Source organism: Streptococcus sp. HMSC072C09 (assembly GCF_001813105.1).
GTDB lineage: Bacteria > Bacillota > Bacilli > Lactobacillales > Streptococcaceae > Streptococcus.
The window spans coordinates 127355-174758 of sequence record NZ_KV811503.1 but is presented as its reverse complement, the minus strand read 5'-3'; the positions used below and the strand labels follow the sequence as shown (position 1 = coordinate 174758).

The following is a 47404-nucleotide window of genomic DNA, read 5'->3' as shown; positions in this document are numbered from 1 at the left end:
CTAATACAACGCAGGTCCATCTCTTAGTGATGCATTTGCACCTTTCAAATCAATATCATGCGATATCGTCTTTTATGCGGTATTAGCTATCGTTTCCAATAGTTATCCCCCGCTAAGAGGCAGGTTACCTACGCGTTACTCACCCGTTCGCAACTCATCCGCTCGGTGCAAGCACCAAGCTTCAGCGTTCTACTTGCATGTATTAGGCACGCCGCCAGCGTTCATCCTGAGCCAGGATCAAACTCTCATTAAAATAATTGTTTGTCTTAAACTCATTCTGTCACTGACAGATTTATTGTTTTTTATTGTTCAGTTACTACAACTTTTGTTGTAGCGCCCTGCACATTGGTTCGTCTTGTTCAGTTTTCAAAGGTCTTTGTCGCTCTCGCGCGACAACTATATTAGTATATCATGACCTTCTCTTACTGTCAATACTTTTTTCCAAAAAATTTTATTTTTTTGAAAGTTCATTTATTCACTGTCAACTTTCAGTTTTTAAATTGAATTTTTAAAGTCCTTTAAATAGTTCTCTAATTTCTTTTTCATTTTTGTTTTTCCTAGACATCTTCTGTTTGCTAGTAATGCTTCATATTGTTCTTTTTCTTTTACGGTTAATTTTTCTTTAAAACGTTTTAATGCATCTCTCAGAACAACCAGCTCATCTAAATATATTTTTCTTGATGAAATTCTGTGACTAATTTCTCCAATTTCAATATATGGAAGTCTATTAATTTTTCTTTTATCACTTTCCTGTTGTCTTATTTTATCTTTAATATGATTTCTAAATTTTGTTTTGAAATATGTATAAAGTAATTCTTCATTTGTTTCAATTTCAGGATTTTTTTGATAAAGTTCAAAGAGTGTTAGCTGTCCTTCTTGTTCCCAATCATCCTTTTCCCATAATTGAATATAATATTCTTTTTCACATTTTCTTACGATATATTTTACTTTTTGATACATTTTATTAAATTCCATAAGCTCTCCTTTACTTTTATCTGTATTTTATAAAAATAAAGAAGCCCATTGGACTTTTTTTCTATTCTGCACGTTTTTTTAACTATTTGGTTATTATTTTTAGCTATTTTGTCCAAATACACAAAAAAACTGCCACTTGGTGACAGTTTATCGATAGTCCGTACGGGATTCGAACCCGTGTTACCGCCGTGAAAAGGCGGTGTCTTAACCCCTTGACCAACGGACCATTTTTACAACATATTCTATTATACAGAATATTTTTACTCTGTCAACACTTTTTTTAATAAAAAAAGAAGGAAATATTTTCCTTCTTTTGAATTAGTTATTTTCTTCTAATTTTGACTTAATCTCATCATATGATAGAGGTTTTGCTTCTTCTTCTAATTCATGCTCTGAATTTTCAGGCATTTTTCCTGTTTCATATAATGATTTAATTTGAACACTATCCAAGGTTTCATATTTTAATAGAGCTTCCGCAATTAATTTATGCGTTTCTCTATTTCCTTGAATAATTTCTGCCGCTTTATTACGGGCTTCATTCAACAGACTACGAACTTCTTCATCAATTTCGTAAGCTGTTCGTTCTGAAATCATTTTTTGTGGACTTTGAGCACCAAACATTGCATGATTTCCTTCATATTGGACCGGTCCAAGTTTTTCACTCATACCATATTCTGTCACCATTGCACGCGCCATTTGGGTAGCTTGTTCAAAGTCATTTGAAGCACCCGTTGTTTGCGAATTGAAAATAATTTCTTCGGCAACACGTCCTCCCATGAGCCCAGCTAATTGTTCTTTCATATCTTCTTTAGAAAGTAACATTTGATCTTCTTTAGGAAGGGCAATCATGTAACCGCCTGCACGACCACGTGGAACAATCGTAACTTTATGAACTACACGAGCATTTGATAAGACCAGACCAACAATTGTATGACCAGCTTCGTGATAAGCAACCATTTCACGTTCTTTTTGTGAAATCGTCCGATCTTTCTTAGATGGACCTGCAATAACACGATCTTCTGCTTCATCGATATCAGCAGCATCAATTACTTTTTTATTTCGACGAGCTGCAACCAAGGCTGCTTCGTTCAAAACATTTTCGAGATCAGCACCGACAAATCCTGGTGTTTGTTGAGCAACCAATTTCAAGTCCACATCTTGAGCAAGTGGCTTATTCTTAGCATGAACACGAAGAATTGCCTCACGACCTTTCACATCTGGACGTCCAACCAATACTTTACGGTCAAAACGGCCAGGACGAAGAAGGGCAGGGTCAAGGACATCAGAACGGTTAGTTGCTGCGATAACAATGATTCCTTCGTTGCCTTCAAAACCATCCATCTCAATCAAGAGCTGGTTAAGGGTTTGTTCACGTTCATCATTTCCGCCACCAAGACCTACACCACGTTGGCGCCCAACAGCATCAATTTCATCGATAAAGATAATGGCTGGTGCTGCTTTTTTAGCATCTTCAAAAAGTGAACGAACCCGGCTAGCGCCGACTCCGACAAACATTTCAACGAAGTCAGAACCAGAAATACTGAAGAATGGCACTCCAGCTTCACCAGCTACTGCTTTTGCTAAAAGGGTTTTACCAGTTCCGGGAGGGCCTTCAAGAAGCACACCTGCTGGGATTCTTGCACCCAATTTAGTAAAGCGTTTTGGATCTTTTAAAAATTCAACAACTTCAACAAGTTCTTGTTTTTCTTCTTCAGCTCCTGCTACATCTGAAAAACGAACTTTAATATCTTCTTTATTAGCAGCGCGGGCTTTATTACGACCAAAGTTCATGGCACCGCGGGCACCTCCGCCACCGCCTTGGTTCATCATTGAGAAGAAGAAGAACATGACGATAACAAATGGAACAATTGAAGTGAGAATTGTTATCCACATGCCACTTGAGCTCTCACGCTTGATGGTGATTTCTGCTTTGTGGTCAGCTGCTAATTTTTGTAATTCATTAACAGTAATATCAGATGGAAGGATGACACTAGTAAAGCGAGATACTTTTTGAACACTCGGGGTAAAGAATTGAATCCCTGTATCTTCTTTTGATTCTTTTGCTTTATTATAGGTCCCTGCAATTTCAATCACACTACCATTTGGTTGGTAACTGATCGTTTTGACATTATCATTTTTAATTTCCTTGACCAATTCTGTGTAGTTGATTTGCTGACTTTGACCAACTCCATTACCCGCAAAAAAGTACTGGAATCCTGTCACAGCCGCTACAATAATCAACAAATACAGAAAAGGATTTCGAACAAAACCGTTGTTTTTTCTGTTATTCATCTAGTCTCCTCTATTTTGAGTACACTTCCTCTTTTAATACACCAACATATGGTAGGTTACGATAATTTTCTTCATAGTCTAAACCATATCCGACAACAAACTCATTCGGAATCGTAAAGCAAGTATAATCTGCTTCGATCTCAACCAAACGTCCTTCAGGTTTATCCAATAATGTCGCAATCTTCACAGATGCTGCATTTCGTTCTTCAAAGAGTTCTTTTAGACTCTTGAGGGTTTTACCTGTATCGATGATATCTTCCACAAATAAAATATCTCTACCTGTAATATCCTGATCAATATCCTTGATAATATTAATAATACCTGAGCTTGCTGTACCACCATGATAACTTGACACCAACATAAAGTCTAATTCAATATGAGTATCAACATGGTTGATCAACTCTGCCATAAATGGAACAGAACCCTTCAAAATACCAACGAAAATAGGATTTTTTCCTTGATACTCTTTTGTTAGGGTTTCACCCAATTTTTTTGCTGCTTCTACAATTTCATCATGTGAAACCAATACTTTTTTTATATCTTTTTCTAACATGTTTTTACCTATCTATTTTTTGAATATAAAGACTATCTTTCATTATACCACTTTTTGAGAGCTTACTCAAATCACTCGTTACCAATCCCACTACAGAAAGAATATTATGATTTTGTTCTATAATGAGAGCCTTTTGCCGAAGAGAAATTGAAATTTTATGGTTGATAAACCACCGTCTTAATTTTTGATGGTGGCCATTAACAAGCAGCTGATCTCCTTCCTTTCTCCTTCTAATTAAGATGGGAGTTTCGCGTGAAACAGAAAGAATTTCTACATTTTCTCCTACTAATGGTTGTCCAAAAGATAGTTTATAATTTGCAATTTCAAAGATATTCCCAAATTCTAACAAAAATGGGAGGGGTTGGTCATCCGACTTTTGACTGATTTTTTGTATTTCAAAGAAATCATATTCTTGATGTAATTCATAATTCGACTTTAAATAATGAATGCAATTTCTTTTTTTTCGCAGTAAATCTAATAATTCTTGAAACTGGGCCCTACCAAGTTGCAAATCTGGAAATTGTGCCAAATACTCTTCTAATAAGAATGATTGTACAGAATGAGAATACGTTCTAAAAGAAGCTAAATCTTGAATGCTTAACTCGCTAGTCAATTCTTTCAGTGCTTGGTGCCAATGAGTCACTTCCTCTGCTAAATAGCGAAGACTTGCTTGCATTTGGGGATTTTCTTTTTCAAATTCTGGAAGGTATTGATGGCGTACACGATTTCGAAAATAGTCCTGTGAGTCATTGCTACTGTCTTCAAAGTGAGGGATTTTCATCAACTCATCTTTGGTAAAAGTTAACAAAGGACGGATTAACTCACCCTTACCAAATGGTTGGCGTACAGGAATACCACTTAAATGGCGTAATTTTGTTCCTCGTATTAAGCGCATGAAAGTTGTTTCGGCTTGATCGTTTGCATGATGACCTGTTACTAAAGCGGTGCAATCCTCTTTCTCCATAATCTGTTTAAAAAAATCATAACGAAAGGTACGAGCTTTTGCTTCTGTAAAATCACCCGAATAGTGAGCCACATGGATACGTGTCTCTCGCCTATCAGCTAGCGTTCGAAGTTCACTTTCTTCTAAATCCGATTCTGGTCTTTGTCCATGATTGACATGAGCGAGTACCAGATGGATTTTCAATCGTTCTTTATTCTTATATAAAAGTTCATACAGATTCATTGAATCCAATCCACCAGATAAGGCAACTAAAACACGGCGATGGGGAGTAAATAGATATTGTTTTTCACAAAACTCTAAAAATCGCTTTTCCATTATTTCAATACCTCATAGATATCTTTTGAAATGTTGGAAATCGTATCATAATTCGAATGATCTGTAAAAATGGCTATTACATAGGGTGAATTTGTGTATACAATCGCAACATCATGTCTGAAATCATAGGCATCTCCAATTTTATGAGCAACTTTTACTGGAAGGTCACGCGCAATCCGTTGATCATCATATTTTGTAGAGGAGAGCGCATCAATAATAGAGCCATTTTGTTGATAGACAGCCTCCATGACATTGCCAGCCATTTCAGCGGATGCTTCTCTTTTTTCAACATCCCAATGTTTCTTTGCAATCCTATCCAAAGTTTTTTGGAAGTCTTGATCTGATTGATGAGTGACATAATAATTCAAGATATTATGTCCAACATTATCTGATTCTTTTGCAATCTTATCTACCAACTCTTGAACACTGTATTCTTTTCCATCTGGTGTTTTTGAAAGGCTACCACTTCCTTCTGGTTCATATCCTCCTTTGAAATCATTGACTTCTGGAATATATTTGTAAGTTGTAGTTAGAGAAATGGCTTTTTTATTGAGCTGTTCTTGGACGTAATACAAGTATGGTAATTTTGTTACACTGGCAGAATACATTTCTTTTTGTGGATTGATTCCAGCAGTATTTCCAGTCTCTAATTGTTTTACATAGATTCCATACGAAGGAGAATTGTATTTACTATTTAACAATTCCTGGACTTTTTCCATTCGATTATCTTTTTCAGTGACGAATGCTTTGTTCACCCAGCCCTGACCTTCAATCTCCACAAACTCATCTCGTAAAGTCTTAGCTGTACGTAAGACTGTCACTTTTGTATAAGGAGAAAGAGGTGTATTTTTTTCTTTTGCACCATTTATTAAGGGTCGGTCATACACTTTAAAACCAGGTTTTAGCCACATGTCTTGTTTTTTTTCTTGTGTTTCTTGTACAACATCAGAAAAAATGACAGAAGAATCTGCTAATACATATCCTTTCTCTGCTATTTTAAATACAGCTTTCCCTTCATCATTTACAAAGAGTTGTTCGATTGTAAACGGTGTGTTGGGAAGAATTTCTCCTTTTGCTTTTTTCAACTGAGGATCAGAAAAAACAGAAATTTTGTGATAGACATTCGGGTTCGCTGGAATTGAAGAAAAATAAAGTTCTGATGGATGAGCCATTGTCTGAGAAGACTCAGACTGCTCGATACTCGCTGCTTGAGACCCAATAAATAAAATTGGAACTAACAATAGGAGCAGAAATCGTTTAGACACCTGTATTCCTTTCCTTTTCATCCTTTTGAAGTTTGATCATTTGGTTTTTCTTTTTTAATTCCTCTAATTTTTCATCCGAAAATTCAAGAAATTGTTTAACTGTTTGTAAGATATTTTCCATCGGTTATTGGGGAAGTAAATCTGGGATGGTATAAACATATTCACCATCTTTTGAAAAAGAATACTTAGCGCGTGCATATTTTGTTGCATAATCATCGTCTTTTAATTTTTTAGCGATGTCTTGTTGGTATTCTTTTTGTTCACTTGTTTCTTTATACTCTTTTTCCAACTGTTTGTATTGTTCTTTTTTATCTTGTAGCGATTGATAGCTCTGGGCTAAATTATAAGTTGGAAGAATAAACAGTAACATGACCAATATCAAAACGAGCCCCAGAAAACGATTGCGTTTTTTTCTTTCTTCTTCTAAAAAACGTTTTCGCTGACTTTCGTCTTTGATATATTTATTGTTCATTTGAACGATATTTTTAGGCATCTTCTTCTATCCTTGTTTCACTAATTATTTCGTACATTTTGGATGCATCTTCTTTTTTTGTACTATCCAACATTTCCAAGACTTTAACCGTCAATACTTTATTTCCAAAACGAACTTCAATTTGATCATTCACTTTCAAATCCGTTGAACTTTTGGCTAATACTCCATTGACTTTGATTCGCCCTTTATCTGCAACTTCCTTTGCAACAGGGCGACGCTTAATAATGCGAGAAACTTTTAAATATTTATCTAATCTCATACTGTCACCTCTAACATAGTATTGTATCATTTTTTATACATAAAATGCGAAAAATGAGCTAAGAACTGCTAGTTCTCTTCTTTTTCTTGTTTAATTTCCAATAAGGTTTTACCAAATTGCTTCAGAGCTTCTAAAATTTCAAAATCTTTCTTATTTCGAATATCGAAGATCACTTCAATCAATCCCTTTTCTTCTGCAATCTGTGCCTTTAACTGTGTCATTGACAGAGCTTTGAAATAATCCTGTGTTAAAAACAGTTGTTTGGCAATAGATTCAAATTTCACTGTCACTTTTTGTTGTTTTCTTTCAACAAGACGGACAAAGACTTGATCCAAGTAAGCTTTCACTAAACCAATTTCAAGTAGGTAGGCGACAACATCTGGGTATTCTCCAAAACGATCGATCAATTCATCTTGCAAGTATTCATAGTCCGTTGCAGAATTCATTTCACGAATTTGTTTGTAAATTTCAATTTTTTGACGTTGATCTGAAATATATTCATTAGGTAAATATGCATCTATTTGAAGGTTCAACTCTGCATTGCTCTTTTGCCTGCGATGCTCTTGGCCTTGTTTCTTAGCAATAGCTTCTTCTAACAATTGAGAATACATTTCAAAACCAACTGAATCGATGAAACCAGATTGAGAAGCTCCAAGGATATTCCCTGCTCCACGGATTGATAAATCTCGCATAGCAATTTTAAATCCAGAACCCAACTCAGTAAAACCTTTAATAGCTTCTAAACGTTTTTCAGACACTTCTGTAAGAGATTTGTCTGGACGATACATCAAATAAGCATAAGCAATTCGATTGCTTCGTCCCACACGACCTCTTAGTTGATAAAGCGTTGAAAGCCCCATATGATCCGCATTTTCAATAAAGAGTGTATTGGCATTTGGAATATCCACACCTGTCTCAATAATGGTTGTCGTCACTAAGACATCGTATTCGCCATTAATGAAATCCAACAGGGTAATTTCCAGGCGAACTTCACTCATCTGGCCATGAACAAAGCCAATCGAAGCCTCTGGAATCAACTCTTTTAATTCAGACACCTTTTGTTCAATTGTATCTACCTTATTGTAAAGATAATAGGCCTGTCCTCCACGATCCATCTCCCGCAACACAGCATCTCGAATAATGGTTGGATTGGTCTCTAATACAAAAGTTTGCACAGGATACCGATTGGTCGGAGGTGTTTCGATGACAGACAAATCTCGAATTCCTAGCATAGACATATGAAGAGTTCGAGGTATAGGGGTAGCTGTCAAGGTAAGCACATCCACCTTTTTTTTCAATTCTTTCAAGGTTTCTTTGTGCTTCACTCCAAAACGTTGCTCTTCATCAATCACGATTAAACCTAAGTCTGAAAAAACAACATCTTTGGACAAGAGCCGGTGAGTTCCAATAATAATATCCACTCGTCCTTTTTTCAATTTTTCAAGCGTTTCTTTCTGCTCTGCCTTACTCTGGAAACGACTTAAAACAGCAACCTCTACTGCAAAAGATTCAAAACGCTCCTTAAAATTGGCATAATGTTGTTGGGCAAGAACAGTGGTAGGAACCAGCACTGCTACTTGTTTATGATCATTTACTGCCTTAAAGGCTGCTCGCATAGCGACCTCTGTTTTCCCAAAACCGACGTCTCCAACCAGCAATCGGTCCATCGGACGATTCGATTCCATATCTTTTTTAATCTCTTCAATGGAACGTAATTGGTCATCTGTTTCAATATATGGAAAATCTTGTTCAAAAGCCTCTTGGTTTTCATCATCTTGGGAATAGGCAAAGCCTTCTAATTGACTACGCTCCGCATAAAGTTTTATCAAATCATCCGCAATGTCCTCCACCTGAGTCTGAACCTTTTGCTTCGTTTTTTGGAAACGCCCATCATTTAACTTATTAATTTTTGGCGTTTTTCCATCACTTGCAACGTATTTAGACAACATCTGAATCTGATCGACAGGAATCGAGATGCGATCTCCATTTTGATATTGAATCGAAACATAATCACGATGGACACCCGAAATTTCAATCGTTTCAATTCCCAAATATTGACCAATACCATGAACTTGGTGAACAACATAGTCCCCTTTTTCCAGTTCATTATAATTTTTTAGGCGTTCTGCATTGGAAATATTTTGCCTGCGAATCTTTCGTTTGATCTTTTTCTGATAAATCTCTGATTCTGTAATGTAGACAATTTTTTCATCAACAAATTGAAAACCGTGAGCTAATCCTCCAACAACTAATTGACTAACTTGAGGAATGATCGTATCCCCATCAATATAATCTAATCGAATCCCATACTCTTCTAAATTTTTATGGAGCTGTTGAAGATTGTGATGAGAAGTTGCTTGGACAATAACAGTATAGTTTGATTTTCGATACCGTTCAATTTCCTCTTTTAGTAAATCAAATTGTCCAAAAAACTCCTGCATGGGATATTGATTGAATTGATACAAATGATCAAACTTCAAATTTCCCAATCCTTTTTGAAAGTTTGAAAAATAAGTTGCAGGCGTATATTTTCGTAATGTTGTACTGGTGTCTGCAAAATACACTTGGCGAGAAGAAGCTCTATTTTTATGTAAATCTTCCGTCAAGAGATTAGCTGTATCTAGTTCAAATCTCGCTATTTGATCTGCTATTTTTTGATAATCATCCAGAAAGACTGGAGTGTGTTTAGGGAGATAATCGAATAGGGTATATTGCTTCTCGTAAAAGAAACTAATAAATTTTCTAAGATCCGGATGGAGTTTCCTTTGAGAAATATCTCCCAGAATTTCTGCTAGATAAGATTTAAATTCTTCATTCGCGCTCTGTTCTTGCAATTGTTCTATTTGCTGCTGACCACGTATAAAATCTTCCTCTTGCAACAATAGATCACTCACTGCCTTCAGTTGAACTTCTTCAACATTTTCAACAGAACGCTGACTTTCTGGGTCAAAGATTCGGATTCCATCAATCTCATCTCCGAAAAATTCAATCCGATAGGGTTGGAGTTGGTCGATCTCAAAGATATCTAAAATATCTCCTCGTAGACTAAACTCTCCCTGTTGCAAAACTTGGCTCACCTTTTGGTAGCCAATCTTCTGTAATGTTTCACTCAGAGTAGTTAAGTCTATTTCTTGACCGACCTTCAATTGAAAAATGCTAGATGCAAAAACTTTAGGAGAAGGTAATAGTAGTTTTATACCACTCACATTGGTCACAAGGATGCCTTGACGATCCTCTTGACATAAAAAGTTCAAAGCCTCTAATCGTGAAAATTGCCTTTCTTGTGAAGCAAAAACAAATTCTGCTAAAGGGTTATCATCTCCCAAAAATGTATGGACTTTCTCTTCTCCAAGTAAAGCAATAAAATCACTAGCCAATCGTTCTGCTTCGTTATAACTGGAAGTAATGAGGACTGCTTTTTCAATAGAATCAAAGGCTGAAGCCATTACAATAGCCTTTGTGGTCGCAGACAATCCTAAGATCAATTCCCTATTATTTTTTTGCAAACCTTGTTGCCAGGATAAAAAGTTGGAGTTTTGACTCACTAAATCAATTACATTCATCTACTTACCCGTTGTATTTCTGCATGCTTCTTTCAAAATTTTCTTCTACCAAGTAATCGTTAACCGCTTCTTCTACTCGATCAATTGTTTGTAGAATAGTGATGTAATCGTCTTTATCAAATTTTCCTAAGACATGATGAACAACTGACATGCCCTGCTTAGGTCTTCCAATTCCAATCTTAATTCGATAAAAAGTCTGAGTTCCAATATGATTAATAATCGATTTGATTCCGTTATGACCTCCAGCTGATCCTTTAGCTCGAAGACGAATCTTGCCAACTTCCATATCTAAATCATCGTAAATAACCAAAAGATCTTCAATATCCAGACCATAATAAGTCAGAAGGGCATGGACTGCTTTTCCACTCTCATTCATGAAAGTGGTCGGCTTTACAAAATAGACCTTTTCTCCATTCAAAAATGTTGAGGCGATATCAGCTTGAAAAATCTTATCATGGGAGAAAGTAAGATTTAAAGACTTTGCCATTTGATCAACTAACATAAAGCCTACATTGTGTTTCGTTTCAAAATACTTATCACCTGGATTTCCCAATCCAACAATTAATTTCGTCATCTCTTTCCTTTCAAAACACTAAAAGGGTTGGAAATATTTTTTCCAACCTTTACATTTTTTTAACTATCTTATACATTAAAACGGAATTCCATGATGTCCCCGTCTTGGACAACATATTCTTTTCCTTCTTCGCGCAAGCGTCCTGCTTCTTTTACAGCCTTTTCAGAACCGTATTTAACTAAATCATCATAGGACATGGTCACGGCACGAATAAATCCTTTTTCAAAATCAGAGTGGATGATTCCAGCAGCTTGAGGAGCTTTCATACCACGTTTGAAGGTCCAAGCACGCACTTCTTTTTCACCAGCTGTGAAATAAGTGCCAAGTCCCAACAAGTGGTAAGCTGCACGCGTGAGTTTATCAACTCCAGACTCTGTTAGGCCAATTGCCTCTAAAAATTCTTGTTTATCTGCATCATCTAGCTCAGAAATTTCTTCCTCAGCACGCGCAGAAATCACCACGACTTCCGCATTCTCTGTTGCCGCAAAGTCACGAATTTGCTTCACATACTCGATAGAATCTGGATCTGCAACAACATCTTCATCCACATTGGCTACATAAAGAACTGGTTTGGTAGTCAAAAGGAAAAGTCCTTTCACCACTTTTTGTTCTTCCTCCGTGAATTCAATGGTCCGAGCTGATTTACCATCTTCAAGAACTGGTTTGATTTTTTGTAGAACATTAAATTCCGCAACAGAATCCTTATCTTTTTGTGTACGAGCGATTTTTTCTACACGCGCATAGCGTTTATTGACAGACTCTAAGTCGGCTAAAATTAATTCTAAATTGATGGTATCAATATCTGCCAGTGGATCAACAAAGGCATCTTCACGACCTTGCTCCCGCATGACATTTTCATCATCAAAAGCACGCACTACATGGACAATGGCATCTACTTCACGGATATTGGCCAAGAATTTATTACCAAGTCCTTCTCCCTTAGAAGCCCCTTTCACAATCCCAGCAATATCTGTAAATTCAAAAGTAGTCGGAACTGTCTTCTTAGGAGTAATCATTTCCGTCAATTTTTGGAGGCGTTCATCTGGAACTTCTACCATCCCGACGTTTGGATCAATGGTTGCAAAGGGATAGTTTGCGGCCTCTGCTCCTGCTTTTGTAATTGCGTTAAATAGGGTTGATTTACCAACATTTGGTAAGCCAACGATACCTGCTGTTAATACCATTTTTCTTTTTTCTCCGTTCAAATTTCAATCTCTTTTATTATAACATAATTCAAAAGATAAGTAATGAAAAATAAAATATTTCATGACCTTTGAAACTAGATTTTTTCATCAAACTGTAACGTTCTAAAAAGATAAAAATGATATACTATATTTAACAATGAACAAAGGAGTTTTTCAGATGAAAAAACAAATATGGAAATCTATTTTTCTTTCTTTAATCGCTATCTTTACGCTCTTTCTTCTTGGAGCTTGTGGACAACAATCTGTTCAAAAATCCTATCTTCAGGCAATCAACCAAGAAAAGAAAACAGATGTTCGTATTACACTAGAACATAAAGGTGATAAAGCGATCAGTAACCAAACCACCACTACTATTTATTACAAAGAGGCGGGAGTTACGAAAGATCAATTAAAGGAAATGATCGATAAATATGATGAAGAATACAAAGATGTCAAAGGATTCACACATTCTGCTGAATATAAAGATGATTATTTGGTTGAAAAAACAACACTAAATTATGAAAAGGCAGACTTAGATCAGCTAATTGAAAAGAAATTAGTAACGACACAAAAAGATAAAAAAGTCGACTATATCAGCTTCAAATCAACTTTTGATATGATGAAACAGGGTGGTTTCAAAGAAGTTAAAAATGGAAAATTTGAAGAATTAAAATAATCGAAAAGGTTCGGTCACATAAGTGACTGAACCTTTTATAGTACTTTCTTCATTTTCTGTTCAAAATCATGGCGACTCATCATGACCACATGATCACAATTGCTACACTTGATTTTTATGTCTGCACCAAGTCGCGTAATTTCCCAACGATTTGCCTTCTTGCCTGTTTCTTTAATCACACAAGCGTGAGGCTTTTTCATTTCTACAAAATCACCTAACGTATACATGATTCACCTTTGTTAATTTGTGCGAACTGGCGTAATCAATTGAATGAACCCTTGTTCATTTCCTTCTGGAACCAATGTAAACGGTCTAACAGAAGAAATAAAACGAATAACAACTTGTTCACTGTCAATAGCTTTGAGCGCTTCAATCAAATAAGTTGGATTAAAGCTAATAGACAAATCCTCTCCTGAAACGGCGCTCGTATCGATCTCTTCATTTACTCGCCCAACTTCTGGTGAATGAACGTGGGAAGAAACCACTCCATTTTTGAACTCTAATTTAACCGTTCCGTTTTGAGTCGCATTTGAAAGAAGACGAGCACGCTCCATTGCAAATCGAAGGTTGGCCACATTGAAGGTTGCCTCTGTATTGAATTCTGTTGGAATGAGACGGTCTGTATCAGGATAATTTCCTTCTAGCAAACGGGTATAAAAACTAATGTGTTCACTTCTAAAGAGAATTTGATTGTTAGCAAAGAAAACCTCAACTGTTTCAATATCATCAGAAAAAACAGAGGTGAATTCACGAAGAGAGCGACTTGGGATGACAACATCAAAGTTGTCTCCATTTTTCTCCAGTGTAATCACTTTTTGACTCATACGGTGAGAGTCTGTTGCTACTGTTTTTAGCTCTTTATTATCCGATAAAACAAAGTGAACACCTGTCAAAATTGGACGACTTTCTTGTACACTTGCTGCAAATGCTGTTTCATTAATTAATTGTTTTAATAATTTTGTTTCCAAAACTAATGGATTACTTGCAGCAATTTCTTGAATACGTGGATATTGATCTGCATCTTTTCCTTTAAGTGTAATTTCTGATTTTCCACTTGTTAAAAGAACCTGTTTTTGTTCAATCTCTTTAAAATCTAAAGTAACATCTGGTAAACTTGAAACCACATTAATAAAGAAAGTTGCTTCCAATAAAATAGAACCTGGAGAGGTCACTAGTAAACCAGCATTTTCATCTTTGATAGAAATAAAGTTTTCAATTGAAATTTGGCCATTCGATCCAGATAAGGCAACTCCTTCTGGAGTGACATCAATTTTAATCGTGGAAAGAATTGGGATAGCATTTTTTGAACTGATCGCTCTTTTGGTAGTATTTAGTGCTTGTAAAAATAAAGTTTTGTTAATAGAAAAATTTATCATGGTCATTCCTTTTATTTATTTTATGATTAGTAAGTTAATAGTAATAGTAGGTTGTGTGGAAGTTGTGGAAAACTCTCAGAATCCTATCTATGACTTAAAAAGTTACTTGTTTAAAAATTGTGCATAACCCCTAGAAGTTTAGAGGAAGTTATCCACAGATTAATTTAACTTTTTCTTGATACTTTGAATTTCGAGTCGTAGATTATCATCTGTGTCGACCATACTTTTAATTTTTTCATAAGCATGAATGACAGTCGTGTGGTCTTTTCCACCGAATTCTTTTCCGATTCGAGGAAGTGAGTTGTCCGTCATCTCTCTTGAAAGATACATGGCCACTTGTCGTGCTAGGACAATATTCTGAACTCTTCGAGAACCTTTGATTTCTTTTACACTGACTCCATAAAAGGCTCCAACTGCTTCCTGAATTTTTTCAATGGGGATGACAAGCGTCTTGCTATTATCATTTTTACGAGCTCGAATAGCTTCAGCTGCAACATCGATCGTAATTTCTTTTAGTTTCTTCACCTTCGCCATTAAAGAAATATCATTTAAGGCACCTTCTAAGTCTCGGACATTTGAATCAAACTGACCAGCTAGATATTCTAGTGTGTCATTAGGAAAAATATAGTCTAGATCTTCAATTTTATTCCGTAAGATGGCAATCCGAGTTTCAAAATCAGGTGGTGTTATATTTTGCGTTAGTCCCCATTTGAAACGAGTAACCAGCCGCTCTTCAAGACTGTCTAAATGATCCGGACTTCGATCGCTTGTTAGAACAATCTGTTTGTTGTCGCTATGGAGGGCATTAAAGGTATTAAAGAATTCCTCTTGAGTCGTGACTTTTTTCCCGCCGAGTGACTGGATATCATCGATCAGTAAGAGATCAAGACTTCGATAGGTATTCTTGAACGTCTTCATTTCTCCTAATCGAAGGTGTTCTAAAAATTCATTAATAAAGGTTTCTGCTGGGACATACTTAACCCGTGCGTTTGGAATATTTTCTAGGATTTGATTTCCAATTGCGTTCAATAGGTGAGTCTTTCCAAGCCCTGGTCCACCATAGATAAAGAGAGGGTTGTAAGTTGTTGCAAGATTTTCAGAAACTGCAAGCGCTGCTGCTTTCGCCCAAATATTTCCATCCCCTTGCACAAAATTATCAAAGGTGTACTTTGATTTCAGACCTGTATCAATTTTAGGCAACGGTTCGGTTGTTAAGCTAGCTGAAGATAATCTCCTACTCTCACTGCTATGACTACTAGGAATTTCTTCGGTATCTTCAAAAACGAAATGGAACTTCAAATCTGTATTGTAGACTTCAAAGCTGGCTGTGATCAAAGCATTTTTTAGATTTGTTTCCCAAAATAATTCTTTATAATTTCCATCAAGATAAATGGTAGCCGTTTCTCCATCGATTTTGACTAATTTTGAATCGGCGACAAAAAAATCATAGGCACTATCTTTTAGTTGTAATTGGGCTAATTCTAAAAAACGAGACCAAAATTGCTCTTCTTGTGACACTATCAGACTTCCCTCCTTTTCTTGAATTGTATCAAATCATACGTACTCCTATTCTACCACAAACAAAAATAGTTTTCCACAGGCTAAATTTCATGAAATTAAATTATAGTTTTAAACTTTTCCACAAGTTGTGGATTTAAATTCACATTGTTTTTAAAAGTTATCCACAAAGTGGGGATAACTAGAGAATATCCTTATTTTTCTGCTATTTACAAAAGATTTTTATGGTGGAAAAGCTTGTCAATACAAAAAATAAAAATAACAGCCTTATTTAAGGCTGTTGATAATTCGTTGGTATTCATCAAGACTGGAAAAAGAAATTTGGATAGTTCCTTTATTTTGAGAAGAGGAGTGTATCGTCACATCTGTTCCTAATATTTTTTTCAATCGCTGTTCCTCTTCCAGTAGGAAGCTCTCTTTTGCTTTTTTATTTTTCTGTTTTCTTTTTGAACTGATCTTGCTTTCTAATGTTCGAACATTTAAATGATCCTGTTTGATTCGCTCCAACCAAAAGCGCTGCTCTTCTTCATCAAGAGGAACAAGAACACGCGCATGAGCCGAAGAAATATCATTTTGAATGACTGCTTCTTGAACAGAGGGAGCTAGATGTAACAAGCGAAGCATATTGCTGATATAGGGTCTAGATTTCCCCATAAATTGAGCGATTTGGTCGTGCTTATAGCCATGATCAACGAGCTTCTGGTAGGAGATGGCTTCTTCAATTGGATTGAGATCTTCTCGTTGAAGATTTTCAATAATGGCTTGTCGCATCATTTCTTGATCCGTTAACTCTTTAATAATCGCAGGAACAAGCTCTAATCCAGCAATTTTTGAAGCTCTAAAACGTCTTTCACCTGCAAGCAATTCAAAACCAATTATTGGAGATTTTCTGACAATAATGGGTTGAATTAAGCCATTTTCTTTGATTGACTGAGCCAGTTCTTCTAATTTTTCTTGATCAAATACTTTTCTTGGTTGGAAAGGATTGGTTCGAATGTCCTTTACCGCTATTTTTTCTAATTTTTCCATCTTATGAATAGAATAACACACCTTTACAAATTCGTAAAGGTGTGTTTACAAGTATGTCAAGAAAGTGAAAGTTAATCGCTCAGATCCTCAGTTGATTTTGTCAACTTGATAGAAGTTGTTTGTTGTTTTCCATCACGATAGAATGTGACCTTGATTGTATCATTGATTTGGTGAGAATAGAGGGCGGATTGTAAATCTGCCGTTGACTCGATATCTGTATCATCGATCTTTGTGATGACATCATAACGTTGCAATTTATCTGAAGCAGGCATATTTTCAAGTGTTGAACGAACTAGTACTCCTCCAGAGATTTTTTCAGGAAGTTTTAATTGGCTTAAATCAGAAGTTGAAAGGTTGGATAAATCCATCATTTGGATTCCAAGAGCTGGTCGAACTACTTTTCCTTTTTCTTCTAGTTGCTTGATAATATTGACAACATCATTTGCAGGAATTGCAAATCCCATTCCTTCTACTGACGTTTGTCCGTTATTTGAAATTTTACTTGAGGTAATCCCGATGACTTGTCCTTGAATATTGATTAATGGGCCTCCAGAATTTCCTGGGTTGATGGCTGCGTCTGTTTGTAGGGCGCGTGTAGAGATATTTTGTCCATTATCGGCTTTCAATTTCACATTGCGGCCTTGGCTGGAAATAATTCCTTGGGTAACAGAATTCGCATAATCTGTTCCAAGAGGGCTACCAATTGCAATTGCAGTCTCACCGACTGTTAATTGGTTTGAATCTCCGAATTCAGCTACTGCCTTTGCTTTATCCGCACTAATACGAACGACTGCAATATCAGAATAGACATCTGACCCAACTACTTCTCCGGGGACTTTATTCCCATCTGCTAAAAGAATATCTACTTTTTTAGCACCATTGATCACATGGGTGTTGGTAACAAGGTAGGCATATTTTCCTTCTTTTTTATAAATGACCCCAGAACCTTCACTAGAAATTTGTGAGTCAGAGTTTTCTTCTTTTTCAAATAACCCTTGATTCGAAGAATCAGAATAAGTAATCACAGAAACTACAGCATTTTTCACCTTGTCTACGGCCTCACTAGTTGAGGTTGTATTTTTATAAGCTGTTTTAACAGTGGTTGAGTGGACTTGCTTACTTTCAGTATTTGAAGTAGAAGAATGAGATGTTTGTAAGGTTAAAAAGGTTCCAAGAATACCACCTAGAAAACCTACAACAAAAATGAGGGCTATGTTTCCAACTTTTTTCAGTAAATTAGATGAAGATTTCATATTTTCCTCCTAAGGATATCAAATTGTCTAGAGTATAGAAAAACTTTCTTAATTATATCTTAAATAACTAAAGTTATCCACAAATTGTGGATAACTTGTAGAATTTAGTTGAGAAATGGCTTTAAAAAGGACTTTATAGAATAGATTTCCTTTCTATAGCTGTGGATTATTTGTGGAATTGAAGAATTATGCTACAATAGGGGAATGAAAATTAAATTGATAACCGTTGGAAAATTAAAAGAAAAATACTTAAAAGATGGGATCGCGGAGTATATTAAAAGGCTTGGTCGATTTGCAAAAGTAGAACAGGTTGAGTTAGTTGATGAAAAAACTCCAGATCGTGCCAGTCAACTCGAAAATCAACAAATCCTTGAAAAAGAGGGACAACGAATTCTCTCTAAGATTTCAGATAAGGAATATGTGATTGTATTAGCCATCGAAGGAAAACAATTTCCTTCAGATAAATTTAGTCAAACGATTGACCAGATTATGACATCTGGTTATTCAAACCTTACTTTTGTTATTGGAGGCAGTCTTGGTCTGTCTCCTGAAGTGAAAAAAAGAGGAAATCTATTAATGAGCTTTGGTCAATTAACTCTTCCTCATCAGTTGATGAAATTAGTGTTGGTGGAACAAATCTATCGTGCTTTCATGATTCAACAGGGGAGTCCTTACCATAAATAACCTTGACGCTCCTTCCTTTTTCTGCTAAAATGAAGTAAGTTCGGTCTCATAGCTCAGCTGGATAGAGCATTCGCCTTCTAAGCGAACGGTCGCAGGTTCGAATCCTGCTGGGATCAAATGAGAGATGCAGCTTTTGCTGCATCTTTTCTTTTATGTTAAAATGTATAAATTTTCATTATCTATTAATTTTTGTATACTTTGCTATAGATTAATAGTGATGAAATGATTTATTAGGAATATTTTAAAAAAGAACTAACAATCCCTATATAGTGCAAAGTGTAGATTATATAAATTGTGTAAAATAGTTTTCATTCATGTAACAAAAACATTAAAAACATTACAATTTTACCTATTCCCTTTAATTTTAGGCTATTTTATATTATAATTTTTTGTATATAAAATTTTATTTTTTTATAATAATACTAGAGTATAATAAAATAGAAAAAACAAAGTGGGAGAGTTTGTGTGATTCAGTCATTAATCTTGTCTTTTCTCTTGGGAGGGATCATTGTTCTGACGTTTGCATTAGTGGACGAAAAAATCTATCAGGAACATCAATTTGCATTTATCTTTCTGCTGAGCACCTTTGTTCTTCTTTTTGAAAGTCTCTTAGTATTTTTAGATGTGACTTTATTTTCAAATATTCGACTCTCTGATTTAAATATGCTCTTATGGCCGGTTTATTTATATCCTTATTATCATTATGCCAATCGGACGAATCGCTTGTGCGCCATTTTTTATTCTTTTTTTACTTATTTAGCGGTTGAAGGAACAGCAACTTTTCTGACGATAATTGTCTCTTCAGTATTGGGGGATGCTGTTGTAGCAGCTTACTCGATTGTCTACAATATGTGCATTCGTTTGATTTCTTTAGGAATCATTTTGAAGTTAATTGACCTATTTGAATTTGATTTCACTCCTTTTTATGAGAAAGAATTTGAAAAATATTTAAAGAGACTCATCTGTGTCTATTTTGCTATATTTGTAGTGATTAATTTTGCTTTATGGATTAGTGAACAAGCGCAATATAAAAATTTTGGGAGTATGTTGGCAACGATTTGTTTTTTCTCTTTTGTAGTCAGCTTATTCCATATGAAAATCGAGCGAGATCAGTATCGTAAAAATTTAGAACTGGAGTATAAAGAATTTTCTGAGCAACAAATGAGTCGGTATATGGCTGAAATTCAAAGTCTCTATTCTATTGTCAGGGGATTTCGTCATGATTTGGGAAATTTAGTTATTTCTATGTCGTTAGCCATTGAGGAAGAAAATATTCCAGAAATACAGAGAATCCATAGAGAAGTATTGGAAAAAGGTTATAAAGAGATCAATACAGAAGCATTATCAGGATTCAACTTGGTCAATATCAAAGATTCTGCTTTACGAAGTATTTTGATTCGAGGCTGGTTGGATGCAAGAGATGCTGGGGTAGAAATGACCTTTGAAACGAGTGAACCAATCGAGCAACTACCAGTTGATTTATTAGATATCGTGAGAATCGTTGGGATTCTAGTGACAAACGCTTTGGAAGCTTCAAAAGAAGCAGAAGAAAAGAAAGTTCATATTGCTATTTTCTCTATTTCAAAAATTGTTTACTTAGTGATTCATAATACAACAAATGAAATCACTTTTGATATTAGAAAAATATATGAAGAAGGCTATTCGACAAAAGGAGAAAATAGAGGACTAGGATTAAATAATGTGAGAAAAATCTTAGCAAATTATGGAACGATGTTTTTAGAAACGGAATTGCAAGGAAATCGTTTTTTACAAGTTTTGAAGATTGGAGGATACGAACAAGAATGAAGATTTTTTTATTAGAAGATGAGCTCTCTCAACAGATACGGGTAGAAAAACATATTGCAGAAATTGCTAAGGAATTAGAAATTAAACTTGAAGTGATTTCTACCGGTAAAATTTCGGAATTTGAAAATTATATCCAGCATTCGGATATCCACCAATTATATTTTCTAGATATTCATATCCAAGACAATGAGTATTGTGGGTTGGAAATTGCTCAAAAAATACGAGAAGCAAATCCTTATGCTATTATTGTTTTTATTACTACAAAATCAGAATTCGCTTCGATTACCTATCGTTATAAAGTATCTGCCTTGGATTTTATTGATAAAAATTTGAATGAAGATTTATTTAGATTAAAAATCAAGGAGTGTATTGAGTACCTAACAACTATTCAAATTGGAAATGATGATTTGACAGATTATTTTGAGTATGACTTTAAGGATAAAAAGATAAAAATTCCATTTAAAGATATTCTTTATATTGAAACTGTTGGTTCTGCTTATAAATTAAACTTAGTTGGGAAAAATTTTCAAAAAGAAATTGCAGGAAGTTTATCAGATGTCTTGGAGAAAGATGTGGAGGAGAGATATTTCAGTCCCCATCAATCTTATATCGTGAATAGAAGTATGATCGTTGGAATGGATAAGAAAAGGAAACAGTTGTTGTTGAAAGAAGGGTATTCTTGTCCAATCTCAAGAAGCAATATCAAACGTGTCAAAAAATTAATCGAAGAGCAAAATTTAGAATTTAGTGCTTGACAATTAGTTAAATTCTGATATAATGGGATATGTTCTGTTAATGAATATATGGTCCGTTGGTCAAGGGGTTAAGACACCGCCTTTTCACGGCGGTAACACGGGTTCGAATCCCGTACGGACTATATCTCATTCCGCCATAGCTCAGTTGGTAGTAGCGCATGACTGTTAATCATGATGTCGTAGGTTCGAGTCCTACTGGCGGAGCTAGTATAGCACCCATTTGGGTGTTTTTTTGTTTTGAAAAAGGCTAGGATAATGACTATCCTAGCCTTTTATTTATAAGTGAACGATGGTTAGATTCCTTAGCTTTTTCGTCTTTTTATTTGTCTCCATTCGTAGAGGAAGAAGAGAATGATTCCAACGAAAAAGGCAATGAGTCCTTCAATGAAGCCTTGGGGAACAAATGTTAAGGTGACTGTTCCGGATCCTTTTGAAACACGAACTCCCAATAATCCTTTCTGGATGCGATGAATTTGGATAGGTTTTCCATTTTGTTTAGCTGACCAGCCTTTATCATAAGGGAGTGTAAAAATAAGGGTAGTGTCTCTATTTGCGTTATAGGCTGCTACCAATTTGTTTTTCTTTTTGTGAATAGCAACTTCTTGCTGACGAATACTAGCGATAGCTTGTGTGTATTGGTCAAGATCCAGAGCAAAAAATTCTGGTGTATCAAAGGAGACTGTCGAATTTTCTGGAAAACTCAAACGAATAGTAACTGTTTCCTCTGTGTCAAAATGGCCAATCGAAAAGAATGGAAAGGCATTATCAATGGTATAGCGTTGGGTCTGTCCATTGTAGCTGATTTCAATATCTTTCCGATCATCGTTTGAAAATTGTAAATTTGGAACATTGACATATAGTTGGCTATGGGCAGGAACCGTTACTTCATATTGAATACTTGCGTAGGATAGATGACTATCTTCTTCAATTTTTGCAGTTTGCAACGAAGATGTAGTATTTTGTGAAGTAGGCGAGAGAATATTTAATTTCTTATAAAATTTATATTTTTCATCTGTGATTTGATGGATGAATCGTGTCTGATTATCCAGTGTCAAATTCGTAAAGGAAGTATTTTTATAAGGTTTTGCTGACAGAAAGGCGATTGGTAAGGCATATTCGTTTTCTGAAAGTGAGACTCCATTTTTGGTTGCAATCTCTTTAAATCCAAATTTTTGAACAGGTTGTTGGCTTAAATTATAGCGAACACCAAATAGACTATCCATTAAAATAGAATTGTTTTGGTATCTAAGATTGAGGTTGGTTCCTTCAGATTTAAATCCAAGTTTGTCTAATGTCGAACTAGCATCCGTATTTCGTACAGATGAAAATTGAGAAATTCCATTATAACCATACTTCATGCTATCATTGCCCGTTTGTGGCTGTAGAATCTCAGTCCGATAATTAGAGTCTGTCTTCTCTCTTACTAAGGATTGGATGGCTTTTAAGTCTCGTTCGTAGGATGATCGAGAAGCAAAGACCCATTCATTCGCAATACCTTCCATTTGATAATAACTATTCACCGATAATTCAAAGATGGAGAAAAACAGGATCGAAAGATAGAAAAGTCTAGGCAGTATCTTTTTTAGGATAAATCCTAAACAGACCAAATAGAAAGCAATTAAAAACTCAAAAGTAACAATGAAATTGACTGCATCTAAAAATTTATAGTGACTGCTGTAAAGGACAGTTGCTCCAAATCCTAGAATAAGGAGAAAATTAGCAAGACTAAAACGAATCCAAGTGATCTCCTCTATTCGATTTAGTACTTCTCCTGCCATCAGAATAATCGTCAAAGAAAAGATCCAAGAGTATCGATGAAGAAACATATTCGGCGCGTGCATACCTTGCCAAAGGAGATCTAATAATTGAAAACGAAAACTCAAAATAAGAATGGTCAAGAGTATAAAGTAAGAAAGTTTCACGTGAAACTTGATCGACTTTACAAAGAAAAAGGTAATCGCTAAAAGAAGTGGAAATAATCCCACGTAGATCATTGGAATTGATCCATATTTAGTAGTGTCAAAACTTCCAATGAAATTTTTTGCAAATACGTCAAGATACCAACTTTTTTCTGTAAAGATACTGTCAACCTTTGAAAAACTTTCTCCATGAGTGCGTAAATCTAAGAAGGTTGGATATAACATCACAAGGCTTGTTATAACTGATAAAAGAGATACAATTACAAAATGAAAGAAGCGTTTTCCAATTCCTTTGATGTCCCATGACAGTTGTGTCAAGTACCATAAAATAAGAAAAATAGACATCATAAACCCAAAATAATAATTTTGGATAAACAAGCTGGTTAAGCTGATAAAGTAGAGAATCTCTCCCTCATTGTAAATGAGTTTTTTGAATCCATAAAGAATTAATGGTGCTAGGATAAAAACATCTAGCCAAGTTTTGATTTCAATTTGGCTGATAGCAAAGCTCATAAGAGCAAATGATGTTGAAAGGGTAAGAACCAGGGATCTAGGAATTTTAGAAAACATTCCATGTAAACTAATATAAGTGCTTAACCCAATAGCTCCAAATTTAAGAAGAGTGATGAGGTAAACAGCATCCGGCATGGATTGTGCATTAAAGAAGTAGACGAGAGGAGAAAAGAAACTTCCTAGATAATAGCTACTGAGTGCATAGAAATTAATACCTAATCCACTTTGAAAACTGTAAAATAGGCTATCCGTCCCATGTAAAATATTTCGAAGTGTGGTATCAAAAATGACATACTGATGATAACCATCTCCTAATAAGGGGGATGTATCACTGTTCCAGTAGATTCCTTGTGAGAGGTAAATAAAGAACATCATGATAGCTGGAATCAGGAAAGAAGATACTATAAAAAGGGATGTTTTTAGCTTTGTTTTATTCATATATTTCTACTGAAAGAGCCTGAAATCATTATTTCAGGGCTCTTTATTTTTATGATTGACTCCAAAGTTCTTTCACTTTTGCTTGAACTTCTTCATTTTCAAGAAACTCATCATAGGTTTCATCAATACGATCGATTACGCCGTTTTTTGAAAGAACGATAATATGGTTGGCGAGTGTTTGAATGAATTCGTGGTCATGGCTAGCAAAGATAATCGATTCTTTAAAATTCTTCAATCCATCATTCAAACTTGAAATAGACTCCAAATCCAAGTGATTGGTTGGATCATCCAGTACAAGAACATTTGACTTGAGGAGCATCAATTTAGACAACATGACACGAACTTTTTCTCCCCCTGACAAGACGTTGACAGACTTGTTAACTTCGTCACCCGAAAAGAGCATCCGTCCTAAGAAACCACGAAGGAAAGTATTGTCATCTTCTTCTTTACTTGCAAATTGACGAAGCCAATCAAGAATACTTTCACCACCTGCAAAATCACGACTGTTGTCTTTTGGTAGATATGATCGACTAGTTGTAACTCCCCACTTGACAGTTCCTTCATATTCAATATCATCCATCAATGCACGGATCAAAGCGGTTGTTTGAATATCGTTCTGTCCGATAAGGGCGGTTTTGTCACCAGGACGTAAGATAAAGCTGATATTGTCAAGGATAGTTTCACCATCAATCTTGACAGAAAGATTTTCAACTGTCAAGAGATCGTTACCAATTTCTCGTTCTGCCTTAAAGTTGATAAATGGGTACTTCCGACTAGATGGAACAATTTCTTCAAGTTCAATCTTGTCAAGCATTTTTTTACGCGAAGTTGCTTGTTTTGATTTTGAAGCGTTGGCTGAGAAACGTGCGACAAACTCTTGCAATTGTTTAATTTTTTCTTCAGCTTTTGCATTTCTATCTGCTTGTAATTTTGCTGCAAGTTCAGAAGATTCTTTCCAGAAATCATAGTTTCCGACGTAAAGTTTAATTTTTCCAAAGTCGAGATCCGCCATATGGGTGCAGACTTTATTCAAAAAGTGGCGGTCATGGGATACAACGATAACCGTATTTTCAAAATCAATCAGAAAATCTTCTAACCAGGTAATGGATTGAATATCCAATCCATTGGTCGGCTCGTCCAAAAGAAGGACATCTGGTTTACCAAAAAGGGCTTTAGCTAAGAGAACTTTCACTTTATCCCCATTGGCTAACTCGCTCATAGTTTGATAATGAAGGTCTTCTGAAATATTTAGATTTTGAAGCAATTGAGATGCTTCACTTTCTGCTTCCCATCCACCAAGTTCGGCAAATTCACCTTCCAGTTCAGCTGCACGGACACCATCTTCATCAGAGAAATCTTCTTTCATGTAGATAGCATCTTTTTCCTTCATAATGTTGTAGAGCTTTTCATTTCCCATAATGACAACATCGATGACCCGCTCGTCTTCGTAGTCAAAGTGATTTTGACGCAAAACAGACAAACGTTCATCAGGGCCAAGAGAAATATGACCAGTTGTTGGTTCAATATCTCCAGCTAAAATTTTTAAAAAGGTTGACTTTCCAGCACCGTTGGCACCGATGAGACCGTACGTATTTCCTTCTGTAAAGTTGATATTGACATCGTCAAACAATTTTCGATCACTAAAACGTAGTGAGACGTCTGATACTGTAAGCAATGATTTTCTCCTCTTTCTATAATGTCTTCATTTTACTAGAAAATAGGGGAAAATTCAACTTTTTTACTGTCAATTTGTTTTTACAATGATGTAAACGAAATTGACAGTTTAGTAAAGTGTTAATTCCTTACAAACATAGAGGATAGACTAACATTTTCAACTAGAAAGTGCTATAATGATAGGGATAACGATTAAGGAGAAGAGTATGACAAAACCCATCATTCTGACAGGAGATAGACCGACAGGAAAACTCCATATTGGCCACTATGTTGGTTCTTTAAAAAATCGCGTCTTGTTGCAAAATAAAGATGAGTATAATATGTTTGTTTTCCTAGCAGACCAGCAAGCTTTGACAGACCATGCAAAAGATCCAAAAACGATTGTAGAATCTATTGGTAATGTTGCTTTGGATTATCTGGCAGCTGGACTAGATCCTGAAAAAGTTACGATTTTCATTCAAAGTCAGATTCCTGAATTAGCGGAATTGACCATGTATTACATGAATCTAGTATCTTTGGCGCGACTTGAAAGGAATCCAACTGTAAAAACCGAGATTTCTCAAAAAGGTTTTGGTGAGAGTATTCCAACAGGATTTTTGGTATACCCTATTTCACAAGCAGCCGATATCACAGCATTTAAAGCGAATTTTGTTCCAGTAGGAAATGATCAAAAGCCTATGATTGAGCAAACTCGTGAGATTGTTCGTTCCTTTAATCATGCATACAACACAGATACTTTGGTGGAACCGGAAGGAATTTATCCTGAAAATGAAGCAGCGGGGCGCTTACCTGGTTTAGATGGAAATGCTAAAATGTCTAAATCATTGAATAATGGAATTTACCTAGCTGATGATGCGGATACTTTAAAGAAAAAAGTGATGAGTATGTATACCGATCCGGATCATATTAAAGTAGAGGATCCAGGAAAAATCGAAGGCAATATGGTGTTTCATTACCTGGATGTATTTGGCCGTCCAGAAGATTCAGCTGAAATTGCAGAAATGAAAGAACATTATCAACGTGGTGGACTTGGTGATGTAAAGACCAAACGATATCTTTTAGAAATTTTAGATCGTGAATTAAGACCAATTCGTGAAAGACGCCTTGAATTTGCAAAGGATATGGGTGAAGTCTACTCTATTCTTGAAAAAGGAAGTGAACGTGCTCGAAATGTAGCAGCTCAAACATTGGATGAAGTCAAATCTGCGATGGGAATTACCTATTTTAAAAAATAAAACGACTTCATTAATAGCGAACATTTTATACCGTTCATTGATAGTTACCAATAAATGATTGACAAATTGCCATAGAATGGTATGATATTAACAATAAAAATTCGAGCCTTGCTCAAATAAAAAGAAAAGAGGATCCAGCTAATGTCTAATTGGGACACAAAGTTTTTGAAAAAAGGGTTTACATTCGATGACGTGCTTTTGATTCCAGCAGAAAGTCACGTATTGCCTAATGATGCAGATTTAAGTACACAATTAGCAAGTAATTTACGCTTGAATATCCCAATCATTACTGCTGCTATGGATACGGTGACTGAAAGTCAAATGGCAATTGCTATGGCACGTGCTGGTGGACTTGGTGTGATCCATAAAAACATGTCAATTGAGCAACAGGCAGATGAAGTACGCAAAGTAAAACGTTCTGAAAATGGGGTTATCATTGATCCGTTCTATTTGACTCCGTCTCATACAATTGCAGAAGCAGATGAGTTGATGGGACGATACCGAATCAGTGGTGTTCCTGTTGTTGAAACACTTGAAAATCGTAAATTAGTTGGTATCCTTACAAACCGGGATTTGCGTTTTATTTCTGATTACAATCAACCCATTTCAAATCATATGACAAGTGAAAACTTGGTAACTGCACCGGTTGGAACCGATTTGGAAACAGCTGAACGCATTCTACAAGAGCACCGTATTGAAAAATTACCATTGGTAGATGAAAATGGTCGTCTTTCTGGCTTGATTACAATCAAAGATATTGAAAAAGTTATTGAGTTTCCAAATGCGGCTAAGGATGAATTTGGTCGTTTGCTTGTGGCTGGTGCCGTAGGGGTTACTTCAGATACTTTTGAACGTGCAGAAGCTCTTTTTGAAGCTGGTGCAGATGCTATTGTCATCGATACTGCTCATGGACATTCTGCGGGTGTTCTTCGTAAGATTGCAGAAATTCGTGCTCACTTCCCAGATCGTACCTTGATTGCAGGAAATATTGCAACCGCTGAAGGTGCTCGTGCATTATTTGATGCAGGGGTAGACGTAGTTAAGGTCGGAATTGGTCCAGGATCAATATGTACAACTCGTGTTGTTGCAGGGGTTGGTGTTCCTCAAGTGACTGCCATTTATGATGCAGCCGCTGTAGCTCGTGAATATGGAAAAACGATCATTGCTGATGGTGGTATCAAGTATTCAGGAGATATTGTCAAAGCACTAGCAGCTGGTGGAAACGCGGTTATGCTTGGCTCAATGCTTGCAGGTACAGATGAAGCACCAGGTGAAACAGAAATCTTCCAAGGTCGTAAATTTAAAACATACCGTGGTATGGGATCTATTGCAGCAATGAAGAAAGGTTCTAGCGACCGTTACTTCCAAGGATCTGTCAATGAAGCCAATAAATTGGTTCCTGAAGGAATTGAGGGACGTGTTGCTTATAAAGGTTCTGTAGCAGATATGGTATTCCAAATGATCGGTGGTATTCGTTCAGGTATGGGTTATGTTGGTGCAGCAACCATTCAAGATTTACATGATCATGCACAATTTGTTGAAATGAGTGGTGCAGGATTGAAAGAAAGCCATCCTCATGATGTGCAAATCACAAACGAGGCTCCTAACTACTCAGCACAATAAATTTACACATTTGTAAACAAAAATAACAGCATCTTGACAATTCTGTCAAGATGCTGTTTTGATATGACCGGCTTGAACAGTGAAAATTTTCAACTCTTCAGGCAGGTCTTTTAAATGATCGAGAGTGGTCGTTGTAATAAATGTTTGAATATTATTAGAGATGGTTTCAAGTAGTTGAAGTTGACGATAATTGTCAAGTTCGCTCATGACATCGTCAAGTAATAAAATAGGCTTTTCTCTTGTGATTTCTTCCATCAATTCAATTTCTGCTAATTTTAGAGAGAGAACAACACTTCGATGCTGGCCCTGACTACCAAAGGTAGCATTCATATTATTGATAAAAAATGCCAAATCATCCCTGTGAGGCCCAATACTTGTTGTTTTCCTAAAAATATCCTTCTGACGGTTTTTTTCCAACATAGAGAGAAACTGCTCTTCTATATCATTTCCTTCTTCAGAAAAAACAGTTGACTGATATTGAATCGATAGGTCTTCTTTGTTGTCAGAAAGTCGAGTGTGTTTTTCTTCTGCTTTAGCTTCTAATTTTTTAATAAACTCAAGCCGATGATGGATGACGCGACTTCCAAAATTAGCTAGTTGTGAATCTAAGACCTCCAAAAATGTAGCATCAATTTTTTCCGAATTTTTTAGATAACTGTTTCTTTGTTTCAGTACATGGTTGTATTGAGATAAGTCGGATAAATAGAGAGGTTTCATCTGACCTAATTCAATGTCAATAAACTTTCGACGCCCTGCAGGTGATCCTTTGATCAGTTGCAAATCTTCGGGTGCGAAAAGGACAACATTCATATGGCCAATATAGTTTGATAATTTGGCTTGTTTCAAATGATTTACCTTAGTTATCCGACCTTTTGGTGTCAAGGAAATTTCTAATGGAAGGGGACCAGTTTCTCTTTGCAATTGACCAGAAACTTTAAAATCGGTGGATTCAAAATAGATGAGATCTCTATCATTTCGTGTTCGATGACTTCTGGTTAAAGCTAGAAAATAAATTGATTCGAGAATATTGGTCTTTCCTTGAGCATTTTGACCTAGGAAAATATTTAATCCAGGATGAAACTCGACTTCTAGTTCTTGATAATTACGAAAATGTTGAATGGATAAGTGTTTTAACCACATTAGGAGATACCAGGAAAGCGAATTGCTTTTTCTTTTTTGTTAGTCTTTGTCGGTTGTTTCTTTTGTTGTTGATTGAGTTGCTTGACAAGTTTAGCAACACGTTCCTTTTCTTCCTTCTCTTTAAGATGTTCTTCTATTTCTTCTTGAGAAGGTTCAAGAATGGTGATAGTCATGCTCAGTTCAGGAATGTCAATCTGATCATTGACACGAAGTTTACGGCCTCTCCGTTGTTCTAATTCACCATTCACAAAGACTTCTTTTTCTTGAAGAAAGGCTTTGATTGCACCACCACTCTGTATAATGCCGAGTTCTTTTAAGATTGCTTGTAATGTAATAAAGTCATCAAATAATTTGTAATTCATAGTTCACCTCTTTGCGTGTTATTATACCATATTTTTAGTTTTTCTAGGGTAGAGAATGTTGAGTGATTTGAGGAGCTTTTTCACAGTTTGAATTAGGATTTTAGTGTGATTTCGTGTTATAATGAAAGTTACTATTGAGTAGAACGAGGATGAAAATGGAATTAGTAAAGGGCGTGAATCTTCACTTTCTTCAATCAAAAAAATTTAAAACCAATAAAATTAAGGTCCGTTTTTCATCACCATTAGATGAAAATACCGTGGCTGCGCGTGTTTTAGTAGCCTGTATGATGGAAACTGCAAATCAAAAATATCCAACTTCACAATTATTCCGTGAAAAATTAGCGAGTCTATATGGGGTAGAATTGTCAACCTCAGTCTCTAAGAGGGGGCGTGTTCATTATGTTGATTTGAATATTTCCTTTGTGCGCGATGACTTTTTGAGCAAGAAAAATGTTCTTACGGATGAGGTTTTGGACATTATAGAAACTATCTTCTTTTCACCTTTGGTAGTAGAAGATCACTTTGACAGTGATACATTTGACGTTGAAAAGAAAAATACGATTTCCGATTTGGAGTCAGAAATTGAAGAGCCTTATTATTATGCACATGGGCAATTGAATCAACTATTTTTTGAAGACGAAACAATCGGGATGTCAAGATTGGGGAAAGTTGATTTAGTGAGACAAGAAACAGCTCAAAGTTCTCTTGAACAGTTTCATCAGATGCTCCAATTAGATAACATTGACTTCTTTTTCATAGGTGACTTTAATGAGGTCGCTATTGTGGATCGAGTGAACCAGTTTGAATTCAAGCCACGTGATAACAATTTGTCTGTCACCTATCAACAACCTTTTACAAATGTTGTAAGAGAAAAGTTAGAGCAAAAACAAAACCAACAATCTATTTTAGAATTAGGTTATCATTTTTCTACCCAGTATGAAGAATCTCTCCATATCCCTCTAGTTGTATTAAATGGGATGCTGGGAGCTTTCTCGCATTCGAGACTTTTTCAAATAATACGTGAGAAAGAAGGCCTTGCTTATACTATCTCAAGCCATTTTGATATTTTTACAGGCTTCATGAGAGTTTTTGCAGGTATTGATAAGGAATCTCGTACGAAAGTAATGACCTTGATTATGCGACAGTTGAATGATTTAAAACGAGGCAAGTTTACAGAGTCAGAGCTTCAATTGACAAAAGAAATGTTGGTGAATACGACCTTATTAGCACAGGATCGGCAAAATACCTTGATTGAAAGGGAATATCTGAAAACGATCCTAGGAAAGAAAGTCCTTTCTTTAGAAGAGTGGTTAGAGTCCATCGATAAGGTTAGTAGAGAAGAAATTATTGAAGTGGCAAAAACAATTAATTTACAGTCTGTTTATTTTATGGAAGGAAAGTAGTGTAAAGATTGAAAATTAAAGAAAAATATTATGAATCAGTTGGTGAGCAAGTTTACTTTACACGCTTGTCAAATGGGTTGACTATTCATTTAATTCCCAAAGAAGATTATTATGAAACCTATGGAATAATCACAACTAAGTTTGGCTCAGTGGATACACGAATTCTAGTGAATGGTGATGAAAGGCAATATCCTGCAGGAATTGCTCATTTCCTAGAACACAAAGTATTTGAAGATGAAAATGGTCAAGATTATTTAAAAAAATTCGTTCATTTAGGATCGGAAAGTAATGCCTTTACAAGCTTTACAAAGACAAGTTATCTTTTCTCAACAACTTCAAAAGTCCCTGAGAATATTCAATTGTTATTGGAGATGGTTTCAAAGGCTTCCTTTACAGAAAAATCTGTATCTAAGGAAAGAGAAATCATTCAACAAGAAATTGGAATGTATCAAGATAGTCCAGACTATCGATTATTTTTTGGTGCTTTAGAAAATTTATATCCTGGAACACCGTTAGCAGATGATATTGCTGGGACTAGGGAGTCTATTTCCAACATTACAATAGATAATCTCCGTGAAAACTTTGATCTATTCTATCATCCCTCTCAAATGCACTTATTAGTGATCGGAAACTTTGATGTTGATGAAGTATTGCAAGTAGTAAAGAAATATGATCTAGTTCCTCCTCATCCATCTGTGGAGTTAGAACGTTTTCCTGTAGAAAAAAATGAAGTAAGATTGAATCAATCTTGTAGAATGGAAGTTGCTACTCCGAAGTTGGCAATTGGAATTCGAGGAAATGATATCATTAAGAAAGAGGAAAAATTTCGTTATAAATTGATGTTGAAATTACTATTTTCGATGATGTTTGGTTGGACTTCGCAACGGTTTCAAAGTTTATATGAAGCTGGGAAGATTGACAACTCATTGACACTTGAAGTCGAGGTTGAGGAATTATTTCATTTCGTTATTTTGACAATGGATACTCAAGAACCGGTGTCCTTATCTCATCAATTTAGGTCAGCAATCAAACAATTTGAGAAGGATCCAGATGTCAATCAGGAACATTTGGATACGATTAAAAGCGAAATGTTTGGTGATTTCTTACAAGGTTTAAATTCGCTTGAGTATAGTGCCACTCAGTTTGAATATTTTTCAGACGGTAGCACTTCTTATGATCTTCCAAAGATTTTACAAGGTATTAGTTTACAAGATATCATCAAATTAGGGCGTCAGTTCATCGAACGGGCTGAGATGGTTGACTATATGATTTTTCAAAAGTAGTAAACAATGTATCAAGAAGGGGAAACATGAAGAAGAGAACGATTGGTCAAGTGTTAAGACTGTCAAGAGTAAATTTACACTTAAGTTTACAGGATGTGTCAAATAAGACAGCTATTGAAATTCCTTATATAGAAGCGTTGGAAAACGATGAGTTTGATCTATTACCGAGTCCCTTTTACGCTCAGATCTATCTTAAAAAATTAGCATGGGCTTTGGGATTAGATGAGTCCATCCTATTGACAGCTTTTCGTGAAGGAAAAGAATTGTTATTTGATGAAGAGATACTTGTAGATGACGAAGAGCTTCATTCAAGAAAATTAAGACAGAAAGCGAGCTGGTTACCAATCCTGTATTATCTACTAGTTAGTTTTGTCATTCTTGGTTTTGTGATTTATATCGTATATTTTTATGAGTTTACAGCATCTGTAAAATAGATGTAAAGATAGTTTATTTTTTGGAGGAAGTATGAAAAAAGAAAATATTCCTAATGCATTGACATTAATTCGGGTTGTGATGATTCCTATTTTTATTGCCATTTTAAGTTTAAGTCACTCTTACTTAGGACATATTGTAGCGGCAGTTATTTTTGCAATTGCTAGTATTACAGATTATTTAGATGGCTTTCTTGCACGAAAATGGAATGTAGTGAGTAATTTTGGTAAATTTGCCGATCCAATGGCAGATAAATTATTGGTCATGTCAGCCTTTATCATGATGATTGAATTAAAAATGGTTCCTGCTTGGATTGCAGCCGTTATCATTTGTCGTGAGTTAGCTGTTACTGGTTTGCGTCTTCTACTTGTTGAGACAGGTGGTACAGTTCTTGCTGCAGCCATGCCTGGAAAAATTAAAACCTTTAGCCAAATGTTTGCCATTATCTTTTTGCTTTGCCATTGGACTCTTCCAGGGCAAGTGTTGCTTTATATTGCATTGATTTTCACAATTTATTCTGGTTACGACTACTTTAAGGGAAGTAGCTATCTCTTTAAAGACACATTTAAATAAATGAAACAGATGATTGAGCTAAAAAATGTATCCTTTCGATACGATAAAACAGTAGAAGAGTATCAAATTGACACGGTTTCGTTTCACGTGAAACAAGGAGAGTGGCTTTCGATTGTTGGACACAATGGTAGTGGGAAATCTACAGTTGTACGCCTGATTGATGGTCTTTTGGAAGCTGAGTCTGGTGAGATTTACATTGATGGAAAACAACTGACTCGTGAAACCATATGGGAAATCCGTAGTAAAATTGGGATTGTATTTCAGAATCCTGATAACCAATTTGTTGGTGCGACAGTAGAAGATGATGTTGCCTTTGGTTTAGAAAATCAAGGAATTCCACGGGAAGAAATGTTTCAACGTGTGGAGAAGGCTATTGAGCAAGTTGGTATGCTGGAGTTTAAAGATCGCGAACCATCTCGTTTGTCAGGTGGTCAAAAGCAACGGGTGGCCATAGCAGGTATTATCGCCTTGAGACCAACGATTATTATCCTTGATGAAGCAACTAGTATGTTAGATCCAGAAGGTAGAGAGGATCTAATGGCGGTAATGAGAGAACTTCAGAAAAAATTTCAATTAACAATTATCTCCATTACCCATGATTTAACCGAAATTGCCTTAAGTGATCGAACACTCGTGTTTCAAAAAGGAAAACTAGAGTCTTCTATGACGCCGCGGGAATTGTTTTCAAGAAATGACCTCAATGAGATTGGACTAGATAAGCCTTTTAGTAAGCAGGTTCAAGAATCTCTCAGCTCGCATTTTCCGCTAAAACAGGATTATCTAACAGAAAGTGAGTTATTAGACCAATTATGGGAATCTCTTTAAAGAATGTCTATTATACTTATCAAGAGGGAAGTCCTTTTGAAGGGCAGGCGCTTTCTGATATTAGTTTGGAAATAAAAGATGGATCTTATACAGCCATTATCGGACATACTGGTAGTGGCAAGTCTACTTTGTTGCAATTACTAAATGGTTTACTGCGTCCGACTAAAGGAACGATTCAATTTGAAGATTTTGTTTTAGATAATCATTCTGAGCCAAAAGAAATGAAGTACCTGAGAAAAAAGGTTGGTTTGGTTTTTCAATTTCCAGAAAGTCAGCTGTTTGCAGAAACCGTTCTAGCTGATGTAGCCTTTGGACCACAGAATTTTGGGGTACCTAAGGACAAAGCGGAGGAAATAGCCAAAGAAAAATTAGCGATCGTTGGTTTAGAAGAGTCTATCTATGATAAAAGTCCATTTGAACTATCTGGTGGACAGATGAGACGGGTTGCGATCGCAGGTATTTTAGCTATCGAACCAGAGATTTTAGTATTGGACGAGCCAACAGCAGGTCTAGATCCTGCTGGAAGAAAGGAATTGATGGCGCTGTTTGAGACATTACATAAAAATGGGATGACCCTAGTTCTGGTAACTCATACGATGGATGATGTAGCAAATTTTGCTGATACTGTATTTGCTTTAGAAGCGGGAAAACTTGTCCTAAACGGATCCCCAAGGGAAGTGTTTCAACAGGTTGAGTATTTACAAAAACTTCAATTAGGAGTCCCACAAATTACGAATTTTGCTCTTCAATTGAAACGAAGAGGACTTCCTCTGGACAGACTACCAATCAAAATTGAGGAACTAAAGGAGCTGTTACTTCATGAATAATATGATTTTGGGAAGGTATATTCCTGGAAACTCCATTATCCACCAACTAGATCCTCGTGGGAAGTTGCTCTCAATGTTTTTATTCATATTTCTTCTGTTTTGGGCAAATAATATCCAGACAAATGTTCTTCTCTTTGGTTTTATTTTTGTTTTAATGTATCTAACGAGGATTTCGGTTAGTTTTTATATTAAAGGTTTAAAATCAATGATTTTTATCATTGCTTTTACAACCATTTTTCAATTATTTGCGACCTCTCAAGGAACTATTTTGTATCAATGGTGGTTTTTTAAATTAACCGACCAAGGATTGATGCAAGCCGCCATCATATTTTGTAGATTTATTTTAATCATTTTTTATTCGACGATTTTAACCGTGACGACGACACCATTGAGTTTAGCAGATGCTGTTGAAAAGATCCTCACACCACTAAAAATTATTAAAGTTCCAGCACATGAGATTGGGTTAATGCTATCTATGAGTTTGCGCTTTGTTCCAACTTTAGTGGATGATACGAATCGAATCATGAATGCGCAAAGGGCGCGTGGTGTTGATTTTGGTGAAGGAAATCTATTAAAAAGGATCCGTTCCTTCATTCCGATTCTCATTCCTTTGTTTGCCTCAAGTTTTAAACGCGCAGATGCATTAGCAATTGCGATGGAAGCGAGAGGGTACAAAGGCGGTGAAGGACGAACACGCTATCGGACTCTGCAGTGGGGAGTAAAAGATACCCTGGCATTGCTCGTTATTCTGTGCCTCATGTTGATAGTTTTTTATCTAAAAAATGGATAGAGCTAGTTGTATTGGTTCAAAAATAAGGAAAAAGCGCTATACAAAGCGCTTTTTACATTAAATTCACATATTCTTGTAACATTTGTAATATATTCTACAATAAACTGTAACATTTTGTGTGTATGATAGAATTATGTTCGAAAGGAGAATAGAATTCATGAACAGTAAAAAGTTCCAATGGACAGTCACTTCCCTACTTTCAGCAGCATCACTTTTCATTTCTGGTATTGCTACAGTGAATGCTGAAACTTACGAAGTGAAGTCTGGAGATACTCTATCAAAAATTGCACTAGAAAATAACACTTCAGTAGAAAATATTATTGCATCTAACAATCTGACCAATGAAGATTTGATCTATGCAGGACAAATTATTGAGTTAGGTGAGCGTTCAAAATCTATGATTGATAAAGTTGCTCCACAAGAGCAAGCAAAACCTGCTGAAAGTGCAACTACAGCAACTGCACAAACTGCTCAAAAACAAACAACTTATGCAGCAAATGCTGCAGTGACTTCTGCACAATCAACAAATGGTGGAATTGTTCTATCAAATGGGAATACTGCTGGAGAACAAGGATCTTATGCAGCTGCTCGTATGGCTGAAATGACTGGTGTACCTGCTTCTACTTGGGAAGCAATTATTGCCCGTGAATCAAATGGTCAAGTAAATGCAGCAAATGCTTCTGGTGCCAGTGGTTTGTTCCAAACAATGCCAGGTTGGGGTTCAACTGCAACAGTTGATGATCAAATCCAGGCTGCATACAATGCATATAGCTCACAAGGTTTATCAGCTTGGGGTTATTAAAAAAATAGGTTTACAACTTGTAAACCTATTTTTTTAATGTCTCAAGAATGTCAAGTGGAGAGTGACAAATAAAATCTGGTGAGTAAAGAAGTAGCTCTTCAAGATCTCCAAATCCCCAAGTGACGGCCATGGTTTTTATGCCAACTGTTTGACCTCCAATGAGGTCAAATTTTGTGTCTCCAATAATCACTGTCTCCTCTTTTGGAAGGTCATTGCTTGACAAGGCGTATCGAATGACATCGGCTTTGTGGATACGATCTGAATTTGATCCATAAATTCCTTTAAAGTATTTATCGATACCTAAATCTTGACACATCTGTAAAGCAACTGGTTCATGTTTTGAAGTAGTTACATAAAGAGGAATGTTTTCGTCTTGTAATGCTTTCAAAGCTTCTACTATCTGAGGAAACAGAGTTGATTTGTATTGACCTTTTTCATGATAATACTGGCGATAGATCATCACTGCTTGATCTACCAAAGTTTCAGGAAGGGTAGCTTCAAAACTAGAAATCAAAGGTGGTCCCATAAAACTACGGATAGTTTTGAGATCGGGTTGAGGAACCTTCAAAGTATCGAATGTATGTTGAAAGCTCTCTGTAATTCCCTTGGAACTGTCAACTAATGTTCCATCTAAATCAAAAAATAAGGCTTGCATGTTATTCTCCAAATATCTCTTTTTGTAATCTACGTCCGGTTGGTGTTGCTGCCAATCCTCCTTCAGCTGTTTCTCTAAAGGCAGTCGGAAGACTAGATCCAACTTGGTACATGGCGTCAATCACTTCATCAACAGGTATTTTTGATTCAATACCTGCTAAGGCCATATCAGCAGCAATGAAGGCATAGCTAGCTCCCATTGCGTTCCGTTTAACACATGGAACTTCCACGAGTCCTGCTACTGGATCACAAATGAGCCCAAGCATGTTTTTGATGACAAAACAGACTGCTTGACTCGCTTGATAAGGAGTTCCCCCAGCAGCTAGTGTCAATGCTGCTGCACTCATAGCTGAAGCAGAACCAACTTCTGCTTGACAACCACCTTCTGCACCTGAAATAGAAGCATTATTTGCGATCACTAAACCAAAAGCTCCAGCTGTCAGTAGAAAATCTAATTGTTGCTGACGGTTTAACCCTAATTTTTGAGTTGCTGCAGTGAGAACTGCGGGGAGGCAGCCAGCAGATCCTGCAGTGGGTGTTGCGCAGACCAGTCCCATCTTAGCATTGTGTTCGTTGACAGCAATAGCATTCTTCGCTGCGGTTAGGACGGTCAAGTCAGATAACGTTTTTCCTGATTTGATATAGCGATCTAATTTTGCGGCATCCCCACCGGTTAACCCACTACGAGAGTGGTTTTCATTTAACCCTAACTTTACAGAATCAATCATCACTTCTAAATTACGGGTCATTAATCGTAGGACTTCTTCTCGTTCACGACCGGTTAGTTCAAATTCAGTTGCAATCATTAACTCTGCGACGTTTCCTTCGTATTGTGTGCTTGCTTGTTCTACGAGGTCTACAATTGAATAAAACATATGAACTCCTTATTTGAAAAAGTTGACATTATGAAGATGAGGAATTTTACGGATATCTTCGATCGCTGCTTCACAACTTCTTGAGTCAACTTCTATAATCATAATCGCTTTTTCTCCAGCTTTTTCCCGTGTTACATTCATTTGTGCAATGTTAATATCATAGCGAGAAAGAGCTTCTGTCACATGAGCGATCATTCCAGGGACGTCCTGGTGAACAATGATAATGGTTGGAGTATTCATATTTAGCGAGATGGCAAAGCCATTTAACTCAGTAACCTGTATGTTCCCACCACCAATTGAGATTCCAGTGACAGAAATCGTTTTATGATCATTTTTAACAGTAATAGTCGTTGTATTTGGGTGAGGAGCATTGCTTTCTTTTTGAATAGACCAAACAATCCGAATGCCTCGTTCATGTGCAATTTTTAGACTATCTGGGATTCTAGGATCATCTGTGTCCATTCCTAAGATGCCCGCTACTAAGGCTAAATCTGTTCCATGACCACGATAGGTTTTGGCGAAGGAATTAAATAATTGGAACTCAACTTCTTTTGGTTCCTCTCCAAAGATAGAAGAAACAATTTTACCAATTCGAACAGCACCTGCAGTGTGACTACTGGATGGGCCGATCATCACAGGTCCAATAATATCAAAAACTGATTGGAATTTTAAAGAGTTCATGCTCTGCTCCTTTGTGATCACTTTACTTCATTATATCAGATATGGCTGATGATTTCTTCTATTTTTCCCGAAATATCTGAGAAATCTTAAAGGGGGCTTAAAGCATTTATATTATCCTGGATTTTTAGTATTTCTAACATCTGACTGAAATATTTGACACATTATTTCAATAAATATGAAATATTTCTTGTGTAGTATAGAGGTATACCAATAAAGGAGTACATAATAATGAATAAAAAACAAATGATGAAACGAATTATTGGACTTAGTTTACTTGCAGGACTTTTCCTTCCAATTGTAGCGAATGCAGATTCTTATACTGTAAAATCAGGTGATACTTTATCAGCTATTGCTAAAGAGAAGAACACAACGGTTGATGCGATTGCTAAGAAAAATAAGATTAGTAACGTGAATCTCATCTCAGTTGGTCAAGTTCTTGAGATTGAAGATGCAAATACAACGCAGAAAACTACGGAGCAAGCTCCTGCTAGTAAAGCTGATACTACACAAGCAACAACTACTGTCTCTGCTTCAGATGGTTTGAATGCGGAAGATGCAGCTGCTAAGGAATGGATTGCCCAAAAAGAGTCAAGTGGTAGTTATACAGCACAAAATGGCCAATATTATGGTCGTTACCAATTGACTATCACTTATTTGAATGGTGATTTATCACCTGCAAACCAAGAAAAAGTAGCCAATCAATATGTTGTCAACCGTTATGGATCATGGTCAGCAGCTAAAAATTTCTGGTTGGCAAATGGCTGGTATTAAATTCGTTTAAAAAGAGTTCTTGATGAACTGCACCCCAAAAGTTAGACAGAAAAAATCTAACTTTTGGGGTGTTTTTATTATGAAATTAACTTATAAAGATAAAGTTCAGATCTATGAACTTAGAAAACAAGGGCGAAGTTTCAAAGAGCTTTCAAATAGATTTGGGATAAAAATTCCCAATCTTAAGTACATGATTAAATTGATTGATCGTTATGGTATAGAGTTCGTCAAAAAGGGGAGGAATCGTTATTATTCTCCTAAATTAAAACGAGAAATCATTGATAAAGTTCTGATTGAAGGTCGTTCACAAATAAGGGTGTCTCTAGATTATGCTCTTCCAAGTGTTGGAATGTTGCCTAATTGGATAGCACAATATAAGAAAAACGGGTATACTATTGTTGAGAAAACAAGAGGGAGACCATCTAAAATGGGACGTAAACCAAAGAAAAAGCCAGAAGAGATGACAGAGTTAGAACGTCTTCAAGCAGAAAACGAGTACCTGAGAGCGGAGAATGCCATTCTAAAAAAGTTGAGAGAATTCCGATTGAAGGAAGAAAAAGAGCAAGAAGAAAAACAGAAATTGTTCAAGGATTAGTAACGGAGTTTCCTTTAGATGTCCTTCTAAACATTATCATGCTTGCTCGTTCAACCTATTATTACCACTTAAAGCAGCTAAATCAAGTAGATAAAGATCCAGTTATCAAAGTGGAAATACAAGCAATTTATAATGAACATAAGGGGAATTACGGTTATCGTCGAATGACTCTAGAATTGAGAAATCGTGGTTATGTAGTCAATCATAAGAAGGTCCAACGTCTGATGAAGGTCCTTAGTTTAAGTGCTCGAATTCGTCGTAAACGGAAGTATTCTTCATACCAAGGAGAAGTTGGCAAGAAAGCAGACAACCTTATTCAGCGCCAGTTTGAAGCGTCCAAGCCAATGCAAAAGTGCTATACAGATGTGACAGAATTTGCCATTCCAGCAAGTACTCAAAAGCTTTATTTGTCTCCAGTTTTAGATGGCTTTAACAGCGAAATTATCGCTTATAAACTTTCTACTTCACCGAATTTAGAACAAGTGAAAGCTATGTTAGATCAGGCTTTCGGTGAGGAACATTACGAGAATACCATTCTTCATAGTGATCAAGGATGGCAATATCAACACGATTTTTATCACAGGTTTTTAGAGAGTAAGGGAATTCAGCCATCTATGTCACGTAAAGGGAATAGCCCAGATAACGGCATGATGGAATCCTTCTTTGGCATTTTGAAATCGGAAATGTTTTATGGTTACGAGAATACATTTAAGTCGCTTAACCAATTGGAACAAGCTATTGTAGACTATATCGATTACTACAACAACAAACGCATTAAGGTAAAACTAAAAGGACTTAGTCCTGTACAATACAGAACTAAATCCTTTGGATAAATTAATTGTCTAACTTTTTGGGGTCAGTACATTGAATAGGACTCTTTTTAAATTTACAGACTTGTAAACCCATCGATCCTGATCAACAAAAAGAATAGTAAGATGCTTGTTTTCTAATATAAAGCGTGTTAAAATGGTAACTGCTCAAAACGACCTTCAATCGTTGAAGCAAACCACGACCTTCAATCGTGAGAAACGAAAAGATGGGAGAAATCTATGAGTGATAACTCGAAAACACGTGTTGTTGTTGGTATGAGTGGTGGTGTGGATTCATCTGTAACAGCTTTATTATTAAAGCAACAGGGTTACGATGTCATCGGTATCTTCATGAAAAACTGGGACGACACAGACGAAAATGGCGTATGTACAGCTACAGAAGATTACAAAGATGTAGCAGCGGTTGCAGACCAAATTGGCATTCCTTACTATTCTGTCAACTTTGAGAAAGAATACTGGGATCGTGTCTTTGAATATTTCCTTGCCGAATACCGAGCTGGTCGAACACCAAATCCGGATGTCATGTGTAATAAGGAAATCAAATTTAAGGCCTTTTTAGATTATGCTATGACACTCGGTGCAGATTATGTAGCGACAGGGCACTATGCGCGTGTGGCGCGTGATGAAGATGGCATTGTTCATATGTTACGCGGCGTTGACAACGGGAAGGACCAAACTTATTTCTTAAGCCAGCTGTCACAAGAACAACTTCAAAAAACCATGTTCCCATTGGGACATTTGGAAAAGCCAGAGGTTCGTCGTCTAGCTGAAGAAGCTGGATTAGCAACAGCTAAAAAGAAAGACTCAACTGGGATTTGCTTTATCGGAGAAAAGAATTTCAAAGAATTTCTAGGGAACTACCTTCCTGCCCAACCAGGTCGAATGATGACCATCGATGGACGAGATATGGGTGAACATGCTGGTTTGATGTATTACACAATCGGTCAACGGGGTGGACTTGGAATTGGTGGTCAACAAGGTGGAGACAATGCTCCATGGTTTGTAGTTGGGAAAGACCTCAGTCAAAATATTCTTTATGTCGGTCAAGGTTTCTATCATGAAGCATTGATGTCAACAAGTTTACAGGCTAGTCAAGTTCACTTTACACGAGATATGCCAGAAGAGTTTACATTAGAGTGTACAGCTAAGTTCCGCTATCGTCAGCCTGACTCAAAGGTGACTGTACACGTTAAAGGTGACAAGGCAGAAGTGATTTTCGCAGAACCTCAACGAGCCATTACACCAGGACAAGCTGTTGTCTTTTACGACGGTGAAGAGTGTCTAGGCGGTGGCTTGATTGACAATGCTTATCGGGATGGAAAAGTTTGTCAGTATATTTAATTGACAAATTTTCTCAATTTGCTACAATAATAAAAGCAATAGAAATGATGGTCAAAGCTCATGGATGTTGCAGGCTTTTTTGTCCTGCACTTCTCAGAGTTTTGACTATTTTTTTGTGATTTCGAAAGGAAGTAAAATGAGGCGACAGGATTTTCGAACGAAAATAGGTTCTACTGTTTTTGGTGTGAGGGCGACTGCTTTGATTGTAAAAGATAATCGCTTGTTCGTCATAGAAGATGAGGACGGCTGTTATACAATCGGAGGTGCTATTCAAGTCAATGAAACTACAGAAGATGCTGTAGTTCGGGAAGTCAAAGAGGAACTTGGTGTCACATCTACAGCAGGTCCGTTAGCTTTCGTGGTTGAAAATCACTTTGAACAAGCTGGAATCCACTACCATAACATTGAATTTCATTATTTGGTGGACTTACTGGAAGATGCACCTTTGGTCATGCAGGAAGATACAAAGCAATTACCTTGCCGTTGGATTGCTTTAGATGATTTACACACTGTTGACCTGAAACCGGCTTTTTTAAAATCAGCCCTACCAGACTGGGACGGAAAATTACGACACATCCATCTTGAGAAATAGGAGAAATAGAATGAATTATAACTTTATAGAAGAATACGATATCATTGTAATCGGTGCGGGGCATGCGGGAGTAGAAGCCTCTCTAGCTGCTAGCCGTATGGGTTGTAAGGTCTTACTTGCGACTATTAACATTGAAATGCTGGCTTTTATGCCTTGTAATCCCTCTATTGGTGGTTCTGCTAAGGGGATTGTCGTGCGTGAAGTCGATGCCCTCGGTGGAGAAATGGCGAAGAATATCGACAAGACCTACATCCAAATGAAAATGCTCAATACTGGTAAAGGTCCTGCGGTTCGTGCACTTCGGGCTCAAGCAGACAAAGAACTTTACTCAAAAGAAATGCGGAAAACGGTTGAAAACCAAGAAAATTTAACCCTTCGCCAAACCATGATTGATGAGATTTTGGTGGAGAATGGTAAGGTTGTTGGTGTAAGGACTGCGACTCACCAAGAATATGGCGCAAAGGCTGTTATTGTCACTACTGGGACAGCTTTACGCGGAGAAATTATCATTGGAGACCTCAAGTATTCGTCAGGACCTAATCATAGTCTAGCTTCTATCAATTTGGCCGATAATCTCAAACAGCTAGGATTAGAAATTGGACGTTTCAAAACAGGCACGCCACCTCGTGTAAAGGCATCGTCAATTAATTATGACGAAACGGAAATTCAACCTGGAGATGAAGCTCCAAATCATTTTTCTTATACATCGCGTGATGAAGATTATGTAAAGGATCAGGTTCCTTGTTGGTTGACTTATACGAATGGGCATAGCCATGAAATTATCCAGAATAATTTACACCGGGCACCTATGTTTACAGGGGTTGTAAAGGGAGTAGGTCCTCGCTATTGTCCATCCATTGAGGATAAAATTGTCCGTTTTGCTGACAAAGAGCGTCATCAACTATTCTTAGAACCTGAGGGACGAAATACAGAAGAAGTCTATGTTCAAGGGCTGTCAACGAGTTTACCAGAGGATGTTCAACGGGATCTCGTCCATTCTATTAAGGGGCTTGAGAAGGCAGAAATGATGCGAACGGGTTATGCGATTGAGTATGATATGGTTTTGCCTCATCAATTGCGCGCAACTTTAGAAACCAAGAAAATTTCAGGTCTCTTTACAGCTGGCCAAACCAATGGAACGTCTGGCTATGAGGAAGCTGCTGGTCAAGGAATTATTGCAGGGATCAATGCGGCTCTAAAAATCCAAGGAAAACCAGAACTCATTTTGAAACGCAGTGATGGTTATATTGGGGTCATGATCGATGATTTGGTAACAAAGGGAACGATCGAACCGTATCGTTTGTTAACAAGCCGTGCAGAATACCGTCTGATTTTGCGTCATGATAATGCCGATATGCGCTTGACAGAAATGGGACGAGCAATTGGATTGGTAGATGATGAACGTTGGCAACGTTTCGAAACCAAGAAGTATCAGTTTGAAAACGAGATGAAGCGTTTAGATAGTATTAAGTTAAAGCCTGTAAAGGAAACCAATGAAAAGATTGCTGCAATGGGCTTTAAACCATTGACAGATGCTGTCACTGCTAAAGAATTCTTGCGACGACCAGAAGTCTCTTACCAAGATGTGGTAGAATTTATCGGTCCTGCAGCTGAAGAACTGGATGATAAAATCATTGAATTGATTGAAACTGAAATTAAATACGAAGGCTATATCTCAAAAGCAATGGACCAAGTCGAAAAAATGAAGCGTATGGAAGAAAAACGAATTCCTGCGAATATTGACTGGGATGATATTGACTCTATTGCAACCGAAGCGCGTCAAAAATTTAAATTAATTAATCCAGAAACGATTGGTCAAGCAAGTCGTATCTCAGGTGTCAATCCAGCGGATATCTCTATTTTAATGGTTTACTTGGAAGGTAAATCTCGGAGTATCTCCAAAAACAAAGCAAACCACTAATCAAATGGGGCTGAGATGATGTTTCAGCCTCAATTTTATGGATTGAAATCTGTTGTTACTATTTACACAGTTGTAAACCTTGTTTACAAAGTAGTGAAGCCGAGGAAGAGCTTTTACAGGTCGATCTTCTCTGTAATATAGAGAGAAACCTCGCTTTTTACCTCTATTTATGGTATAATTCCGAGAAGAGGTTTATGATGAAAAAATTTCGTTTATCGTTCATCCATTATGTGTTAATTGGTTTTATTTCATTTGCAATTTTAGCAATTTTTTTAAGAATCTTTGGCAAAGGCTATGTAACTCTCATTGCAATTTTTTTAGTCTTAGCTGGATTGATTGCTTTATTTGAATACCAGTTACAAATTTCAGAGTTAGATGAATTAGAACAAATACAATATGTTAACCATCAGGCAGAAAGCGGATTAGCATCCCTCCTTGATAAAATGCCTGTTGGAGTTATCAAGATTAATGAAGAATCAAATGAAGTAGAGTGGTTCAACCCTTATGCTGAATTGATTTTTTCAACAGATGATGGAGACTTTGATGTTGAATCCTTGAAAAAGTTACTCAATACTCTGTTTGAGGATAAAGGTCATTATGTCACTGTAGCCGATAAGAAATATTCTGTTTACTTTGATCAGACGTCTAGTGTTGTTTACTTTTTTGATGTTTCAAGTGAGTATGAAGCAACTGTGGGATTGGTGACAACTCGTCCCGTTATCGGTATTATTTCTGTTGATAACTATGATGATCTAGAAGATGTCATTTCAGACTCTGATATTAGCAATATCAATAGTTTTATTGCCAACTTTGTAGAAGAGTTTACAGCTCATTACCATATGTTTTACAGACGTGTGGGGATGGATCGTTTCTATTTGTTTACAGACTACACGGTCTTAGAACAGTTGATGGAATCAAAATTTTCTGTCATCGATCAATTCCGTGAAGAAGCTAAAAATCGTGAGCTACCTATTACCTTAAGTATGGGATTCTCGTATGGTGACGGGGAGCATGATGAGATTGGTAAAGTGGCTCTCTTGAACCTAAACCTTGCGGAAGTTCGTGGTGGGGATCAAGCAGTAGTCAAAGAAAACGATGAACAGAAAAACCCTATTTTCTTTGGTGGTGGAACAGCTTCTGCTGTGAAGCGGACGCGGACTCGCACACGCGCTATGATGACAGCTATTTCGGATAAGATTAAATCCGTTGATCAAGTTTTCATTGTTGGGCATAGAAACTTGGATATGGACGCTTTAGGAGCGTCTGTGGGAATGCAGTTTTTCTCTAGCAATATTTTGGCTTCCTCTTATGTGGTCTATGACCCGCATGCAATGGCTAGTGATATTTCAAGAGCAATTGCGAAACTAGAAGAAGAGCAGGTAACGAAAATCCTTCCCCTAGAGGAAGCCATGCAAATGGTGACGGATCGCTCTTTGTTAATTATGGTTGACCATTCTAAGACAGCCTTGACCCTTTCTAAAGAATTTTATCAGGAATTCCAACAGATTATTGTCATTGACCATCATCGTCGGGATGATGATTTCCCTGAAAATGTTCTGATCACCTATATTGAAAGTGGAGCAAGTAGTGCGAGCGAATTGGTTAGTGAACTTATTCAGTTCCAGAAGTCGAAGAAAAATCGGTTAACGAAGATTCAAGCTAGTGTCTTGATGGCTGGAATTATGCTGGATACTAAGAACTTCTCCGCACGTGTTACGAGTCGGACCTTTGATGTGGCGAGTTACCTTCGTTCAAGAGGTAGTGATAGTGT

General features: G+C 36.6%; 43 protein-coding genes, 4 tRNA genes and 1 rRNA gene (1 of these 48 only partly in view). 23 read left to right on the top strand and 25 right to left on the bottom strand.

Annotated features, from left to right (window positions below; translation table 11 throughout):
- From HMPREF2893_RS09415 to ychF, 13 genes are all read right to left on the bottom strand, one after another.
- Positions 1-253: ribosomal RNA gene (locus HMPREF2893_RS09415) — 16S ribosomal RNA — on the bottom strand; the annotation flags it as partial.
- A gap of 242 nt (positions 254-495) precedes the next feature.
- Positions 496-975 carry a sigma-70 family RNA polymerase sigma factor gene (locus HMPREF2893_RS09410; RefSeq protein ID WP_003009261.1) on the bottom strand — a complete coding sequence of 160 codons (480 nt, stop codon included), beginning with the start codon at positions 973-975 and terminating at the stop codon, positions 496-498.
- A gap of 154 nt (positions 976-1129) precedes the next feature.
- A tRNA-Glu gene (locus HMPREF2893_RS09405) sits at positions 1130-1201 on the bottom strand.
- 92 nt (positions 1202-1293) lie between these two features.
- Complete coding sequence (ftsH, locus tag HMPREF2893_RS09400; protein WP_049473251.1) at positions 1294-3267, bottom strand: ATP-dependent zinc metalloprotease FtsH; 1974 nt, start codon at positions 3265-3267, stop codon at positions 1294-1296.
- 10 nt (positions 3268-3277) lie between these two features.
- Entirely contained in the window at positions 3278-3820 is a 543-nt protein-coding gene (hpt, locus tag HMPREF2893_RS09395) for a hypoxanthine phosphoribosyltransferase (RefSeq protein ID WP_045760073.1), read from the bottom strand.
- Between the two features lie 4 nt (positions 3821-3824).
- On the bottom strand, positions 3825-5099 hold the full coding sequence (gene tilS / locus HMPREF2893_RS09390) for a tRNA lysidine(34) synthetase TilS (protein ID WP_070675886.1): 1275 nt from the start codon (positions 5097-5099) through the stop codon (positions 3825-3827).
- Positions 5099-6364, bottom strand: coding sequence for a serine hydrolase (locus HMPREF2893_RS09385; protein ID WP_398577641.1), 1266 nt, complete (start codon positions 6362-6364; stop codon positions 5099-5101). Before HMPREF2893_RS09385 ends, tilS begins: the two co-directional genes overlap by 1 nt.
- Positions 6357-6485, bottom strand: coding sequence for an SP_0009 family protein (locus HMPREF2893_RS11240; protein ID WP_003009253.1), 129 nt, complete (start codon positions 6483-6485; stop codon positions 6357-6359). The genes HMPREF2893_RS09385 and HMPREF2893_RS11240 overlap by 8 nt, the downstream gene beginning before the upstream one ends.
- Positions 6486-6488: 3 nt before the next feature.
- Entirely contained in the window at positions 6489-6857 is a 369-nt protein-coding gene (locus HMPREF2893_RS09380; RefSeq protein ID WP_003009251.1) for an FtsB family cell division protein, read from the bottom strand.
- On the bottom strand, positions 6850-7116 hold the full coding sequence (locus tag HMPREF2893_RS09375) for an RNA-binding S4 domain-containing protein (protein ID WP_003002258.1): 267 nt from the start codon (positions 7114-7116) through the stop codon (positions 6850-6852). Before HMPREF2893_RS09375 ends, HMPREF2893_RS09380 begins: the two co-directional genes overlap by 8 nt.
- Before the next feature lie 68 nt (positions 7117-7184).
- The gene (mfd, locus tag HMPREF2893_RS09370; RefSeq protein ID WP_070675882.1) at positions 7185-10679 is read right to left on the bottom strand and encodes a transcription-repair coupling factor; all 3495 of its coding nucleotides are present in this window, start codon (positions 10677-10679) and stop codon (positions 7185-7187) included.
- A 4-nt stretch (positions 10680-10683) separates the two neighbouring features.
- Positions 10684-11253 carry an aminoacyl-tRNA hydrolase gene (gene pth, locus HMPREF2893_RS09365; protein ID WP_003009246.1) on the bottom strand — a complete coding sequence of 190 codons (570 nt, stop codon included), beginning with the start codon at positions 11251-11253 and terminating at the stop codon, positions 10684-10686.
- Between the two features lie 68 nt (positions 11254-11321).
- Positions 11322-12437, bottom strand: coding sequence for a redox-regulated ATPase YchF (gene ychF, locus HMPREF2893_RS09360; RefSeq protein WP_049523091.1), 1116 nt, complete (start codon positions 12435-12437; stop codon positions 11322-11324).
- A 178-nt stretch (positions 12438-12615) separates the two neighbouring features.
- On the opposite strand from ychF, the gene HMPREF2893_RS09355 reads away from it, so the two are divergent.
- Positions 12616-13113 carry a DUF1307 domain-containing protein gene (locus HMPREF2893_RS09355; protein ID WP_049507418.1) on the top strand — a complete coding sequence of 166 codons (498 nt, stop codon included), beginning with the start codon at positions 12616-12618 and terminating at the stop codon, positions 13111-13113.
- 35 nt (positions 13114-13148) lie between these two features.
- On the opposite strand, the gene HMPREF2893_RS09350 is transcribed toward HMPREF2893_RS09355, so the two are convergent.
- The 5 genes from HMPREF2893_RS09350 to HMPREF2893_RS09330 form a co-directional block, all read right to left on the bottom strand.
- Positions 13149-13340 (bottom strand): DUF951 domain-containing protein, encoded by a 192-nt coding sequence (locus tag HMPREF2893_RS09350; protein ID WP_003002008.1) that lies wholly within the window; start codon positions 13338-13340, stop codon positions 13149-13151.
- 12 nt (positions 13341-13352) lie between these two features.
- Positions 13353-14489: a DNA polymerase III subunit beta gene (gene dnaN / locus HMPREF2893_RS09345; protein ID WP_021154169.1), complete on the bottom strand. Its 1137-nt coding sequence runs from the start codon at positions 14487-14489 to the stop codon at positions 13353-13355.
- 159 nt (positions 14490-14648) lie between these two features.
- Positions 14649-16007 (bottom strand): chromosomal replication initiator protein DnaA, encoded by a 1359-nt coding sequence (gene dnaA, locus HMPREF2893_RS09340; RefSeq protein WP_070449645.1) that lies wholly within the window; start codon positions 16005-16007, stop codon positions 14649-14651.
- Positions 16008-16274: 267 nt separating this feature from the next.
- Positions 16275-17036, bottom strand: coding sequence for a ParB/RepB/Spo0J family partition protein (locus HMPREF2893_RS09335; RefSeq protein WP_049495811.1), 762 nt, complete (start codon positions 17034-17036; stop codon positions 16275-16277).
- A 71-nt stretch (positions 17037-17107) separates the two neighbouring features.
- Positions 17108-18289: a serine protease HtrA gene (locus HMPREF2893_RS09330; RefSeq protein WP_021154166.1), complete on the bottom strand. Its 1182-nt coding sequence runs from the start codon at positions 18287-18289 to the stop codon at positions 17108-17110.
- Between the two features lie 204 nt (positions 18290-18493).
- Here HMPREF2893_RS09330 and rlmH point away from each other — a divergent pair, with 204 nt between their 5' ends.
- The 6 genes from rlmH to HMPREF2893_RS09300 all read left to right on the top strand — a co-directional run bounded on the left by rlmH (position 18494) and on the right by HMPREF2893_RS09300 (position 21738).
- Complete coding sequence (gene rlmH / locus HMPREF2893_RS09325) at positions 18494-18973, top strand: 23S rRNA (pseudouridine(1915)-N(3))-methyltransferase RlmH (RefSeq protein WP_021154165.1); 480 nt, start codon at positions 18494-18496, stop codon at positions 18971-18973.
- A 42-nt stretch (positions 18974-19015) separates the two neighbouring features.
- Positions 19016-19089: transfer RNA gene (locus tag HMPREF2893_RS09320), tRNA-Arg, on the top strand.
- Between the two features lie 349 nt (positions 19090-19438).
- A complete protein-coding gene (locus HMPREF2893_RS09315; RefSeq protein WP_021154164.1) occupies positions 19439-20779 on the top strand; it encodes a sensor histidine kinase in 1341 nt (446 codons plus the stop codon).
- Positions 20776-21534, top strand: coding sequence for a LytR/AlgR family response regulator transcription factor (locus tag HMPREF2893_RS09310; RefSeq protein ID WP_070449643.1), 759 nt, complete (start codon positions 20776-20778; stop codon positions 21532-21534). Before HMPREF2893_RS09315 ends, HMPREF2893_RS09310 begins: the two co-directional genes overlap by 4 nt.
- A gap of 50 nt (positions 21535-21584) precedes the next feature.
- Positions 21585-21656 (top strand) — tRNA-Glu (locus HMPREF2893_RS09305).
- A gap of 8 nt (positions 21657-21664) precedes the next feature.
- Positions 21665-21738 (top strand) — tRNA-Asn (locus HMPREF2893_RS09300).
- Positions 21739-21836: 98 nt separating this feature from the next.
- Here the strand turns inward: HMPREF2893_RS09300 and HMPREF2893_RS09295 are convergent.
- Together HMPREF2893_RS09295 and HMPREF2893_RS09290 are read right to left on the bottom strand one after the other, a co-directional pair.
- The gene (locus HMPREF2893_RS09295; protein ID WP_070675880.1) at positions 21837-24404 is read right to left on the bottom strand and encodes a YfhO family protein; all 2568 of its coding nucleotides are present in this window, start codon (positions 24402-24404) and stop codon (positions 21837-21839) included.
- 49 nt (positions 24405-24453) lie between these two features.
- Positions 24454-26079, bottom strand: a complete 1626-nt coding sequence (locus HMPREF2893_RS09290) for an ATP-binding cassette domain-containing protein (RefSeq protein WP_049486042.1) — start codon at positions 26077-26079, stop codon at positions 24454-24456.
- Positions 26080-26284: 205 nt separating this feature from the next.
- Between HMPREF2893_RS09290 and trpS the strand changes: the two genes are divergently transcribed.
- On the top strand, positions 26285-27313 hold the full coding sequence (trpS, locus tag HMPREF2893_RS09285) for a tryptophan--tRNA ligase (RefSeq protein ID WP_021154159.1): 1029 nt from the start codon (positions 26285-26287) through the stop codon (positions 27311-27313).
- Positions 27314-27454: 141 nt separating this feature from the next.
- A complete protein-coding gene (gene guaB, locus HMPREF2893_RS09280; RefSeq protein WP_003009220.1) occupies positions 27455-28936 on the top strand; it encodes an IMP dehydrogenase in 1482 nt (493 codons plus the stop codon).
- 45 nt (positions 28937-28981) lie between these two features.
- On the opposite strand, the gene recF is transcribed toward guaB, so the two are convergent.
- Complete coding sequence (recF, locus tag HMPREF2893_RS09275; RefSeq protein WP_024054764.1) at positions 28982-30076, bottom strand: DNA replication/repair protein RecF; 1095 nt, start codon at positions 30074-30076, stop codon at positions 28982-28984.
- Positions 30076-30438: a S4 domain-containing protein YaaA gene (gene yaaA / locus HMPREF2893_RS09270; RefSeq protein WP_024054765.1), complete on the bottom strand. Its 363-nt coding sequence runs from the start codon at positions 30436-30438 to the stop codon at positions 30076-30078. Before yaaA ends, recF begins: the two co-directional genes overlap by 1 nt.
- A 155-nt stretch (positions 30439-30593) precedes the next feature.
- On the opposite strand from yaaA, the gene yfmF reads away from it, so the two are divergent.
- The 8 genes from yfmF to HMPREF2893_RS09230 all read left to right on the top strand — a co-directional run bounded on the left by yfmF (position 30594) and on the right by HMPREF2893_RS09230 (position 37373).
- Positions 30594-31841 (top strand): EF-P 5-aminopentanol modification-associated protein YfmF, encoded by a 1248-nt coding sequence (yfmF, locus tag HMPREF2893_RS09265; protein ID WP_070675878.1) that lies wholly within the window; start codon positions 30594-30596, stop codon positions 31839-31841.
- A gap of 8 nt (positions 31842-31849) precedes the next feature.
- Positions 31850-33124 carry an EF-P 5-aminopentanol modification-associated protein YfmH gene (gene yfmH, locus HMPREF2893_RS09260; RefSeq protein ID WP_024054767.1) on the top strand — a complete coding sequence of 425 codons (1275 nt, stop codon included), beginning with the start codon at positions 31850-31852 and terminating at the stop codon, positions 33122-33124.
- A gap of 26 nt (positions 33125-33150) precedes the next feature.
- Positions 33151-33558 carry a helix-turn-helix domain-containing protein gene (locus HMPREF2893_RS09255; RefSeq protein WP_023919990.1) on the top strand — a complete coding sequence of 136 codons (408 nt, stop codon included), beginning with the start codon at positions 33151-33153 and terminating at the stop codon, positions 33556-33558.
- A gap of 31 nt (positions 33559-33589) precedes the next feature.
- Positions 33590-34129 carry a CDP-diacylglycerol--glycerol-3-phosphate 3-phosphatidyltransferase gene (gene pgsA / locus HMPREF2893_RS09250; protein ID WP_003009208.1) on the top strand — a complete coding sequence of 180 codons (540 nt, stop codon included), beginning with the start codon at positions 33590-33592 and terminating at the stop codon, positions 34127-34129.
- Positions 34130-34954 (top strand): energy-coupling factor ABC transporter ATP-binding protein, encoded by an 825-nt coding sequence (locus HMPREF2893_RS09245; RefSeq protein WP_021154153.1) that lies wholly within the window; start codon positions 34130-34132, stop codon positions 34952-34954.
- A complete protein-coding gene (locus HMPREF2893_RS09240; protein ID WP_021154152.1) occupies positions 34939-35781 on the top strand; it encodes an energy-coupling factor transporter ATPase in 843 nt (280 codons plus the stop codon). The genes HMPREF2893_RS09245 and HMPREF2893_RS09240 overlap by 16 nt, the downstream gene beginning before the upstream one ends.
- Positions 35774-36571, top strand: coding sequence for an energy-coupling factor transporter transmembrane component T family protein (locus HMPREF2893_RS09235; protein ID WP_024054768.1), 798 nt, complete (start codon positions 35774-35776; stop codon positions 36569-36571). The genes HMPREF2893_RS09240 and HMPREF2893_RS09235 overlap by 8 nt, the downstream gene beginning before the upstream one ends.
- A gap of 157 nt (positions 36572-36728) precedes the next feature.
- The gene (locus HMPREF2893_RS09230) at positions 36729-37373 is read left to right on the top strand and encodes a LysM peptidoglycan-binding domain-containing protein (RefSeq protein WP_021154150.1); all 645 of its coding nucleotides are present in this window, start codon (positions 36729-36731) and stop codon (positions 37371-37373) included.
- 25 nt (positions 37374-37398) lie between these two features.
- Here HMPREF2893_RS09230 and HMPREF2893_RS09225 read toward each other — a convergent pair whose 3' ends face one another.
- Genes HMPREF2893_RS09225 through sdaAB form a run of 3 tightly spaced genes read right to left on the bottom strand, consistent with a single transcriptional unit; the run spans position 37399 to position 39583 of the window.
- Positions 37399-38028, bottom strand: a complete 630-nt coding sequence (locus HMPREF2893_RS09225) for an HAD hydrolase-like protein (protein WP_049522615.1) — start codon at positions 38026-38028, stop codon at positions 37399-37401.
- A gap of 1 nt (position 38029) precedes the next feature.
- Positions 38030-38902, bottom strand: a complete 873-nt coding sequence (gene sdaAA, locus HMPREF2893_RS09220) for an L-serine ammonia-lyase, iron-sulfur-dependent, subunit alpha (RefSeq protein ID WP_003002222.1) — start codon at positions 38900-38902, stop codon at positions 38030-38032.
- A gap of 9 nt (positions 38903-38911) precedes the next feature.
- Complete coding sequence (sdaAB, locus tag HMPREF2893_RS09215; protein ID WP_003002135.1) at positions 38912-39583, bottom strand: L-serine ammonia-lyase, iron-sulfur-dependent subunit beta; 672 nt, start codon at positions 39581-39583, stop codon at positions 38912-38914.
- Positions 39584-39811: 228 nt separating this feature from the next.
- Here sdaAB and HMPREF2893_RS09210 point away from each other — a divergent pair, with 228 nt between their 5' ends.
- The 6 genes from HMPREF2893_RS09210 to HMPREF2893_RS09180 all read left to right on the top strand — a co-directional run.
- The gene (locus tag HMPREF2893_RS09210) at positions 39812-40354 is read left to right on the top strand and encodes an aggregation-promoting factor (protein ID WP_070594287.1); all 543 of its coding nucleotides are present in this window, start codon (positions 39812-39814) and stop codon (positions 40352-40354) included.
- Positions 40355-40433: 79 nt separating this feature from the next.
- Positions 40434-41782, top strand: a protein-coding gene (locus HMPREF2893_RS10715) for an IS3 family transposase (protein ID WP_148131934.1) whose coding sequence is annotated in 2 segments (ribosomal slippage) — positions 40434-40866 and positions 40866-41782 — 1350 coding nt in all. Because the reading frame shifts where the segments join, the coding sequence is not laid out codon by codon here.
- A 216-nt stretch (positions 41783-41998) separates the two neighbouring features.
- The gene (mnmA, locus tag HMPREF2893_RS09195) at positions 41999-43120 is read left to right on the top strand and encodes a tRNA 2-thiouridine(34) synthase MnmA (RefSeq protein ID WP_023919979.1); all 1122 of its coding nucleotides are present in this window, start codon (positions 41999-42001) and stop codon (positions 43118-43120) included.
- A 136-nt stretch (positions 43121-43256) separates the two neighbouring features.
- Complete coding sequence (locus HMPREF2893_RS09190; RefSeq protein ID WP_070675875.1) at positions 43257-43712, top strand: NUDIX hydrolase; 456 nt, start codon at positions 43257-43259, stop codon at positions 43710-43712.
- A 10-nt stretch (positions 43713-43722) separates the two neighbouring features.
- Positions 43723-45633, top strand: a complete 1911-nt coding sequence (gene mnmG, locus HMPREF2893_RS09185) for a tRNA uridine-5-carboxymethylaminomethyl(34) synthesis enzyme MnmG (RefSeq protein WP_070675873.1) — start codon at positions 43723-43725, stop codon at positions 45631-45633.
- A 194-nt stretch (positions 45634-45827) separates the two neighbouring features.
- Positions 45828-47404, top strand: the 5' portion of a protein-coding gene (locus HMPREF2893_RS09180; protein ID WP_042760252.1) for a DHH family phosphoesterase. Its footprint extends 403 nt past the window's final position; only the first 1577 of its 1980 coding nucleotides appear in the window; its start codon is at positions 45828-45830; the stop codon falls past the right edge of the window.

Coding starts and splice junctions, on each gene's coding strand:
- HMPREF2893_RS09410 (WP_003009261.1), bottom strand. CDS start 975: ATGGAATTTAATAAAATGTATCAAAAAGTAAAATATATCGTAAGAAAA.
- ftsH (WP_049473251.1), bottom strand. CDS start 3,267: ATGAATAACAGAAAAAACAACGGTTTTGTTCGAAATCCTTTTCTGTAT.
- hpt (WP_045760073.1), bottom strand. CDS start 3,820: ATGTTAGAAAAAGATATAAAAAAAGTATTGGTTTCACATGATGAAATT.
- tilS (WP_070675886.1), bottom strand. CDS start 5,099: ATGGAAAAGCGATTTTTAGAGTTTTGTGAAAAACAATATCTATTTACT.
- HMPREF2893_RS11240 (WP_003009253.1), bottom strand. CDS start 6,485: ATGGAAAATATCTTACAAACAGTTAAACAATTTCTTGAATTTTCGGAT.
- HMPREF2893_RS09380 (WP_003009251.1), bottom strand. CDS start 6,857: ATGCCTAAAAATATCGTTCAAATGAACAATAAATATATCAAAGACGAA.
- HMPREF2893_RS09375 (WP_003002258.1), bottom strand. CDS start 7,116: ATGAGATTAGATAAATATTTAAAAGTTTCTCGCATTATTAAGCGTCGC.
- mfd (WP_070675882.1), bottom strand. CDS start 10,679: ATGAATGTAATTGATTTAGTGAGTCAAAACTCCAACTTTTTATCCTGG.
- pth (WP_003009246.1), bottom strand. CDS start 11,253: ATGACGAAATTAATTGTTGGATTGGGAAATCCAGGTGATAAGTATTTT.
- ychF (WP_049523091.1), bottom strand. CDS start 12,437: ATGGTATTAACAGCAGGTATCGTTGGCTTACCAAATGTTGGTAAATCA.
- HMPREF2893_RS09355 (WP_049507418.1), top strand. CDS start 12,616: ATGAAAAAACAAATATGGAAATCTATTTTTCTTTCTTTAATCGCTATC.
- HMPREF2893_RS09350 (WP_003002008.1), bottom strand. CDS start 13,340: ATGTATACGTTAGGTGATTTTGTAGAAATGAAAAAGCCTCACGCTTGT.
- dnaN (WP_021154169.1), bottom strand. CDS start 14,489: ATGATAAATTTTTCTATTAACAAAACTTTATTTTTACAAGCACTAAAT.
- HMPREF2893_RS09335 (WP_049495811.1), bottom strand. CDS start 17,036: ATGGAAAAATTAGAAAAAATAGCGGTAAAGGACATTCGAACCAATCCT.
- HMPREF2893_RS09330 (WP_021154166.1), bottom strand. CDS start 18,289: ATGAAATCTTCATCTAATTTACTGAAAAAAGTTGGAAACATAGCCCTC.
- rlmH (WP_021154165.1), top strand. CDS start 18,494: ATGAAAATTAAATTGATAACCGTTGGAAAATTAAAAGAAAAATACTTA.
- HMPREF2893_RS09310 (WP_070449643.1), top strand. CDS start 20,776: ATGAAGATTTTTTTATTAGAAGATGAGCTCTCTCAACAGATACGGGTA.
- HMPREF2893_RS09295 (WP_070675880.1), bottom strand. CDS start 24,404: ATGAATAAAACAAAGCTAAAAACATCCCTTTTTATAGTATCTTCTTTC.
- trpS (WP_021154159.1), top strand. CDS start 26,285: ATGACAAAACCCATCATTCTGACAGGAGATAGACCGACAGGAAAACTC.
- guaB (WP_003009220.1), top strand. CDS start 27,455: ATGTCTAATTGGGACACAAAGTTTTTGAAAAAAGGGTTTACATTCGAT.
- recF (WP_024054764.1), bottom strand. CDS start 30,076: ATGTGGTTAAAACACTTATCCATTCAACATTTTCGTAATTATCAAGAA.
- yaaA (WP_024054765.1), bottom strand. CDS start 30,438: ATGAATTACAAATTATTTGATGACTTTATTACATTACAAGCAATCTTA.
- yfmF (WP_070675878.1), top strand. CDS start 30,594: ATGGAATTAGTAAAGGGCGTGAATCTTCACTTTCTTCAATCAAAAAAA.
- HMPREF2893_RS09255 (WP_023919990.1), top strand. CDS start 33,151: ATGAAGAAGAGAACGATTGGTCAAGTGTTAAGACTGTCAAGAGTAAAT.
- pgsA (WP_003009208.1), top strand. CDS start 33,590: ATGAAAAAAGAAAATATTCCTAATGCATTGACATTAATTCGGGTTGTG.
- HMPREF2893_RS09245 (WP_021154153.1), top strand. CDS start 34,130: ATGAAACAGATGATTGAGCTAAAAAATGTATCCTTTCGATACGATAAA.
- HMPREF2893_RS09240 (WP_021154152.1), top strand. CDS start 34,939: ATGGGAATCTCTTTAAAGAATGTCTATTATACTTATCAAGAGGGAAGT.
- HMPREF2893_RS09235 (WP_024054768.1), top strand. CDS start 35,774: ATGAATAATATGATTTTGGGAAGGTATATTCCTGGAAACTCCATTATC.
- HMPREF2893_RS09230 (WP_021154150.1), top strand. CDS start 36,729: ATGAACAGTAAAAAGTTCCAATGGACAGTCACTTCCCTACTTTCAGCA.
- HMPREF2893_RS09225 (WP_049522615.1), bottom strand. CDS start 38,028: ATGCAAGCCTTATTTTTTGATTTAGATGGAACATTAGTTGACAGTTCC.
- sdaAA (WP_003002222.1), bottom strand. CDS start 38,902: ATGTTTTATTCAATTGTAGACCTCGTAGAACAAGCAAGCACACAATAC.
- sdaAB (WP_003002135.1), bottom strand. CDS start 39,583: ATGAACTCTTTAAAATTCCAATCAGTTTTTGATATTATTGGACCTGTG.
- HMPREF2893_RS09210 (WP_070594287.1), top strand. CDS start 39,812: ATGAATAAAAAACAAATGATGAAACGAATTATTGGACTTAGTTTACTT.
- mnmA (WP_023919979.1), top strand. CDS start 41,999: ATGAGTGATAACTCGAAAACACGTGTTGTTGTTGGTATGAGTGGTGGT.
- HMPREF2893_RS09190 (WP_070675875.1), top strand. CDS start 43,257: ATGAGGCGACAGGATTTTCGAACGAAAATAGGTTCTACTGTTTTTGGT.
- mnmG (WP_070675873.1), top strand. CDS start 43,723: ATGAATTATAACTTTATAGAAGAATACGATATCATTGTAATCGGTGCG.